Source organism: Burkholderia sp. AcTa6-5 (assembly GCF_017815075.1).
In the GTDB taxonomy this organism is placed as follows: Bacteria; Pseudomonadota; Gammaproteobacteria; order Burkholderiales; family Burkholderiaceae; genus Burkholderia; species Burkholderia sola.
The window spans coordinates 1-55,305 of sequence record NZ_JAGIQE010000038.1 but is presented as its reverse complement, the minus strand read 5'-3'; the positions used below and the strand labels follow the sequence as shown (position 1 = coordinate 55,305).

General features: G+C 68.2%; 59 protein-coding genes and 1 pseudogene (1 of these 60 only partly in view). 26 read left to right on the top strand and 34 right to left on the bottom strand.

Going from position 1 to position 55,305, the window contains the following annotated elements; genetic code table 11:
* Both J8I33_RS32160 and J8I33_RS32155 read right to left on the bottom strand, forming a co-directional pair.
* On the bottom strand, positions 1-1,024 hold the 5' portion of the coding sequence (locus J8I33_RS32160) for an acyl-CoA dehydrogenase family protein (protein WP_124557011.1). It extends 116 nt beyond the left edge of the window; the window shows 1,024 of its 1,140 coding nt (coding positions 1-1,024); the start codon lies at positions 1,022-1,024; its stop codon lies off the left edge, out of view.
* Positions 1,017-2,291 carry a CoA transferase gene (locus J8I33_RS32155; protein ID WP_209939799.1) on the bottom strand — a complete coding sequence of 425 codons (1,275 nt, stop codon included), beginning with the start codon at positions 2,289-2,291 and terminating at the stop codon, positions 1,017-1,019. The genes J8I33_RS32160 and J8I33_RS32155 overlap by 8 nt, the downstream gene beginning before the upstream one ends.
* Positions 2,292-2,410: 119 nt before the next feature.
* Here J8I33_RS32155 and J8I33_RS32150 point away from each other — a divergent pair, with 119 nt between their 5' ends.
* Positions 2,411-3,322: a LysR family transcriptional regulator gene (locus J8I33_RS32150; protein ID WP_209927526.1), complete on the top strand. Its 912-nt coding sequence runs from the start codon at positions 2,411-2,413 to the stop codon at positions 3,320-3,322.
* A 201-nt stretch (positions 3,323-3,523) separates the two neighbouring features.
* Here the strand turns inward: J8I33_RS32150 and J8I33_RS32145 are convergent, their stop codons facing one another.
* Positions 3,524-4,957, bottom strand: coding sequence for a nicotinate phosphoribosyltransferase (locus tag J8I33_RS32145; protein WP_124714736.1), 1,434 nt, complete (start codon positions 4,955-4,957; stop codon positions 3,524-3,526).
* Positions 4,958-5,030: 73 nt separating this feature from the next.
* Entirely contained in the window at positions 5,031-6,071 is a 1,041-nt protein-coding gene (locus J8I33_RS32140; protein WP_050014966.1) for a bifunctional nicotinamide-nucleotide adenylyltransferase/Nudix hydroxylase, read from the bottom strand.
* A 191-nt stretch (positions 6,072-6,262) separates the two neighbouring features.
* On the opposite strand from J8I33_RS32140, the gene J8I33_RS32135 reads away from it, so the two are divergent.
* Positions 6,263-6,715 carry an SRPBCC family protein gene (locus J8I33_RS32135; RefSeq protein WP_209939798.1) on the top strand — a complete coding sequence of 151 codons (453 nt, stop codon included), beginning with the start codon at positions 6,263-6,265 and terminating at the stop codon, positions 6,713-6,715.
* On the opposite strand, the gene speD is transcribed toward J8I33_RS32135, so the two are convergent.
* The 5 genes from speD to J8I33_RS32110 are packed head-to-tail and all read right to left on the bottom strand — an operon-like array spanning position 6,678 to position 10,221.
* A complete protein-coding gene (gene speD, locus J8I33_RS32130) occupies positions 6,678-7,094 on the bottom strand; it encodes an adenosylmethionine decarboxylase (protein ID WP_209939797.1) in 417 nt (138 codons plus the stop codon). The two genes, J8I33_RS32135 and speD, sit on opposite strands and share 38 nt — an antisense overlap.
* Positions 7,091-7,240 (bottom strand): hypothetical protein, encoded by a 150-nt coding sequence (locus tag J8I33_RS32125; RefSeq protein WP_155634559.1) that lies wholly within the window; start codon positions 7,238-7,240, stop codon positions 7,091-7,093. Before J8I33_RS32125 ends, speD begins: the two co-directional genes overlap by 4 nt.
* On the bottom strand, positions 7,237-8,757 hold the full coding sequence (locus tag J8I33_RS32120) for a DUF4178 domain-containing protein (protein WP_209939796.1): 1,521 nt from the start codon (positions 8,755-8,757) through the stop codon (positions 7,237-7,239). Before J8I33_RS32120 ends, J8I33_RS32125 begins: the two co-directional genes overlap by 4 nt.
* A 9-nt stretch (positions 8,758-8,766) precedes the next feature.
* Positions 8,767-9,807 carry an SPFH domain-containing protein gene (locus J8I33_RS32115; protein ID WP_124595093.1) on the bottom strand — a complete coding sequence of 347 codons (1,041 nt, stop codon included), beginning with the start codon at positions 9,805-9,807 and terminating at the stop codon, positions 8,767-8,769.
* 27 nt (positions 9,808-9,834) lie between these two features.
* Positions 9,835-10,221 (bottom strand): DUF350 domain-containing protein, encoded by a 387-nt coding sequence (locus J8I33_RS32110; protein WP_006480820.1) that lies wholly within the window; start codon positions 10,219-10,221, stop codon positions 9,835-9,837.
* 121 nt (positions 10,222-10,342) lie between these two features.
* Here J8I33_RS32110 and J8I33_RS32105 point away from each other — a divergent pair, with 121 nt between their 5' ends.
* From J8I33_RS32105 to J8I33_RS32085, 5 genes are all read left to right on the top strand, one after another.
* On the top strand, positions 10,343-11,857 hold the full coding sequence (locus J8I33_RS32105; protein ID WP_209939795.1) for a polyamine aminopropyltransferase: 1,515 nt from the start codon (positions 10,343-10,345) through the stop codon (positions 11,855-11,857).
* The gene (locus J8I33_RS32100; protein WP_209939794.1) at positions 11,857-13,476 is read left to right on the top strand and encodes an NAD(P)/FAD-dependent oxidoreductase; all 1,620 of its coding nucleotides are present in this window, start codon (positions 11,857-11,859) and stop codon (positions 13,474-13,476) included. The genes J8I33_RS32105 and J8I33_RS32100 overlap by 1 nt, the downstream gene beginning before the upstream one ends.
* A 124-nt stretch (positions 13,477-13,600) precedes the next feature.
* Positions 13,601-14,383, top strand: coding sequence for an N-acetylmuramoyl-L-alanine amidase (locus J8I33_RS32095; RefSeq protein ID WP_050014953.1), 783 nt, complete (start codon positions 13,601-13,603; stop codon positions 14,381-14,383).
* A gap of 54 nt (positions 14,384-14,437) precedes the next feature.
* A complete protein-coding gene (locus J8I33_RS32090) occupies positions 14,438-14,824 on the top strand; it encodes a lysozyme inhibitor LprI family protein (protein WP_089436841.1) in 387 nt (128 codons plus the stop codon).
* A gap of 98 nt (positions 14,825-14,922) precedes the next feature.
* A complete protein-coding gene (locus J8I33_RS32085) occupies positions 14,923-15,450 on the top strand; it encodes a GNAT family N-acetyltransferase (RefSeq protein WP_209939793.1) in 528 nt (175 codons plus the stop codon).
* Between the two features lie 25 nt (positions 15,451-15,475).
* Here J8I33_RS32085 and J8I33_RS32080 read toward each other — a convergent pair whose 3' ends face one another.
* The 3 genes from J8I33_RS32080 to J8I33_RS32070 form a co-directional block, all read right to left on the bottom strand.
* On the bottom strand, positions 15,476-16,822 hold the full coding sequence (locus tag J8I33_RS32080; RefSeq protein ID WP_209939792.1) for a glutamine synthetase family protein: 1,347 nt from the start codon (positions 16,820-16,822) through the stop codon (positions 15,476-15,478).
* Between the two features lie 157 nt (positions 16,823-16,979).
* Positions 16,980-17,537, bottom strand: coding sequence for an XRE family transcriptional regulator (locus tag J8I33_RS32075; protein WP_209939791.1), 558 nt, complete (start codon positions 17,535-17,537; stop codon positions 16,980-16,982).
* Between the two features lie 17 nt (positions 17,538-17,554).
* The gene (locus J8I33_RS32070) at positions 17,555-18,844 is read right to left on the bottom strand and encodes an FAD-binding oxidoreductase (RefSeq protein WP_050014947.1); all 1,290 of its coding nucleotides are present in this window, start codon (positions 18,842-18,844) and stop codon (positions 17,555-17,557) included.
* 76 nt (positions 18,845-18,920) lie between these two features.
* Here J8I33_RS32070 and J8I33_RS32065 point away from each other — a divergent pair, with 76 nt between their 5' ends.
* The 10 genes from J8I33_RS32065 to J8I33_RS32020 all read left to right on the top strand — a co-directional run bounded on the left by J8I33_RS32065 (position 18,921) and on the right by J8I33_RS32020 (position 28,716).
* Complete coding sequence (locus J8I33_RS32065; protein WP_209939790.1) at positions 18,921-19,355, top strand: hypothetical protein; 435 nt, start codon at positions 18,921-18,923, stop codon at positions 19,353-19,355.
* A 71-nt stretch (positions 19,356-19,426) separates the two neighbouring features.
* On the top strand, positions 19,427-20,575 hold the full coding sequence (locus J8I33_RS32060) for an acyl-CoA dehydrogenase family protein (RefSeq protein WP_050014943.1): 1,149 nt from the start codon (positions 19,427-19,429) through the stop codon (positions 20,573-20,575).
* 36 nt (positions 20,576-20,611) lie between these two features.
* A complete protein-coding gene (locus tag J8I33_RS32055) occupies positions 20,612-21,016 on the top strand; it encodes a hotdog domain-containing protein (RefSeq protein WP_050014941.1) in 405 nt (134 codons plus the stop codon).
* Positions 21,017-21,033: 17 nt separating this feature from the next.
* Positions 21,034-22,053, top strand: coding sequence for a nitronate monooxygenase family protein (locus tag J8I33_RS32050; RefSeq protein ID WP_209927497.1), 1,020 nt, complete (start codon positions 21,034-21,036; stop codon positions 22,051-22,053).
* A complete protein-coding gene (gene pheA / locus J8I33_RS32045) occupies positions 22,050-23,192 on the top strand; it encodes a prephenate dehydratase (RefSeq protein WP_209939789.1) in 1,143 nt (380 codons plus the stop codon). Before J8I33_RS32050 ends, pheA begins: the two co-directional genes overlap by 4 nt.
* Positions 23,189-23,860 (top strand): hypothetical protein, encoded by a 672-nt coding sequence (locus J8I33_RS32040; RefSeq protein WP_050014935.1) that lies wholly within the window; start codon positions 23,189-23,191, stop codon positions 23,858-23,860. Before pheA ends, J8I33_RS32040 begins: the two co-directional genes overlap by 4 nt.
* Entirely contained in the window at positions 23,857-24,381 is a 525-nt protein-coding gene (locus J8I33_RS32035) for a shikimate kinase (RefSeq protein WP_179236058.1), read from the top strand. Before J8I33_RS32040 ends, J8I33_RS32035 begins: the two co-directional genes overlap by 4 nt.
* A 152-nt stretch (positions 24,382-24,533) precedes the next feature.
* Positions 24,534-25,979: an efflux transporter outer membrane subunit gene (locus J8I33_RS32030; RefSeq protein ID WP_209927493.1), complete on the top strand. Its 1,446-nt coding sequence runs from the start codon at positions 24,534-24,536 to the stop codon at positions 25,977-25,979.
* Positions 25,976-27,175, top strand: coding sequence for an efflux RND transporter periplasmic adaptor subunit (locus J8I33_RS32025; protein WP_209927491.1), 1,200 nt, complete (start codon positions 25,976-25,978; stop codon positions 27,173-27,175). The genes J8I33_RS32030 and J8I33_RS32025 overlap by 4 nt, the downstream gene beginning before the upstream one ends.
* Before the next feature lie 2 nt (positions 27,176-27,177).
* Positions 27,178-28,716 carry a DHA2 family efflux MFS transporter permease subunit gene (locus J8I33_RS32020; protein ID WP_124630671.1) on the top strand — a complete coding sequence of 513 codons (1,539 nt, stop codon included), beginning with the start codon at positions 27,178-27,180 and terminating at the stop codon, positions 28,714-28,716.
* A 223-nt stretch (positions 28,717-28,939) separates the two neighbouring features.
* Here the strand turns inward: J8I33_RS32020 and J8I33_RS32015 are convergent, their stop codons facing one another.
* From J8I33_RS32015 to J8I33_RS31995, 5 genes are read right to left on the bottom strand one after another with little or no spacing between them, the layout of a single operon-like run.
* Positions 28,940-29,251, bottom strand: coding sequence for a DUF1330 domain-containing protein (locus J8I33_RS32015; RefSeq protein WP_050018151.1), 312 nt, complete (start codon positions 29,249-29,251; stop codon positions 28,940-28,942).
* Positions 29,248-29,598: a non-heme iron oxygenase ferredoxin subunit gene (locus J8I33_RS32010; RefSeq protein ID WP_209939788.1), complete on the bottom strand. Its 351-nt coding sequence runs from the start codon at positions 29,596-29,598 to the stop codon at positions 29,248-29,250. The genes J8I33_RS32015 and J8I33_RS32010 overlap by 4 nt, the downstream gene beginning before the upstream one ends.
* Positions 29,599-29,612: 14 nt before the next feature.
* Positions 29,613-30,140 carry an aromatic-ring-hydroxylating dioxygenase subunit beta gene (locus J8I33_RS32005; RefSeq protein ID WP_050018150.1) on the bottom strand — a complete coding sequence of 176 codons (528 nt, stop codon included), beginning with the start codon at positions 30,138-30,140 and terminating at the stop codon, positions 29,613-29,615.
* Positions 30,141-31,400, bottom strand: coding sequence for a Rieske 2Fe-2S domain-containing protein (locus tag J8I33_RS32000; protein WP_050018149.1), 1,260 nt, complete (start codon positions 31,398-31,400; stop codon positions 30,141-30,143).
* 15 nt (positions 31,401-31,415) lie between these two features.
* Positions 31,416-32,522, bottom strand: coding sequence for a 3-deoxy-7-phosphoheptulonate synthase (locus J8I33_RS31995; RefSeq protein WP_209939787.1), 1,107 nt, complete (start codon positions 32,520-32,522; stop codon positions 31,416-31,418).
* A 206-nt stretch (positions 32,523-32,728) separates the two neighbouring features.
* Between J8I33_RS31995 and J8I33_RS31990 the strand changes: the two genes are divergently transcribed.
* On the top strand, positions 32,729-33,169 hold the full coding sequence (locus J8I33_RS31990; RefSeq protein ID WP_050018148.1) for a thioesterase family protein: 441 nt from the start codon (positions 32,729-32,731) through the stop codon (positions 33,167-33,169).
* Positions 33,170-33,209: 40 nt separating this feature from the next.
* Here J8I33_RS31990 and J8I33_RS31985 read toward each other — a convergent pair whose 3' ends face one another.
* The gene (locus tag J8I33_RS31985; protein WP_050018147.1) at positions 33,210-33,449 is read right to left on the bottom strand and encodes a LuxR C-terminal-related transcriptional regulator; all 240 of its coding nucleotides are present in this window, start codon (positions 33,447-33,449) and stop codon (positions 33,210-33,212) included.
* Positions 33,450-33,716: 267 nt separating this feature from the next.
* Complete coding sequence (locus J8I33_RS31980) at positions 33,717-34,655, bottom strand: LysR family transcriptional regulator (protein WP_050018146.1); 939 nt, start codon at positions 34,653-34,655, stop codon at positions 33,717-33,719.
* Between the two features lie 890 nt (positions 34,656-35,545).
* Here J8I33_RS31980 and J8I33_RS31975 point away from each other — a divergent pair.
* From J8I33_RS31975 to J8I33_RS31965, 3 genes are all read left to right on the top strand, one after another.
* A complete protein-coding gene (locus J8I33_RS31975) occupies positions 35,546-35,773 on the top strand; it encodes a DUF2945 domain-containing protein (protein ID WP_209927480.1) in 228 nt (75 codons plus the stop codon).
* A complete protein-coding gene (locus J8I33_RS31970; protein ID WP_050018144.1) occupies positions 35,770-36,354 on the top strand; it encodes a DUF488 domain-containing protein in 585 nt (194 codons plus the stop codon). Before J8I33_RS31975 ends, J8I33_RS31970 begins: the two co-directional genes overlap by 4 nt.
* Before the next feature lie 118 nt (positions 36,355-36,472).
* Positions 36,473-37,210: a sulfite exporter TauE/SafE family protein gene (locus tag J8I33_RS31965; protein WP_209927479.1), complete on the top strand. Its 738-nt coding sequence runs from the start codon at positions 36,473-36,475 to the stop codon at positions 37,208-37,210.
* 48 nt (positions 37,211-37,258) lie between these two features.
* On the opposite strand, the gene J8I33_RS31960 is transcribed toward J8I33_RS31965, so the two are convergent.
* The 6 genes from J8I33_RS31960 to ftrA form a co-directional block, all read right to left on the bottom strand.
* Positions 37,259-37,837, bottom strand: a complete 579-nt coding sequence (locus J8I33_RS31960) for an NnrU family protein (RefSeq protein WP_050018142.1) — start codon at positions 37,835-37,837, stop codon at positions 37,259-37,261.
* A gap of 302 nt (positions 37,838-38,139) precedes the next feature.
* Positions 38,140-38,745, bottom strand: coding sequence for a TfoX/Sxy family protein (locus tag J8I33_RS31955; RefSeq protein WP_209939786.1), 606 nt, complete (start codon positions 38,743-38,745; stop codon positions 38,140-38,142).
* The gene (locus J8I33_RS31950) at positions 38,742-39,851 is read right to left on the bottom strand and encodes a malate/lactate/ureidoglycolate dehydrogenase (RefSeq protein WP_124630665.1); all 1,110 of its coding nucleotides are present in this window, start codon (positions 39,849-39,851) and stop codon (positions 38,742-38,744) included. Before J8I33_RS31950 ends, J8I33_RS31955 begins: the two co-directional genes overlap by 4 nt.
* A 60-nt stretch (positions 39,852-39,911) precedes the next feature.
* On the bottom strand, positions 39,912-41,366 hold the full coding sequence (locus J8I33_RS31945; RefSeq protein WP_006480804.1) for a M20 family metallopeptidase: 1,455 nt from the start codon (positions 41,364-41,366) through the stop codon (positions 39,912-39,914).
* A 78-nt stretch (positions 41,367-41,444) separates the two neighbouring features.
* Positions 41,445-42,515, bottom strand: a complete 1,071-nt coding sequence (locus J8I33_RS31940; RefSeq protein WP_124595528.1) for a nitronate monooxygenase — start codon at positions 42,513-42,515, stop codon at positions 41,445-41,447.
* An 85-nt stretch (positions 42,516-42,600) separates the two neighbouring features.
* Complete coding sequence (ftrA, locus tag J8I33_RS31935; protein ID WP_006480801.1) at positions 42,601-43,563, bottom strand: transcriptional regulator FtrA; 963 nt, start codon at positions 43,561-43,563, stop codon at positions 42,601-42,603.
* Positions 43,564-43,693: 130 nt separating this feature from the next.
* Between ftrA and J8I33_RS31930 the strand changes: the two genes are divergently transcribed.
* Positions 43,694-44,113: a rhodanese-like domain-containing protein gene (locus tag J8I33_RS31930; protein ID WP_209939785.1), complete on the top strand. Its 420-nt coding sequence runs from the start codon at positions 43,694-43,696 to the stop codon at positions 44,111-44,113.
* A gap of 90 nt (positions 44,114-44,203) precedes the next feature.
* A complete protein-coding gene (locus J8I33_RS31925; protein WP_050018136.1) occupies positions 44,204-44,530 on the top strand; it encodes a superinfection immunity protein in 327 nt (108 codons plus the stop codon).
* 15 nt (positions 44,531-44,545) lie between these two features.
* On the opposite strand, the gene J8I33_RS31920 is transcribed toward J8I33_RS31925, so the two are convergent.
* The 7 genes from J8I33_RS31920 to J8I33_RS31890 form a co-directional block, all read right to left on the bottom strand.
* Positions 44,546-45,706, bottom strand: coding sequence for a cytochrome P450 (locus J8I33_RS31920; RefSeq protein ID WP_176017001.1), 1,161 nt, complete (start codon positions 45,704-45,706; stop codon positions 44,546-44,548).
* Between the two features lie 108 nt (positions 45,707-45,814).
* Positions 45,815-46,081, bottom strand: a complete 267-nt coding sequence (locus J8I33_RS31915) for a YodC family protein (protein WP_050018134.1) — start codon at positions 46,079-46,081, stop codon at positions 45,815-45,817.
* A 344-nt stretch (positions 46,082-46,425) separates the two neighbouring features.
* A complete protein-coding gene (locus J8I33_RS31910) occupies positions 46,426-47,286 on the bottom strand; it encodes an isocitrate lyase/phosphoenolpyruvate mutase family protein (protein WP_209939784.1) in 861 nt (286 codons plus the stop codon).
* A gap of 141 nt (positions 47,287-47,427) precedes the next feature.
* Complete coding sequence (locus tag J8I33_RS31905; RefSeq protein WP_209939783.1) at positions 47,428-49,095, bottom strand: ankyrin repeat domain-containing protein; 1,668 nt, start codon at positions 49,093-49,095, stop codon at positions 47,428-47,430.
* A 183-nt stretch (positions 49,096-49,278) separates the two neighbouring features.
* Entirely contained in the window at positions 49,279-49,704 is a 426-nt protein-coding gene (locus J8I33_RS31900; protein ID WP_209939782.1) for a GNAT family N-acetyltransferase, read from the bottom strand.
* 57 nt (positions 49,705-49,761) lie between these two features.
* Positions 49,762-50,622, bottom strand: coding sequence for a MurR/RpiR family transcriptional regulator (locus tag J8I33_RS31895; protein WP_050018130.1), 861 nt, complete (start codon positions 50,620-50,622; stop codon positions 49,762-49,764).
* Positions 50,623-50,677: 55 nt separating this feature from the next.
* On the bottom strand, positions 50,678-51,031 hold the full coding sequence (locus tag J8I33_RS31890) for a NirD/YgiW/YdeI family stress tolerance protein (protein WP_050018129.1): 354 nt from the start codon (positions 51,029-51,031) through the stop codon (positions 50,678-50,680).
* Between the two features lie 233 nt (positions 51,032-51,264).
* Between J8I33_RS31890 and J8I33_RS31885 the strand changes: the two genes are divergently transcribed.
* From J8I33_RS31885 to J8I33_RS31870, 3 genes and pseudogenes are all read left to right on the top strand, one after another.
* The gene (locus J8I33_RS31885; RefSeq protein ID WP_050018128.1) at positions 51,265-51,927 is read left to right on the top strand and encodes a response regulator; all 663 of its coding nucleotides are present in this window, start codon (positions 51,265-51,267) and stop codon (positions 51,925-51,927) included.
* The gene (locus J8I33_RS31880; protein ID WP_209939781.1) at positions 51,924-53,300 is read left to right on the top strand and encodes an ATP-binding protein; all 1,377 of its coding nucleotides are present in this window, start codon (positions 51,924-51,926) and stop codon (positions 53,298-53,300) included. Before J8I33_RS31885 ends, J8I33_RS31880 begins: the two co-directional genes overlap by 4 nt.
* 372 nt (positions 53,301-53,672) lie before the next feature.
* Positions 53,673-53,753, top strand: a pseudogene (locus J8I33_RS31870) (antibiotic biosynthesis monooxygenase); the annotation flags it as partial.
* A gap of 402 nt (positions 53,754-54,155) precedes the next feature.
* Here J8I33_RS31870 and J8I33_RS31865 read toward each other — a convergent pair.
* Both J8I33_RS31865 and J8I33_RS31860 read right to left on the bottom strand, forming a co-directional pair.
* The gene (locus J8I33_RS31865; protein WP_080334425.1) at positions 54,156-54,410 is read right to left on the bottom strand and encodes a PAAR domain-containing protein; all 255 of its coding nucleotides are present in this window, start codon (positions 54,408-54,410) and stop codon (positions 54,156-54,158) included.
* A gap of 31 nt (positions 54,411-54,441) precedes the next feature.
* A complete protein-coding gene (locus tag J8I33_RS31860) occupies positions 54,442-55,275 on the bottom strand; it encodes a hypothetical protein (protein ID WP_245172610.1) in 834 nt (277 codons plus the stop codon).
* Positions 55,276-55,305 lie beyond the last annotated feature (30 nt).

Here is a 55,305-nt window from a genome sequence, read left to right as displayed (position 1 = left end):
CGTAGCCGCCATGGATCTGCAACGCGGCATCGGTCACGAACGCCACCATCTCCGATGCATACAGCTTCGCCATCGACGCCATGTCCGTAAACGGGTCGCCGGCCGCCCGTCGCGCCGCGGCCTGCAGCGTCAGCAGCCACGCGGCCTCCAGTTGCGTCTTCATGTCGGCGAACCGCCATTGCAGCCCCTGCTTGTTCGCGAGCGGCTCGCCGCCGACGTGGCGCTGCTTCGCCCAGTCGATCGCGTCGCCGAGGGCCGCCTCGGCAATACCGAGGCTCGTCGCCGCGACATCGAGACGACTGTTGTCGAGCACCTTCATCGCCGTGCGGAAGCCGCTGCCCTCGTCGCCCAGCCGGTTCGACGCCGGCACCATGCAGTCGAACGCGACTTCGTGCGCGGGCGCGCCGTGAATGCCCATCAGCTTTTCCGGCGGCGATACCGACACGCCCGCCGTATCGCGATCGACGACGAATGCGCTGATTCCCCGGGTACCGAGCGCCGGTGCGGTTTTCGCATAGACGACGATGAACTGCGCGGCATCGGCGTTCGAGATGAAGTGCTTGACGCCGCGAATGCGGTAGGAGTCGCCGTCGCGCATGGCCTGCGTGGTCATGCCGGCCGGATTCGAGCCGGCCTGCGGCTCGGTGAGCGCGAATGCGCCCAGCTTCGCGCCGCTCGCGGCATCCGGCAGATAGCGGGCACGCAGCGCGTCGTCGCCACCGATCAGCACCGAGTCGGTTGCCAGATAGTGGGCACCGATCATCGACGAGGTCGCCGCGCACGTGCTGGCGATCTCGGCCAGCGACAGAATGATCGCGGCCGGCGACGCGCCGATTCCGCCCCAGCGCTCAGGCAGGTTCATTCCCATCACGCCGAGTTCGGCCAGCGCCGGCACATAGCGTGTCGTCGGCGATTCGTCGCGATCGACTCGTGCGGCATGCGGTGCGAGCTCGGCTTGCGCGAAACGGCGAATCGCGTCGGCGATTTCCAGGTCGGCGTCGTCGACGCCCAGTCGTTTAAGCATCGTTCATCTCCTGAGGGGTTTCGGTTCGTCGCGCGGATGCGGCAGCGCCGGGGACGATCGTTTCGGCGGCCGCGTGAACGACACCGGCTTTCACGAGCGCGGCGATCGCCGCATCGTCGAGCCCGAGCACTCGGCCGAGCACCGCGCGCGTATGCTCACCGAGTTGCGGCGCGCGTGTGGTACGCGTGTCCGGATACGCGGAAAACTTCAGCGGCTGGGCGGGCAACCGGATCGGCGAGCCGTCGGCCGCGGCCGTCTCGACGAGCAGGCGGCGCGTGCGCGCCTGTTCGCTTTCGAGCGCTTCCCGAATGTTCCGGATCGGTGCGACAGGAATACCGGCCGCACCGAGCGCCGTGTTGACCTCGTCGACCGAGCGCGTCGCGGCCCACTGCTCGATGCACGCGCGCAATGCCGCTTCGTGTTCGCAACGCGACGTATCGGACACGAAACGCGCATCGTCGACCAGCGCCGGAAGACCGATCGTGTCGGCGAGCAGACCGAACAGTTTGTTGTTGAGTACCGCGACGACGAAATGGCCGTCGGCCGCACGATAGGCGCCGAACGGCGCAGACGTCGGGTGGCGATTGCCCACACGCCGCGGCGCCCTGCCGGTGGTCGCGTAACGCGCGACGAGCGCGGCGGTCAGGCTCATCGTCGCATCGAACATCGACACGTCGACGTGTGTACCCTGCCCGGTTCGATCGCGTGCAACGAGCGCGGCGAGCACGCCCCATGACGCAAAGATCCCGCTGACCACGTCGGACACGGAATCGCCGACGAGCGTCGGCTCGCCATCTGGCGAGCCTGTCGCGTCCATCAGCCCGCACATCGCCTGCAGGATGATGTCGTAGGCCGGCCGGCTCGATTCGGGACCGGTCTGCCCGAAGCCCGATACGCTCGCGTAGACCAGCGCCGGGTTGCGTGCCGACAGGGCCGCGTAGCCGATCCCGAGCCGCTCGGCCACACCGGGGCGGAAGTTCTCGACGACGACGTCGGCATCCGCGCACAGCGATTGCGCGAGCGCCTGCCCGTCCGCCGTCTTCATGTCGATCACGACACTGCGCTTGTTGCGGTTCATCGCACCGAACAGCCCGCTCTCGCCATTCGCGAACGGCCCGATCGCACGGTAATCGTCGCCGGCGGGCGGCTCGATCTTGATCACGTCGGCGCCGAGGTCGCCGAGCAGCGCCGAACACAGCGGCCCCGCGAGCACTCGGGAAAAGTCGATCAAGCGTATGCCGTCGAGCGGCAGCCTGGACACAGTCACGGCATCTTTCTCCTGAAGGTCGGGCCGAGTCGGCCGATGCGGTGATTCTGTTCGAGCGAGGCAATCAGATAAAATATCGGAATAAATTAACGGTTATAAGATTTCCGTATGGGTTCGATATGGCGCTGTCGCTGAGATTGCTTCGCTATTTCGTCGCGGCCGCAGAAGCGGGCAGCACGACCGCGGCTGCCGTCCTGCTGAACGTATCGCAACCGTCGATCTCGGTGGCGATCCGCGAACTCGAGGCGCTGTTCGACGATCCGCTGTTCACACGCGGCGCGGGCACACGCATGACGCTCACGCACTTCGGCGAGCGCAAGCTCACCGAGGCACGTCAGTTGCTCGCATCGGCGTCGGCGTTCGCAACCGACGACGCTGGCGACGAGCCGGGGGGCGTCGTGCACATCGGTGTATTCAGCACGATCGCACCGGTCTATTTGCCGCACGCGCTCGAGCTTGCGCAGCAGCGTCATCCGCGCTTGGACATCCGCTTCGTCGAAGGCGATCTCGCGCAGCTCGACATGGCGCTGCACAAGCAGCAGATCGACTTCGCACTGATGTACGACGTCGGCTTGCCGGAAGACATCGAACGTGAATGTCTGGCCGAATTGCGCCCCTATGCGCTCGTGCCCGCCGGATCCGCGCTGGCGAAGCGCAAGCGCGCGATCTCGCTGCACGACCTCGCCGCGCACCCATTCATCCTGATCGACCTGCCGCATAGTCGCGACTTCCTGATGGCGCCGTTCTGGCAGTGCGGCCTGTCGCCGAAGGTCCGTTATCGCGCGGTGTCGATCGAACTCGTGCGGGCAATGGTCGCAAGCGAGCTTGGCGTGTCGCTGCTGATCACGCAAAGCCCGGCAGTCACGCGCTCGCCGCTCGTCGTCGAATGTCCGATCCGGGAATCCACCGTGATCCAGCCGCTGGTAATCGCGCGCCTCGCGCGTGCGGCTCGGACCCGCGCGTCGGAAATCGCGGCAACGTGCGTACGTGACGCGGTCGCGGATGCAATGCGCACTCGCACCGGGCCTTGAACCGGGACAGCCCGCTTATCATGTCCGAAACCAACACGGCTCTCGTGTATTGGCGGACAGGCGGGCTCCGCAAGAACGGGGCGCCCGCCCCCGGAAAGCCACGAGAAACGGTGGACAGCCGAGCGGCGCAACGGCATCGCAGCCTGATGCGCGTGCCGCCGGCGCGATGCGACCCACAGTCGAATCGCCGCGCCACCTGTGTCACACCTCCCCCGCGTGCGCCCTTGCCCTGACCTCCGCAAACGACGTATCGACGAGCAGACGCCCGGTGTCGAACACCGTCTCGAGCGCCTCGTCCCATTCGCCTTCCCGCGCCCGATCGTCCCACGCAACCGGCAGCGTCGCCGTCCGATACTCGCCGGTGCGCCAATTGCGCAGCAGCGTCAGCCGCCCTCGCTTCGAGCGCTTGCCCTGATCGGTGACCGGATCCTTGCGGACGTCGTGCCACACGCCGCCGCGCCGGATGGCCGAGCACTTCATCGCGAAGCGCTGCGTATCGCGATTCACCCGCTGCAACAGCGCACCGCCCATGCCGAACACCACGTTGCCGGCCGCGTAGCCTGCCTCGTCGAGCGCGGCGAGGATCGCTTCGATCGACTGCTCGTCGACGCCGTCGCCCTGGATCACGCGCACGTGGTTCAGCACGCGCCGCCCCTTGCCGTTCACGGTCGAGCCGAACGACACGTCGAGCGCCCGCACCGTTTGCAGCACGATCGTCACCGGGTCGCCGGAATCGGGACGCACGACGAGCGTCGCGCCCGAATCGATCACCGCCTGCCGAAGTTCGCCGCCCCACAAATCGAGCGCGGCGAACAGATCATAGGAGTCCGATACGACCGATACGATCGCGCCCGGCAAACCGAAGCGGCTGATCATGTTGCGGTACGCGTCGGCCTCGCCTTCGCGCCCCCATGACGTAATCGTGCTGTGCTCGGCCGCCGGCACCGAGTAGGCGGCCATCGGCTCGCGATAGAAGCGGTTCGCGGCCAGCACGCCGAGCACCGTATCCGAGCCCATGAAGCTCACGAGATGCGCGGCGCCGCCGATCGCGGCCGATTCCGCGCTCGACACGCCGCGCGCGCCGAAGTCGTGCAGCTTGAACGGCAGTTGCGCGAGATCGTCGTCGGTCCTTTCGAGGAAGCGGCGGATCGTTTGCCGCAGGTGCCAGCTGCGGGTCGCCACCGTCACCGGATACCAGATGCGCAACAACATCGTCTCGAGATACGACGCGAGCCAGAACACCTGCGGATCGTCGCATTCGACCGTCATCAGCACGTTGTGCACCGGCACGATCGAGCCTTCCGGTACCGCACGGATCTTCACCGGCAGGTAGCCGTCGTAGTGCTCGACGATATGACGCCACCCGGCTTCGTTGAACGGCTCGCCGTGCACGGCGAAGAAATCGCGCGCGTCGTCGATCATCGCGTGCGTGACCGGCTTGCACAGGTACTCCTTCAGCAGCATCTGAAGGCCGAAGAACAGCGTGCGGTCATAGCGGCCGCCGCGCGATTCGACGTACGAGAACATCGCCGATGCGTCCGGCGGATATTGCAGGAAGTGGGAGGCCTTGTACGAATCCGTGTTGAGAATCGGATTGGCGAGAACCGCGGCAAAGCCGCCGGGATCGTTTTGCATGGCTAGAGCTCCTCTAGGCCGTTGAAGTGCCGCCGCGTCTGTCGCGGCGGACCGAATGCGGGGAATCAGCGCGTCACAGCTTCCCCAGGAAGTGATACGCGATGTCGAAGTGATCCTCGAACATCACGTTGCGCATCTGCGCGAATTCGTTGAGCGGAACCCAGCGCGCCTTGTCGGCGTCGTCGCTGCCCTTCACGCGCGGCAGCTCGCCGGTCGGAAAGTTGAACAGGCACGCATGCGTGATCGTGCGGCCGCGCAGCGAACGCGTCGGGTGATCGAACACCTGGCGATCCTTGATCGAGCCGCGCAGCACGGGCTCCGGCAGCTTGAGGCCGGTTTCCTCGCGCAGTTCGCGAATGCACGCCGCATCGAGCCGCTCGTCCTGGTTCACGAAGCCGCCCGGCAGCGCCCACAGGCCACGGCCCGGTTCGCTGCGACGGCGCACGAGCAGGATATGCCCCGAGTGCACGACCACCGCGTCGACCGTCACGAACGTGACCGGATACGGCGCTGCCGCCCAGGCCTTGCGATACGCGGCGATGAATTCGGCTTCCGACTTCAGTTGCGCGAATTCCGGCTGCGTGCGGAACCGCTCGAGCCAGCCGAACACGGGTTCGGGCACGGCCCACTGCACGAAGCTGTTGGTCCGTTCGGCGAAATACTGGTCGCGGATCTCGGTAGCGGAAATGTCTTCCGTCGCGTCGACGTCGACGAGCGCCCATTGCGGGAACATCCGCAGGTAATACGACGTGGCGTCCTTCTCGTGGCCGATCAGCCCGACCTTGCGCTGCGCGACGTCGCCGAGCGCGCCGGCCACCGCATCCTGCACCCAGCGCACCCAGTCGCCGTCGTTGTAGGTCGAATCCTGCAGCGGGGCGATCGTCACGCGGTCGCGCTCGGACGCGTCGAGCAGCGAAGCCAGCATCTGGCGGCGCTCGTCGAACGAGAACGGATCCTTGATGGTGCGGGGCTTGTCGGTCGATCCGATCAGCACGCACACGCGCTCGGCCCGGCTCAGTGCCGACTTCAGCACGTTCAGGTGACCACGATGCGGAGGCTGGAAACGACCGATGAAAACGAGCGCGTCGAAGCGCCGGTTCTGTTGCGTACTCATGAGGCTCCCTCAAGAGATTGAAACGCTCCGGGTCTGTCCCGAAGGGTTGGGATAAATCCTAGGGGAATTCCCGAAGTGCGTCAATCGATCCCATTCGAGCCCACGCTCGACTTGACGAAGTCTGACGAAACACAGGTTATTGGCGCGGTACACTCGATTGCATTCCAATCCGAACCCTGGCGCGCGCGCTCATGAGGATCTCAGTCAGCCGGACCGTCGGCGTCGATCGCCGACGCCTGTTCACGTGGTCGCAGGATTACGGCCGGCGGCTCGTGTGGGACAGCTTCCTCATCGATGCCTATCTGCTCGACGGAACGACTGCCCATGTCGGCGTCGATGCGTTCTGCCGCAGCCAGTCGGGCGCGACGATGGTGTCGCGCTACATCTCGTACCGCCCGCCGCAGGTCGCCGCCGTCGAAATGGTCGACGGGCCGAAAGTGCTCCAACGCTTCAGCGGCAGCTGGAACTTCACCGAGCGCACGCCCGGCATGACCGAAGTGAAATTCACGTACCACTTCCGCGCCCAGCCTGCCTGGCTGCGCTGGCTGCTCGAACCGCTGATCGGCGCGTTCTACCTCGTGCACACGCGCCGGCGTCTCGATTCGTTCAAGCGCTGGGCCGAAGCGGAAGCGCTGCCGCGCTGAGCGGCGCGCCGCCGCGCGCAACCTGCTGCCGTACCTGCGCCTGCGTGCCGAGCGCCGCGGCGATCGCATCGACCGCGTCGGCCGCGCGCGCCGCGCCGCACATGAATGCATCGACGGCCGCGAAACGATGCTCGGGCCACGTATGGATCGTGATGTGCGACTCCGCCAGCAACACGACACCCGTCACGCCATGCTCGCCGCCGAAATGATGGAAGTGCGCGCCGATCACGCGCGCGCCGGCCCGTTGCGCCGCGTCGGTGAGGATCGCCTCGAGTCGCGCGGCGTCGCGCAGCAGCGCCGCGTCGATGCCGGCCAGGTCGGCCAGCACGTGCGAGCCGAGCGCCGCACAGGGCGGCGCGATCCCGTCGCGCGCGGTCATTTGTGCGACCCGTACGACGAGTAGCCGCTGCGCGCCGACGAACTGCCCCACCCGCCGCCGCCCGAACCGCCGCCGCCGATCGACGCGCAACTGAACAGCGTGACGACGATCAGGCCGTAGATGCCGTAAAGGATGTACCGGATCACGCGTTGCCCCCGTCCGACGCAAAACGCGCCCACAGCCATTCCGGCAGCCACAGCACCAGCAGGCCGACCAGCACGTAGACGGAGCGTCCGGTAAACGAGAACAGCGAACCCAGGTTGAAGACCACGAGCAACGCGCTGAACATGAACGGCAGCGGCGCGAAACTGTGCGGCCCCTTCCTGCCGAACAGGCCCATCGATTCGGTGGCGCCCGCGCCCGCGGCAGCGGCGGTGGCCGTCGCCAGCGCCGGCGTGCCGAAACGCTCGGCGAGCGCGCTGCCCGTCAGCGGCCGCGCACGCGACCAGACGATCTCCGCGTCACTGCGCTCGCGCGTAAGCTTGTCCTTCTGCCAGCCGTAATCGATGATCGACGTGCGGTCGCCCGCCTGCACGCGCCAGTTGAATGCCCCGACCACGTAGACGACCTCCGATTCGTATTCCTCGCGCAAACGATAGGTCTTGCCGCCATCGGTCACGCTGGATTCGCTGCCGATCGTCGGCCAATGGTCGAGCACTTGCACGCGCTCCCAGCGCCCTTCGCTTTGCACCAGCCACAGGAAGCCGCGCTTCGGGTTCAGCAGCAGGTATTCGTCCCAGGTCTCGGCGTCGCCCGGCACGCGGCAGCGCATCATCCCGATCACCGTGTACTTCACACCGTCGAACGTGCCGATCGCGCCGAGTTCGAGCGCGCCCTTCACCGATTCCAGCTTGCGCTGCGCCGCGAACACGGTCTGCTGCTCGGCCGTGCACTGCACGCCCGCATGGCAGCTGCCGCACACGACGTAGTCGGCCACGTTCGGCGCATAGGACAGTGGCGCACCGCAGCTCGGGCACGCGAACGACACCATCTCCGCGCCGCGTTTCTCGCGCGTATCGTTTTCGGTATCGCGCAAGCCCGTGAACCCGAGCGCATCGAATTCCAGCGCCTCGCCGGAATAAACGACCGGGATGCCGCCGTTCGATTCGGCGTCGGAATAGTCGTAGGTCGCGAATGCATTGCCGGTGCGCAGGTCGACGACGCGCGCTTCCCACCCGGCATCGACGCGGAACGGCAGCTCGCCGTCGCCGCCCGTGCAGCGTGCGGTACGCACGTCGGACACCAGATACGCGCGGCCGCCGTGGTCGATCCGCATGCCCGGCTCGAGCGTGCCGAATGCGGGCCACGCGGCGCCTGCCGCATCGTCGGGTTCGCGCACCGTGATCGCGTACTGGCCCGACGCATCCGACAGCCAGCCGAACGCGCCGTCGTCGAACACGACGTACCATTCGCTCCACGCGCCGGCATCGTAGGTCATCTGGATGCGCCCGAGCACCGTGAACGCGCGCGTGCCGTAGCGCCCGGCCGTGCCGATCTGGATCGGCGATGCATCGTCGAGCACCGTGGCCAGTTCGCCGACGCGCTCGACGTCGGCGCCGCGCTTGAGCAGCGTGCTGCGGCAGAACGCGCAGACGGCCATCACCGCCGCGGCCGAGCGAAACTCGACCGGCGCGCCGCATTGGGGGCACGAGGTACGGAACATGCGCGACGCTTACCGCGTGAGCTTCGCGAGGATCTCGGCCTTCGCGCGCGAATAGTCGTCTTCGGTCACGAGGCCCTTGTCGAGCAGCGCCTTCAACTGCTCGAGCCGCTGCACGTAATCGGTGCCCTCGGCCGCTCCCGCGGCGATCGGCGCCGCGACGGGCACGGGCGGCGCAGCCTGCGCCGGTTGTGCGGCGCCCGCGATCTGGCCGGCCATCGCCTGCCCGATTGCCGCCCCGGCGGCCAGCCCCGCGCCGACCCCGGCGATGCCGCCCGGGTTTTGCGCGGCGAGCGGAATCGCCTGCGCGGTCTGGTATTGCGTGGCGCGCGCGAGATCGCCGGCCATCCCCGCTCCGATCCGCAGGTCGAGCGCCTTTTGCAGCTCGGCCGGCAGCGACACGCTCTCGACCGCGAACGCGTCGAGCGCAAGCCCGTAGCGCGTGAATACCGGCACCAGCGCGTCGGCCACACGCTGCGACAGCAGCGACTGGTTCGCGGCCATGTCGACGAACGGCACGTCGGCCGAGCCGAACGTCGTGCTCATCGCGGTGACGACCAGGTTGCGCAGTTGCTGCTCGAGATCGTCGACCGTATAGGCCGCGCGCGTGCCGCTGACCTCGCGATGGAATGCGGCCGCATCGACGATCCGGTACGAGTAGATGCCGAACGCGCGCAGTTGCACGAAGCCGAATTCGCGATCGCGGATCGTCACCGGCTGCGCGGTGCCCCAACGCCGGCCCAGCTGCAGCCGCGTGCTGAAGAAGTAGACGTCCGACTTGAAAGGCGACTGAAAGAATTTATCCCAGTTCTTCAGGTTCGTGAGCACCGGCAGCGTGCGCGTTTCCAGCGTATAGAGCCCAGGCTGGAACACGTCGGCGACCTTACCCTCGTTGACGAAGATCGCGACCTGCGTTTCGCGCACGGTCAGCTTGCCGCCGTACTGGATTTCCTGGTCTTCCATCGGATAGCGCCAGGCCAGTACGCCGTCGGTGTCTTCCGTCCATTGCAGGACGTCGATGAACTGCTTGCGGATGAATGAACCCAGACTCATGTCGGTCTCCTCGAAACGCGTGGCGCGTCAGGTCAGGCAGGCGGCATTGATAATGCCGACGACGAGCGACGCGGTGCCCATCAGGCCGCCCATCGCGACGTTGCGATCCTCGATCGCATGATTCATGCCGGGCATCACGCGCGTCAGCACCGCATAGGTGATCAGTTGCACGATCATCGCGCCGACGGCCCAGATCACGACTTCGCCGAGCGTGGAATTGTGCGCGATGCTGGACGCGAGCGTCAGGCAGAAACCGATCAGCGCGCCGCCGAACGACAGCGTCGCGGCCGCGTTGCCGTCGCGGATCAGCGCGAGTTCGTCGAACGGGGTGACCTTCAGGTACACTGCCGCGAACACAAGAAGCAGCACGAACGCCGACAGTAAATGAACCGCATAAAGATAGGCACTATTCATTCTTTTCCTCGGATTTTGTGCTCGGTTCGCCGCCCCGTCGCCGGTCGGCCCGCACGGGGCCGCCAGACGAAAATCCGCGCCAGTATATCCACATTGCCGAACACTGCACAACGGATGCGCGATGCTGCATAAGCGTGCGCTCGTCCTGTCGATTCTCGTGCTCGCGTCGTGCGGGCTCGGCTACGAACTGATCAGCAGCGCGCTGTCGAGCTACCTGCTCGGCGATTCGATCCTGCAGTTCTCGTCGGTGATCGGCTGCTACCTGTTCGCGATGGGGATCGGCTCGTGGCTCGCGAAGTTCGTCGAGGACGACGACGTGCTCGACCGCTTCGTCGACATCGAGCTGCTCGTCGGCCTGCTCGGCGGCGTATCGGCCGCGCTGCTGTTCGTCGTGTTCGCCTGGCTCGCCGCACCGTTTCGCGCGGCGCTTTACGCACTGGTGCTCGCGCTCGGCCTGCTGATCGGGATGGAGATTCCGCTCGTGATGCGCGCGTTCCAGCAGCGCCGCCAGGCGTTCCGCCATACCGTCAGCGAGGTGCTGACCTTCGACTATCTCGGCTCGCTCGCCGTGTCGCTGATCTTCCCGCTCGTGCTCGCGCCGCGTCTCGGCCTGCTGCGCACGAGCTTCCTGTTCGGCCTCCTGAACGCATTCGTCGCGTTGTGGACGACGCACCTGTTCCGCGACGAAATCCGCAACGTGCGCGGCAAGCTGATGCGCGCGTCGCTCGTGATCGGGCTGCTGATCGCCGGGTTCGCGCTGTCGGAGCGCATCACGCACTGGGCCGAGCACGGCGTATACGGTGACGAGACGATCTATTCGGAAACGACGCCGTACCAGCGCATCGTGCTCACGCAGTGGCACGACGACATGCGGCTGTACCTGAACGGCAACCTGCAATTCTCATCGCGCGACGAACACCGCTATCACGAAGCGCTGATCCATCCGGCCATCGAAGCGCTGCCGTGGGCGAAGCGCGTGCTCGTGCTGGGCGGCGGCGACGGCCTCGCGGTGCGCGAACTGCTCAAGCACCGCCATCTCGAACGGATCACGCTCGTCGATCTCGATCCCGCGATGACGAAGCTGTTCTCGACGTCTGCGCCGCTCGTCAAGCTGAACCAGGGCGCGCTGAAGGACCCGCGCGTGCAGGTGATCAACGACGACGCGGTGCGCTGGCTCGAAGCGAGCGCCGACGCGTACGACGCGATCGTCGTCGACTTCCCCGACCCGACCAACTTCGGGCTCGGCCGGCTGTATTCGGTGCCGGTGTTCCGGCTGCTCGCGCGCCACCTGTCGGAGAACGGCTACACGGTGATCCAGTCGACGTCGCCGTATTTCGCGCCGCATGCGTACTGGACCATCATCGCGACGCTGCGCGAAGCCGGGTTCAACACGTGGCCGTACCACTGCTACGTGCCGTCGTTCGGCGACTGGGGCTTCGTGATCGCCGGCAAGCGCCGCGATTTCACGGTGCCGACGCACTACTCGGTGCCGACCCGCTGGCTCGATCCGCAAACGGCCGCCGAGATGTTCCACTTTCCGGCCGACATGCCGGCGCTGCCGATGTCGCCGAACGAACTCAACGACCAGCCGCTCGTGCGCCGCTTCGACGACGACTGGAAGCACGTACTGCGCTGATGAATCGCCGCACGTTCCTCGTCGCGTCGGCGGCCGCGTCGCTCGCCGCCTGCGGCCGCACCGGCTGGATCGAGACGACGCCGCGCGTCGACTACCCCGGCATGCGCGAAGGCCATGCGCTGCGCGACCATGCCACGCTGCCGCCGCCGTCCGGCACGATCGACACGGATGTCGCGATTCTCGGCGCCGGCGCGGCCGGGCTGTCGTGCGCATGGCAGCTCGCGCGCGCGGGCCATACGCGCTTCACGGTGCTCGCCGGGCCCGAATTCGGCGGCAACGCGGCCGGCGGGCGCTTCGGCACGCTCGGCTATCCGAAGGGCGCGCACTACCTGCCGCTGCCGTCGCTCGAATCCGTGCATCTGCGCGACATGCTCGCCGATCTCGGCGTGATCGAATCCGCGCCGTTCTCCGCGCGCCCCGTGTACGACGAGCGTGCCCTCGTCCACGCACCCGACGAACGGCTGTTCATCGGCGGGCAGTGGCAGGACGGCATCGTGCCGACCGCCGGCCTCGACGCCGACGCACTCGCGCAGCAGGCGCGCTTCTTCGCGTACACGGACGGGCTGCGCACCGCGCGCGGCGCCGACGGCCGCAAGGTGTTCTGCATCCCGATCGCGGAATCGTCGCGCGACCCGCGCTGGCGCGCACTCGACCGGCGCTCGTTTCGCCAGTGGCTGCGCGACGAGGGCTACACCGCGAAGGCGCTGCACTGGTATCTGGACTATTGCTGCCGCGACGACTACGGCGCCGGTTACGAGCACGTCTCCGCGTGGGCCGGACTGCACTATTTCTCGTCGCGCGGCGGCCATGCGGGCGACGCGGGCGACGGCGCGGTGCTGACCTGGCCCGACGGGCTGCACACGATGGTGACGAAGCTGGGCGATTCGATCGCCGCGCGCACCGGCTCGAACGCATGGTCGCGGGACGGCTTCGCGGTGCGCGCGACCGAACGTGCGGGCGGCGTCGACGTGCTGTGCGCCCGCGTCGGCCACGACGGCATGCTGTCGACGTTCATGCTGAAGGCGCGCCGGGTCGTATCCGCGATGCCGCTGTTCGTCGCGGCGCGCGTGTTTCCGCAGCTCGCCGCGTACGGCTTCGAACCCGCGCGCGACCTGCCGCCGCGCGCGCCGTGGCTCGTGTCCAACTTCCTGCTCGACGGCATGCCGGCCGAGGAAGCCGGCGTGCCGCTCGCGTGGGACAACGTCGTCTACGGCGGCGCGGGGCTCGGCTATGTCGTGTCGACGCACCAGTTGATCCGGATGTCGCCGCCGACGCGCTCCGTCTTCTCCGCCTATCAGGCATTGAGCACGCAAACGCCGGACGAGACGCGCCGCTGGCTCGCGCAGGCGAAACCCGACGCGTTGCGCGAGCAGGCGGCAGTCGACCTGCAGGCCGTGTACGGACGCGAGCTGTGGAAGCACGCGAGCGCGCTCGAGATCACCGTGCGCGGCCATGCGATGGCTACACCCGACGTCGGCTTCCTGAGCCGGCCGGGGCTGCTCGCGCTGCGCGATGCCGACGGCCCCGTCGTGTTCGCGCATGCCGACCTGTCCGGGCTGTCGCTGTTCGAGGAAGCGTCGTACTGGGGCATGCTGGCGGCCCGGCGCGTGCTGGCCTGACAACCGCCGTTCGTCATTGCGGCGTCGCCGCCACCCGCTATAATCGCGCGACATTCCGACTGCATAGAGCAGGCCGACGGTGGCGCGCCGTTCGACGCGCCGACCGCCCTTCTCGACAACAACAATGACGAACCGAACCTTCCGACGCCTTCGCCCGCTGGTGCGCGCCGCCGCGCGCGTGCTCGCGTGCGCCCCGCTGCTCGGCGCACCGCTGGCGCTGCACGCGGCCGATGCCGCCGTTGTCCGCGGCGCTTCCGGGACCTCCGTAACCGAGCCCGCGAGCGGGCGCTACATCGTCGTCGACACCGGCCATACGCCCGCGCGTCCGGGCTCCACCGGCGCGAGCGGCCGCGTCGAATACCTGTACAACCTCGACCTGTCCGGCGCGGTCGCCGACACGCTCGCCGCGCACGGCGACCGCGTGCTGCGCACGTCGGCGGACGGCCGCGAGATCGCGCTCGATCGGCGCTCGACGCAGGCGCCCGACGCGAACCTGTTCGTGTCGATCCATCACGACTCGATGCAGCAGCAGTTCATCGACGCGGGCCGGCAGCGCGAATTCCGCGGCTTCTCGGTGTTCGTGTCGGAACGCAATCCGCACTATGCGGAAAGCCTGCGTTGCGCGAAGGCGATCGCCGAGCGGCTGGTCGCGGCCGGCGAACGGCCGTCGCTGTATCACGCGCAGCCGATCAAGGGCGAGAACCGCCCGCTGATCGACCCGCCACTCGGCATCCATCGCTTCGACGATCTCGTCGTGCTGCGCACCGCGCCGGTTCCGGCCGTGCTCGTCGAAGCCGGCGTGATCGTCAATCCGGACGAGGAAGCGCGGCTCGCGCGGCGCGAGACGATCCAACGCCTGTCCGCCGCGATCGCGGGCGGCATCGACGCGTGTACGACACCCCGATAAACGACGGTATCGCCCGTCGGATTCACCGGTTTTCACCCCGTCAGGAGACTCACCATGAAGAAGAATCTGCTCGCATCCTGTGCGCTGCTCGCGCTTGCCGTTCCGTTCACCGCGCACGCGGCCGGCTGCGGGAAGCCGCGCAGCGCGTTCGACCAGGTGTATTGCACGAGCACGCAGTTCTCGCAGTCCGACCGAGATCTCAACGACGAATACGGCCGGCTGCGCAAGCAACTGAGCGGCGATCAGCAGGCGACGCTGAAGGCCGGCCAGCTCGCGTGGCTGAAACAACGCGACGCGCAGTGCAGCGAGACCCGCGGCAGCAGCTACCTCGTCGATATCCAGTGCGCGAACGACATGACGCAGTCGCGGCTGTCGTTCCTGCGCGAACGTGAGCGCGAATGCTCGAGCACCGGGTGCGTGACGTCGAAGCTCGGGGAGTAAGGGCGTCGAGCATGCCATGTCGCGAAGCCGCTTCGCGGCATGACGCGCTCGAAACGAAGGGCAATGCGGCATACGGCAACCGATCACACGGCGCACGCATGACACCGAACACGACGATCGACATCCGCGCGGCTACCTCCGCCGATGCATTGGCCATCGCCGACATCCACGTCGCGTCGTGGCAAGCCACTTACACGGACATCATGCCGGCCTCGTTCCTCGCCGCCGGCCTGTCGGTCGAAAAACGCACGGCCGCGTGGCGCCACGCACTCGACGCAGGACGGCCGCGCGTCGCGCTCGCGTTCACAAACCACGCACCGGCCGGCTGGATCGCGTACGGCCCGACGCGCGACGCCGACAAGGACCGAGCGTGGGGCGAAATCGAAGCGATCTATCTGCACCCGTCGCATTGCGGGGAAGGGATCGGCGCGCGGCTGGTCGATCATGCATGCCGATCGCTGCATGACGCGGGCCATGCGTGGGTGTCGCTGTGGGTACTGGTCAAAAATGGTCGTGCAAGAGCGTTCTACGAACGCGAAGGTTTCGTCGCCGAACGCGACGTCAAGACGTTCGAGATCGACGGTACGCCGATCGAGGAAGTGCGCTACTGGCGCGCACTCCCGTAGCCGGCTGCGTCGACGCGCGCGGCCATCACAGAAACCACCGATACTCCCGCGCGCCGATTTCGTTGCGAAAATCCAGTTCCTCCTGCCGCTTGTTCTCGCAATACACCATCACGAACTCGCTGCCGAGCCCTTCGCGCACGGCCGGATGATCCTGCATCGCGGCGACCGCCGACAGCATCTCCTGCGGAAAATCGATGCCGCTGCCGCGATCGTCGTTGAGCGGCGCGATCGGCTCGAGCCGCGCATCGAGCCCGTGCTCCATCCCGCTCAGGATCGCCGCCAGCACGAGGTACGGGTTCGCATCCGCGCTCGCGAGCCGGTGCTCGATCCGCAGGTTGCGTGCGTCCGATTCCGGAATCCGGATGCACGCGTCGCGATCCTCGAAGCCCCAGCTCGCGCGGCTCGCCGCGTTCACCATCGACCCGTAGCGCCGGAACGCATTGTGGTTCGGCGCAAACACCGGCATGCAGTGCGGCAGCAGCGCGAGGCAGCCGGCCACCGCATGCCGCAACGGCCGCTGCCCATCCGTCGCAAGCAGGTTGCGCCCCGCGTCGTCGTACAGGCTCACGTGCACGTGCATCCCGCTGCCCGGCGCATGCAGGTACGGCTTGCCCATGAAGCTCGCGCGATAGCCATGCCGCAACGCGACGCCGCGCGTGCTGCGACAGAACAGCGCCGACCAGTCGGCCGCGCGCAGCGCGTCGTCGGTATGCCCGAAATTGATCTCGAACTGGCCGGGCCCGAGCTCGGCGGTGATCACCGTCGCATCGACGCCCTGTTCGCACGCGGCGTCGACCATCTCGTGCAGCACGTCGGAGAAGCGCGACAGGCGCTCGATATGCATGTTCGGCTGATCGTCGCGGTCATCGCTCAGGCGATCGCGCGGATACTGCGGCATGCCTTGCTCGAGCTGCGCGGCGAACAGGTAGAACTCGAGCTCGAATGCGACGACCGGCCGGATGCCGCGCGCCGTGAACCGCCGCAGCACGCGCGCGAGCACCTCGCGCGGCTCGAATTCGATCGGCGAATCGGTGCCGTCGGAGCTGATCAGCATCTGCGCGAGCGGCTGCCGTTCCCAGCGCACGGGCTTCAGCGTGCCGGGGATCAGGCGGCGCGGCGCATCGGGATCGCCGTCGTTGAAGCAGTAATCGCCGATCTTGTAGAGGCCGCCCTGCGTGCCGAGCAGGATGCAGTTCTGCGGCAGCTTCAGCAGCGAACCCGCCGCGACTTTTTCGAGCGCGTCGATCGGATAGCGCTTGCCGTAGAAATGCCCGGGCAGGTCGAGGCAGATCAGGTCGACATAACGGATCTCGGGGTGCGCCTGCCGGAACGCGCGGACTTCACTGACCAGCGCGGGAACGACGTCAGCCATGTCTCATCCTTTCCATGTCTTGTAGGGCGGCGCCGCAACGCGGCGAACCGGATTCATGCGGCGCACGGCGCAACGCACGCGGCAAATCACTCAGTAATGCAAACAGACTGCACGGTGCGGAAGCCTCCGACGTCGCCCGCCCCGCCGACCACTCAACTCAGGTGAATACCCAGATCACGCGCGTCGGCGCATCGGTCAGATTTGCATACCGGAAGCGCTTGCGCGCGGGAAGCTGAAACGCATCGTTCGGGCCGAGCGTGACGGGCGTGTCGTCGCCGTCTAGCCAGATCGTCAGTTCTCCTTCGAGCACGAAGCCGCCCTGCTCGTCGCTGTCGTCGACCGGCCGCTCGCCGCTGCTCGCGCCCGGCCCGAGATGGCTTTCGAGGATCGAGAAGCGCGAACGCATGTTCGGCGACACGAGGATGTCGGTAACGCCGTCCGCGTAATACACGGTGCGCCGCTCGCCGGGCCGCGTGACCCACGGCACGCTGCGCGGTTTGCTGAGGCTGTAGAAATACGTGGTCGGCACGCCGAGCGCCTCGCCGATCGCGGTGAGATCCGCGACCGTCGGACGCGACAGCCCGCGCTCGACCTGCGACAGAAAGCCGACCGAGCGGCCGATCCGTTCGGCGAGATCGTTCAGCGTGACCTTGCGATGCTTGCGCAGGTCGCGGATCAGGATCGCCAGACTTTCTATCTCTTCCTGTTCGTTCATGATGGATTCCGGTGCAATCAAACGGTATCGCGCAGGCGGTACCAGGCCTTGCCGATCGCCTCCAGCGGCGCGGCCAGCCGGTCGCCGCCGGGAAAGCGCGGGTTGCGGATGCGCTGGTACTGCGCGAGCAGGTGTGCGTCGCCGAGCACGGCGTCGGCCACCGCGCGCGCACCGGCGAGCGTCGGCAGCACGCCGTGCCCCGAAAAGCCCTGCAGCCAGAAGCGCTGCCCGTGGCGACCGATGTCCGGCGTGCGACGCATGCTGATGTCGATGTGACCGCCCCACGCGTAGTCGAGCGGCACGCCGGCCAGTTGCGGAAACACGCGTTCGAGATGCGGGCGCGTCGCCGCCGCGATATCGGCCGGAATGCCGCCGAGATACGTGCAGCCGCCGCCGAACAGCAGCCGGTTGTCGGGGCTCAGGCGGAAATAGTCGGGCACGAACTGGTTGTCGATCACGCAGCTGTTGCGCGGCAGCAGCGCACGCGCGACGTCGGGGGCGAGCGGCGCCGTTGCCACCTGGTACGTGCCGACCGGCAGCAGCCGGCGCGCGAGGTCGCGATCGAGCCGGTCGACGTACGCATTGCACGCGAGCACCAGCACGTCCGCCCGCACTTCGCCGTGCGCCGTGCGCGCGACGTGGCCGCCGGCCGTCTCGCGGCAGTCGAGCACGCGGCTCTGTTCGAAGATGCGGCCGCCCGCGCACTCGATCGTCTGCGCGAGGCCGAGCGCGAGCTTCAGCGGGTTCAGGTGGCCGGCCTCGGGATCGTGGAGCGCGGCGAGATAGCGCGTGCCGCCGATCCATTCGGGCATCTCGTCACGGCCGATCACACGCAGCCGGTCGTAGCCCCACCGCTCGGCGGCCTCGTCGCGCGCCTGCGCCAGCATCGCGACGCGCCGCGGCCGCACCGCGGCCCACAGGCTGCCGGGCCGGTAGTCGATGTCGAAACCATGCCGGGCCGGCAGTTCGCGCACCTCGGCCGCCGCCCAGCGCATGCTGTCCCACAGCAGCCGCGCGCCGTCGCGGCCGAGCGCATCCTCGAGCGGCTGCATGTCGCACGACCAGCCGAGCAGCGCCTGTCCGCCGTTGCGGCCCGATGCGGCCCATGCGACGCGGCTCGCTTCGAGCATCACGACGCGCTTGCCGGCAAGCGCGAGCCGCAGCGCCGTATGCAGCCCGCTGAAGCCCGCGCCGACGACCAGCACGTCGGCATCGATGCGTTCGTCCAGCGCCGGCCGATGCGGGATCGGCGTCGGGTAGGTGCCGGCGTAATAGCTTGCGACGTGACGGTCGGACTGCATGAACATGCGGATTTCCGTGAAAATTACGCCGGTAAATTTCATGAAAAACTAGCATGACAATTTCACGGAAGCAAGGCCGGGCATGATTTCACCGATCGTCGGCGCGACGGGGTCGGGCCTTTCGGATCGTCTGACGGTTTATTTGTCGCGCGCTCCACCGACGCCTGCCCGCCGCCCGGCAGGTGTGACGGCAACGAAACGAGCATCGGGAATTCGACACGAACGCATTCCCCGCCGTCCTAATGATATGGACTGCGAATTCAATCGAATCGACCTGGACGACGAAGCATTGGCAATCCCACCGCGTGTCGCCCCACCACCGACACGCGATCGTCTTCCGTCATCGAAGCGCCGCGATACCGCCGACGACGACACGGCTGGACTGCCATCGCTCGCGCCGATGCGCGCGACGGGCATCACGATCACGTCCGCGTCCGGCAATCGCGCTCCGCCGCCCATCACAACCCCGCTTGCACTCGAATCATCCGCCGCCGCACGCCGCATCGAAGTGCAATAACTGACAGTTTCTCGTCCCGGGCCTTTTCATTAGATTGGCGACACGATCCATGCAAAGTCTCGCGCCCCGACATGACTCTCACCGCCTGCGAAGCACAGCACACGACGACCGCCGCATACCGGGACATCGCCGAACGCCATGCGCGGTCCGCCCCTTGCGGCGCCTTCCATCGCGATGCATGGGATGCCTTGTCCGACGCGGGACTGTGGCGCGTGCCGGTCCCGCGCGAACTCGGCGGCGCGGGCGGCACGTGGCACGACTTCGTCGATGCGTTCGAAGCGGTCGCCGCGGCGCTGCGCTCCGTCGGCTTCGCGATGGCGCTCGCGAATCAGGCGACGCTGATTCGCGCGCTCGTCGCATACGGTTCCGACGCGCAGCGCACGCGGCATCTGCCGTCGCTGCTGTCCGGCGCCATCGGCGCCACGGCGATCTCCGAGAAAGGGACCGGCACCGAAGTGCGCGCGCTCGAAACGTGCCTCGTTCGCGACGGCGACCACTACCGGCTCGACGGCCACAAGTACAACATCAGCCACGCGCCCGAAGCGCGCCTGATGATGATCGTCGCGACCCTGACCGGCGACGGCAAGCCGGCCACCGCGCTGGTGCTGATCGATCCCGAACGCGCGGGCGTGCAGCGCAGCGCCCCGCAGGCGACGTTCGGCGTCGCGGATCTTCCGATCGGCGACGTCGCGCTGTCCGGCGTGCGCGTCGATGCCGACGAACTGCTCGGCACGCCCGGCGACGGGCTGCGCCTGCTGATGGACATCGCGTCGATGAATCGCGCGCTGTTCGGCCTGCTGTGCGCGAACGTCACCCAGCCGTTTCTCGCCGACGCGCTCGCGCACGTCAGCGCCCGCAAAACGCTCGGCGTCGCGCTGGACGCGCATCAACACGTGCAGCGCCGGCTGGTCGACGTCCAGGTCGGCATCGAACGCACCCGCTGGACGGCACGCGCGGCGCTCGACCTGCTCGTCGCGCAGCGTCCCGAGGCGCTCGCGAACTGTTCGATCGCGAAGCTCGCGGGCGCGCGCGATCTCGCGCAGGCCGCGCTGCACCTGCTCGCGATTCACGGCAGCGACGGCTACCGGCGCGGGCCGCTCGCCACCTTCGTCGCCGACGCGCTCGCGATGGGCTCGGCCGGCGGCACCGAGGAAATGCATTACCGCAACATCTTCAGCCAGATGCAACGACGCGCGGCCGCCACGGCGCGCGCGGCGTGACCGCACACCCTTCCCTCACCCGTTCAGGAGTTGCCCTTGACTATCCAGACTGGCCTGCGTGCCCGCGCCACCCACCGCGTCGACACGATTTCGCTCGCCGATCAATGGGGCGGCGAAGCGCACGCGCTCGCGAGCCCGATCATGATCATCTTCATCGAACAGACCTGCATGCAGGCGACCGACCATCTGCTGCCGGCCGGGCAGATGACGGTCGGCTACAACTTCGAGATCAAGCATCTCGCACCGACGCCGCCCGAATGGGAAGTGACGGTCGATGCCGAACTGATCGAGGTCGACGGTCGCATGATGACGTACCGGGTCGAGGTGCGCGACGCGGTGGGCGTCGTCGGCGAAGGCGTGCATACGCGCTGCGCCGTGAGCCGCGACGGCTTCCACCGCCGCCTGGAAGAGCGGCGCGACAGCGCGGCGCTCGCCCGCTAACGAGCCGGAGCCCGACCATGATTCCGCTTCCGCTGCAGGGTCTCCGGCTGCCGGTGATTGCGTCTCCGATGCTGATCGCGAGCTATCCCGAGATGGTGCTCGCCCAGTGCAGGAGCGGGATCGTCGGCGCATTTCCGGCGCTCAACGCGCGGCTCAGCGCGCAGCTCGGCGACTGGATCGACACGATCGACGGCACGCTGCGCGCGTACCGGGACGCCCATCCCGATGCGCCGGTCGGCCCGTACGCGGTCAACCATATCTGCCATCCGTCGAATCCGCGCGTCGAACAGGACCTGCGCATCTGCATCGACCGACGCGTGCCGCTGATGATCACGAGCCTGCGCGCACCGTCGCGCGACGTCGTCGATGCGATCCATGCGTACGGCGGGATCGTGCTGCACGACGTCACGACGGTGCGACATGCGCAGAAGGCGCTGGAAGCCGGCGTCGACGGCCTCGTCCTCGTCGCGGCGGGGGCGGGCGGCCACGCCGGCACGCTGTCGCCGTTCGCGCTGGTCACGGAAGTGCGGCGCTTCTACGACGGCTTCATCGCGCTGTCCGGTGCGATCGCGACGGGCGACGCGATCGCCGCCGCGCGCGCGCTCGGCGCCGATTTCGCGTACATCGGAACGCGCTTCCTGGCGTCGCACGAAGCCAACGTGGTGCAGCGCTACAAGGACACGATCGTCGAAGCCAGCGCGGCCGACATCATCTACACCGACGCGTTCACCGGCGTCCACGGCAACTACCTGCGCCAGAGCATCGAGGCGGCCGGGCTCGACGCGCGGCGACTCGCCCGGGTCGACGGCGCGCAGCTCGATTTCTCGCCGGACGGCGGCGCGAAGCAGTGGCGCGACATCTGGGGGGCCGGCCAGGGCGTCGGCGCGATGGACGCGGTGCTCAGCGTCGCCGAAATCGTCGAACGGCTCGCGGTCGAATACGCGCGCGCCGTCGCCCGCATGCAGCCGGGCGCGGCGACGCACGTCGCCCCGCACCGGCCGGCCGTTTCCGCGACTTCACGGACCGATACGCGATGACGCCGACCGAACTTGCCGCCCCGTCGTCCGTCGACGATGCGATCGCACGCCGCCGCGCGCAGATCGACGTGATCGACGACCAGCTTCTCGAGCTGATCGGCCAGCGCATCGCTCACGCAACCGAGATCGGTCATCTCAAGCGGAATGCGGGGCTCGCGGTGCGGCAGCCCGCCCGCGAAGCGTCGATCGTCGCCGAGCTGTGCGCGCGCGCGCCGTGGGGGCTACGCGACCGCGACCTGCGCGCCATCTGGCAGACGCTGTTCAGCGCGAGCCGTGACGCGCAATCGCTGCCGTCCGTCGCGTTCCTCGGCCCGTCGGGCACCTACACCGAAACCGCGATGCTGCGTCACTTCGGCGAATTCGCCCGCGGGCAGGCGCACGAAACGATCGACGCCGTATTCGACGCGCTCGCGCGCGGCGACGCGGAATGCGCGGTCGTGCCGGTCGAGAATTCGTCCGAAGGCACCGTGACCCGCACGCTCGACCTGCTGATCGCGCAAGCGGCGCCCGTCACCGGCGAGATCGAACTGCCGGTCGCGCACTGCCTGCTGAGCGCCAGCGGCTCGCTCACCGGCGTCGACAGCGTGGTCGGCCATCCGCAGGCGCTCGCGCAATGCCGCGCGTGGCTCGACGCGCACGCGCCCGGCCTGCGCCGCATCCCGGTGTCCAGCAACGCGGTGGCCGCGCGCGAGGCCGCGCACCTGTATGACTGCGCGGCGATCGCCGGCGAACCCGCGGCCGCGCTTTACGGACTGCGAATCGTCGCCAGCGCGATCCAGGATCACCCGGACAACCGCACGCGCTTCGTGATCGTCGGCGGCCAGACGCCGGCGCCGACCGGCTACGACCGCACGAGCATCGTGCTGCGGCCGACCGATGCGCCCGACGCGCTGGCGCGCGTGTTCGACGCGCTCGCCCACCACCGCGCGCCGCTGCTCTGGGTCGACGTGCGCCCGGCACGGGACGCCGGCCATGCATATCGGTACTGCATCGACTTCGGCGGGCATCCGCTCGATCCGAACGTGCGCGCGGCGCTCGACGAGATTGCGTTCGCCGCTTCCGAGCTGCGCGTGCTCGGCGCCTATCCGCGTGCCGCGGGCGGTACCGACCGGCACGCCGACGGCCCCGCCGCATCATGACGACGGCGCCCGCTTCGTCCCGCGTCGCGGCCCGGCTGCTCGCGATTCGCGACGGTCGCGACGATCGCCTGCTCGTGCTGTGCGGCATCGCCGCGGCGGACTGCCTGCCGCTTGCCGCCGGACGATGGCTGCGCGCGCTGCGCGCCGAATACGACGACGAACTGGAGCTGCTGCCGTTCGTGCGCGGCACGCCCGACGCCGCCGGCATCGCGTGCCTGCTGCGGCGCTGCGAGCGTCTGCGGCTGCCGGCGGTGGCGATCGGCGACACCGCGGCGACCGCCTATGGCCGCTGGCGCGCGTGCCTGCCCGCGGCGCCGCTGACCTGGCGGGTGCTCGAAACGTCCGCTGCACGGGCCGCGACGCCGCTGCCCGGCGGTCTGCTGGCGCGCTGGCCGGTACGCGCGGCCGAGCCGGTCGACTGGCCGCGCTCGCGCCGCGTCATTGCGGATCTCGGCGCTGCGTCGCCGGCGCTTGGCGCGCGCATCGGCGCGCTCGCCGACGCACTGTGCGACGGCACGCTCGTAGTCGCCGGCATTGCGCTGGACACGGCCGCCGGCGCGCCGCACACCTTCATCACCGATGCGCTGGACCCGCTCGCGAACTACGTCCGGATGCAGCGCATCGCCGCCGTGACGCGCCGCGCGCCGTCGCTGCGGAGCCGCCTGTGAACCCGCGCCCGCAGGCCGGCCCGACGCGCATCGCGCTCGTCGGCATGCCCGGCGCCGGCAAGACGACGATCGGCAGCGCACTGGCCCGCGCGCTCGCGTTGCCGTTCGTCGACGCCGACCGCGAACTCGAACGCCGCTTCGGCGCGCCCGTCGCCGTGCAATTCCATGCGGGCGACTTCCGCGCACGCGAAGCCGACGTGATCGACGCGCTGACGCGCGGGCCGGCGCTCGTGCTCGCGACCGGCGGCGGCGCCGTGCTGCGCGACGACACGCGCGCGCGGCTCGGCCAGCGCTGTTTCGTGATCCATCTCGCGACCGATCTCGACACCCTATGGCACCGCACGCGCGGCGACGCGTCCCGCCCGCTGCTGAACGTCGCCGACCCGCGCGCGGCGCTCGCCGCGCTGCACGACGCGCGCGAATCGCTGTACCGCGCCTGCGCGCACTGCCGCATCGACACCTCGGGCCAGTCCGTCGCACAAACGCTCGCGGCAGCGCTCGACGCACTCGCCATCGCGTAACCCGCGCGCCCCTGTCTGCCCCCTTCCGCTGTTTCGACGATGCCGTCCGGTGCGGCCGACTGCCATTTCTACCAGTTGCCGATCGTCAAATAATATCTAAAGATATATTTTTAGATACAAATCGTTTGCCTTCACGCGACAGGAAACCGACCATGCCCCTCCTCATCGACCGCGCGCGCGGCGCCCGCCGCCTGGTTCCCGCGCTCGCCGCGCTCGCGATCGCCGGCTGCGCGCCGTTCGGCCCGCAACGCCCGGCGGCCCGGATCACGCCCGTCGAGCAGCTCGATGCGGGCGCCGCGATCGGCGCGGCCAGCGCCGGCTCGCCGACGGTCGCCGAACGCTGGTGGACCGCGTTCGGCGATGCACAGCTGGATCGCCTCGTCGACGATGCGCTGGCCGGCGCACCGACGCTGCAGGCGCAGCGCGAACGGGTCGCGCAGGCGCTGGCCGACGCCGACGTCGAAAATGCCGCGCTGCTGCCGCAGCTCGGCGCGACGGCGAGCGCGGTGCCGACGCGCCTGCCCGGCAGCTACCGGACGCCGCCGCCCGCGGCCGGGCACTGGCAGGTCGACGCGCAGGCGCTGCTCGGCGCGTCGTGGGATCTCGACATCGCCGGCCGGCAGCACGCGCTGGCGCGCGCCGCCGCACTGCGCGCGGACCAGCAGCGCGCGCTCGAACGCGCGGCCGCCGTGTCGTTGCAGGCGGCGATCGTCGAAACGTATCTGCAACTCGCGCTCGAACAGCGACTGCTCGCGATCGCGCGCGATACGCTGCAGCAGCACAGCTATCTGCTGCGCCTCACGTCGCAACGCGCGGACGCCGGCCTCGACATGCAGGTCGCCGTGCTCAGGGCGAGCGAACCGATTCCGCACGCGCAGGCCGACATCGACACGCATGCGGCCGCGTCGGCCCGGCTGCGCCACCGGCTCGCCGCGCTCGTCGGCCGGGGGCCCGGTTACGCCGATGCGCTGACGCCCGCCGCGCCGCCGGCCGCGGCGCTGTCGATGCCGGCCGTCCTGCCCGCGGCGCTGATCGGCCGCCGGCCCGACGTCCTGGCCGCGCGCTACCGGGTCGAAGCCGAAGCGGCGAACATCGACGCGGCGCGCGCCGCGTTCTATCCGGACGTCAACCTGCTGGCCTTCGCCGGCGTGCAGAGCTTCGGCTTCCGCGCGCTGTTCCACGGCAACAGCGGCACGCTCGGCGCGGGCCCCGCGATCACGCTGCCGATTTTCGAGGGCGGGCGCCTGCGTGCCGGCCTGCGCGCGCAAACCGCCGCGTACAACGCGGCCGTCGCGACGTACGACGACACGGTCGTCAACGCGCTCGCGCAGGTCAGCGACACCCTCGTCCAGATCGACACGCTCGGCCGGCAGCGCGCGCTTCAGCGCGAGGCGCTGTCGCGCGCGCAACAGGCCTACACCATCGAAACGCAGCGCTACCGGAAAGGCATTTCCGGCTATCTCGACGTCCTGCTCGCCGAAGGCCGGCTGCTCGACGACCGCGCATCGGTCGCCCGCGCGGACGCGTCGTTCGCGATCGAACATGCCCGCCTGATCGCCGCGCTCGGCGGCGCCACTTCCACTGGAGTCACCCAATGAACCGTCCCGAATCCCCCGCCGCCGAGCCCGCGCTGCAACGCGCGCGCCGGCGCTACTTCCGCTGGTTCTTCATCGCGCTCGCCGGCGCGGCCGGCCTCGCCGCCGTCGCGTGGGCCACCACCCGAGGCACCGAGACGACCGACGACGCGTACGTCTCCGGCGACGTCGTGCAGATCTCGCCTCAGATCGGCGGCACCGTCGACGCCGTGCGCGTGCAGAACGCCGACTGGGTCCGTCCCGGCGATCTGCTGTTCAGCGTCGACAAGACCGACGCCCGGCTCGCGCTGGACGAAGCGGTCGCGCAACTCGCGCATGCGGTGCGCCAATACCGCACCGCGCATGCGGACGCGGTGCGCGACGAAGCGCAGATCCGGGTGCGGCGCACCGAATGGGCGAAGGCGAACGACGACCTGCAGCGCCGCCTGAGCCTCGCGCAAGACGGCGGCGTGTCGCGCGAGGACCTGCGCCATGCGCGGGATGCGATGGACGGCGCGGCCGCCGCGCTGAACGCGCAGCAGGCCGCCTACGACGCGACGCTCGCGCGCACCGACGGCACGTCGATCGACACGAATCCGCTCGTGCGCGCGGCGGCCGCCCGGGTCCGCAGCGCGGCGCTCGCGCTGCGCCGCACCGAAATACACGCGCCGCTCGGCGGGCTCGTCACGCGCCGGGTCGTGCAGGTCGGCCAGCACGTGTCGCCCGGCACGCCGTCGATGGCGCTCGTGCCGCTCGATCACGTGTGGGTCGAGGCCAACTTCAAGGAGTCGCAACTGCGCGGCATGCGCGCCGGGCAGCCGGTCGAGCTGTTCTCGGACCTGTACGGCAGCGACGTGGTGTTCCACGGGCGCGTCGTCGGGCTCGAAGCCGGCACCGGCGCCGCGTTCGCGGCCGTGCCCGCGCAGAACGCGACCGGCAACTGGATCAAGGTCGTCCAGCGCGTGCCGGTCCGGATCGCGCTCGATCCCGCCGAGCTGCGCGCGCACCCGCTGCGTATCGGCCTGTCGATGACGGCATCGGTACCGGTCGATCACGGCCCCGGCACCGCGTCGGCGTCGCCGCCCGCCCGTCCGCCCGAAGCGCGCCGGTCGATCGATGCCACGTCGATCTATCGCGACGACGACGAAGCGGGCGACGCGCTCGTCACCGAGACGATTCGCGCGAACAGCGGCGCACGCCCGCTCGCACCGGGAGCCTGACGATGCGCTTCTTCACCCGGAACGCGGCGCCGAAACTGCCGCTGGAACCGCTCGCCGGCATGCCGCTGGCGCTCGTCGCGATCGCGGTCAGCGTCGCGAATTTCATGCAGACGCTCGACCTGACGATCGCGAACGTCGCCGTCCCGACCATCGCGGGCGATCTCGGCGTCGCCCCGGACATGGGCACGTGGATGCTGACCTCGTTCGCGACGCCGCTCGCGATCACGCTGCCGCTCACCGGCTGGCTCACGCAGCGCTTCGGCCAGGTGCGGCTGTTCCGCGTGTCGGTGCTGCTGTTCGTGCTGACGTCGGTCCTGTGCGGGATGGCGCCGAACTTCGAGTCGCTGCTGCTGTTTCGCGCGCTTCAGGGCGCCGCGTCGGGCCCGATCACCGCGCTGTCGCAGGCGCTGCTGATGGCGGTGTTCCCGTCGACGCGCCGCCACGTCGCGCTGGCCGTGTGGCAGACCACGACGTTCGTTGCACCGGTGCTCGGGCCGATCGCCGGCGGCTGGATCACCGACAACCTGAGCTGGCCGTACATCTTCTACGTGAACGTGCCGCCGGGCCTGCTCGTGCTGGGTGTACTCGCGCGGCTGCTGAAGGGACGCGACAACGCGACGCGGCGGCTGCCGGTCGACGTCGTCGGGCTGCTGCTGCTCACCGCCGCATTCGGTTCGTTCCAGTTGCTGCTCGATCGCGGTCAGAACCTCGACTGGTTCGCCTCCGACGAAATTCGCATGCTGGCGGTCGTGAGCATCGTGTCGTTCGTCGCGCTGATCCTCTGGGAATTGACCGACGACCATCCGATCGTCGACCTGCGGCTGTTCGCGGACCGCAACTTCACGACGAGCACGCTCGCGATCACGGTCGGCTTCGGGCTCTACTTCGGCGCGCTGGTGCTCGTGCCGCTGTGGCTGCAGACCCAGCAGGGCTACACGGCCACCTGGGCCGGCATCGCCACCGCACCGCTCGGCGTCGCGGGGATCGTGATCGCGCCGCTGCTCGGCCGCTTCCAGGGCCGCACCGACCCGCGCCTGCTCGCGACCGTCGCGCTCGTCGGCTGGGGCGCCGCGTCGTTCTGGCGCATGCATTTCAACAGCGACGTGACCCTCGGCGACATCGCCGCCAATTCGCTGCTGATGGGTGCCGCCACCGCGTTCTTCATCACGCCGCTCGTGTCGCTGTCGCTCGCCGGGCTGGCCCGCGAGCGGCTGCCCGCGGCATCCGGGCTGCAGAACGCGCTGCGCCGGATCGGCACCAGCGTCGCGACCTCGGTCGCGCCGACTTACTTCGAGCGTCGTTCCCGCGTGCACAACACCTATCTCGTCGACCACATCACGCCGTACGATTTCGCGTCGGGCGACTGGTTCGCGCGGCTCGATCACGCGGGGCTGTCGCCGTCCGGCGCGCTCGCGTCGGTCTCGCATGCGATCGACGTCGAAGCGCACATGCTCGCGCTGAACGATTTCTCGTTCGGCTGCCTGCTGCTGTTCGGCGCGACGCTGCTGGCGGTCTGGTCGATCCGCTATCGTCATGCGTGACGTCGTGAGGGGAAACCGCCGGAAGCCGTGTCGGCCGGCGGAGCGATCGACCGGGTAACCGGGCGGCGGGCGACAGGCGGCGGAAGTCTCTGCCGGATCGCATCGCCGCCTCACCGATGAATCGACTGCGCGGGGCCGCGTTCGGCGGCGCCCCGAATGAAAAAGGGGGCTCCGCGCCGAACGACATGGCGCGGAGCCCCTTCTACTTCTACTTCTACTTCGCTTAACGCGGATCGCCGGGCGCCGGCACGTAGCCGTCGGCCAGGATGCCGATCGTCCGCGCGGCCGGCTCGCGCAGGCGCTTGGCCGCCTGATAGCCCTCCGACCGATACCACTCGCGGGCGCGCTCCGCCGACTCGAATTCGAGCACGACGACGCGCTTCGGCGCCCAGTCTCCTTCCAGCGTCTCGACTTCGGCGCCGCGCACCAGGAAGCGCCCGCCGTACGCGGCCACCGTCGGCGCGCCGAGCCGGCGGTAGGCCTGGTACGCGTCGACGTCGTGCACGTCGATATCGAACACCACGTACGCGCTCATGATCGCGCCTCCGCCGGCGTCGCCGCATCGGCCTGTGCGAGCTGCACGAACACGCGGCCGTTCTCGATCTTCACCGGATAGGTGTGCACGCACGTCGTCAGCGGTGCGCACAGCGCCATGCCGGTCCGCACGCTGAAGCGCCCCTGATGCAACGGGCATTCGATCTCGTCGTCGAGCAGGAAGCCGTCGCTCAATCGCGCGTCGCCATGCGTGCACTGGTTCTCGGTCGCGAAGATCTCGTCGCCGACCGCATACAGCGCGATGTCGCGGCCGCCCACCCAGACGCCGAGTATTCCGTCGGCGCGCACCGCTTCCGGCGCGACTGCATCGATCCATTCCGTAGTCACTTTCGGCACCTCGTTCAGATCGGATAAATCAGCGAGTTCGGAATCATCTCGCTGTCGTACACGCAGATGCGCGACTCGAAACGCAGCCCGTGCGGCGTACGCACGATCCGGTCCAGGTAGCGCCCGGTGTTGTACACGTCGCTCATCTGCTCGGTCTTCGTGCGCAGCACCGCGTAGTTCGTCTCCGCCTCGATCACCGCGTCGTCGAGATACGTGATGAACGGCAGCCCGATCACGTGGCGCTGGTAGTACGGATCGAAGAACAGCGTCTCCTTGATCCCGTAGACGCGATCCTTCAGCATGCCCTTGCTCTCGAAGTCCATCACCGCGAGGGGCAGGTTGCGCTCGTGGTTCTCGCGCGGCACCACCGTGTACCGGCATTGCTCGATGAAGAATTCCGGCCACGCGTCCCAGTCGCCGCCGTCGAGCACGGCCGCATATCTCGCATTGAGCTGGACGAGCGAATAGAAATCCTCGAAGTTCGCGCCGCCCGCGTGCGGCTCGGCGGACGGTCGGTCCGTTCGTGTCGTGATCGTGCTCATTCAGGCCTCCATCACTTGGCGCCAGTACTGGTACATGCCGCGCACCAGCGTTTCGCTGACCATATGTTCGGTCTGCTCGTCGATCTGCCGGCCGCCGAGCTCGTTGTAGACGTTGCCGTGCTGGATCTGCTCGAAGCTCTGCTGCACGCATTCGATGACCTCGCCGTCGTCCGCCGACACGAAGCCGGCCGGCCCGAACAGATTGGCCTGACGCAGACGGCGCCGCGTCATCTCTTCCGTGTCGGTCTCGAAACCGAAATGCGTCCACACGTAGTCGAACACGCCCGGGCCGATCGGCCGGATGCGACGCGTCGACAACGCATTGACCTGCTGCTGGATGATGACGCTCGGCATCAGCGTGAGCATCACGACGGTCGGATCGCCCCACCACGGTTCGTGCACGACGTCGAGGAAGCGGTCGTCGTGCAGCGTCATGCGCTCCTTGAAGCTCGTCACGTTGTGGGTCACCTCGCCGCCGCCGCCGCCGCTGCGGATCGACACCATCGCGCCATGCCGATGATGCGCATCGGTCACGAGCCGGGCGGGATTGTCCGCGCGCCACAGGCCGAAGTTGACGAACCAGGTATGCAGCAGCCCCGCGTGATACGGATCCTTGATGTTCTCGACCATCAGCTTCCAGTTGCTCGGCACGCGCTGCCGCGTGTAGCCGAGCACGGTCAGCTTCGGGCCGTGGAACAGACGATCGTAGTAAGGCAGGATGCGCGGGCCGAGGAAGTCCTCGAACGATTCGACGTTCTCGTCGAACGACGCGAACACGGCGCCGCCGCGCGTCGACACGCGCAGGCGCCGCAGCGCATGCTTGCCCGGCTCGAAATCCGCCGGCATGCCGCCGTTGATCGTGCCGCCCTGACGCACGCCGCGCCGGAACGGCACGCCGATCAGGTTGCCTTTCAGGTCGTAGTTCCACTGGTGATACGGGCAGTGGAAATCCTTCGCCTTCCCCGAGCGCTCGCGGCAGAACTGCATGCCGCGGTGCGCGCACGCGTTTTCGAAGACGACGATCTCGCCGTCCTCCGTGCGCGTCATCACGACGGATCGCTCGCCGACTTCCGTGCGCTGGAAATCGCCGGGAGACGGCACTTCGGCTTCGAGGCCGATGTAGCACCAGTGATTCGCATAGAACAGGCGCTCGAGTTCCCGCTGGTACAGCGCTTCACTCGTATACGCCTCGTAGGGTGTGCGGCTGGCGCCGTCGCCTTTCCAGTCGAGCGCGCGGGCGATGTCGATGGGTGAGTTCAAGAGAGCTCCTTTCATTCAGTAAGAAACGGCCTGCATCGCGACGGCGGCGCCGTGCGCGATGAAGCCGGCTGGCGAACGCCGCCGCGCAACCGCCGCGGCAGCCAACTGCTCGACGAGTTCGGCCGTGTGATCCCAGCCGAGACATGCGTCGGTGATGCTTTGGCCGAATACCGGCGGCGTGCCCGGCACCAGGTCCTGCCGCCCCTCGACGAGGAACGACTCGATCATCACGCCCACGATCGCGCGCTCGCCGCGATGCAGTTGCGCGGCGACGTTGCCGCACACGTCGATCTGCGCGCGGGTCTGCTTGCCGCTGTTGCCATGGCTCGCGTCGATCACGACATACGGGGGAAGATGGGCGTCGCGCAGCGCGGTGCAGGCGGCCGCGACGCTGGCGGCGTCGTAGTTCGGGGTCTTGCCGCCGCGCAGGACGACATGCGTGTCGGGATTGCCGCGCGTGGTCGCGATTTCCACGCCGCCGGACACGGACGACCTCAGGTAGCTATGCGACGCCCGCGACGCGCGGATCGCGTCGATCGCGACCTTCACGTTGCCGTCGGTGCCGTTCTTGAAGCCGACCGGCAGGTCGAGCCCCGACGCGGCCTGGCGATGGATCTGCGATTCGGTCGTGCGCGCGCCGATCGCGCCCCACGACACGAGATCGTCGAGATACGGCGCGGTCATCGGATCGAGAAATTCGGTCGCGGCCGGCAAGCCCAGCGCATTGATGCCGAGCAGCACCTTGCGCGCGACGCGCAGGCCGTCCTCGATCCGGAAACTGCCGTCGAGATACGGGTCGTTCAGCAGCCCTTTCCAGCCGACCGTGGTGCGCGGCTTTTCGAAATAGACGCGCATCACGATCTCTAGCACGTCGGCGTACCGCTCGCGCAGCGGCGCGAGGCGGCGCGCGAACGCCAGCGCGGCGTCCGCATCATGGATCGAGCACGGGCCGACGATCAGCGCAAGCCGGTCGTCCTCGCCCGCGATGATGCGCGCCAATGCGCGCCGCGCATCGCCGATCGACCGTGCCAGGCCGGGATCGCAGGGCAACTCGGTGCGCAACCGCTGCGCACTGATCACCGCCACGCCTTGCGTCAACGCTGCCTCAACGGATTTTTCCATTTAACGCTCCACTCTCGCTGATCGGATGCCGATTTACGGAGGCAATTAGAGCGCGGTCAAATCCCCGGTGATACTGTCATTTATCTCAGAAGCATTTCACATAGTGAATATCTGTGATTTCCGACAGTATTCCGATATGCGGTTCACGTCTAACTTAACTCCTGCCAAAAACGTTCTCACCCGCCGTTCTGCCAAGGAGCCTCGCAATGACAAGAAAGTATTTTGAAACCCGAATCGACGTGAAGTATCGGGAAACGGACGCGATGGGCCATGTGAGCAGCCCCGTCTATTACGACTATCTGCAGCACGCGTACCTGACCTACATGCACGACCTGCTCGAGCTGCCGTATTCGGAAAAGCTGCCGCACATCATGGTCAAGACCGCGTGCGAATATCTGAAGCCCGCGCAGTACGGCGATACGATCACGGTCCGCAGCAGCGTCACGCGCTTCGGCTCGAAGAGCTTCGAACTGGAATACCTGATGGTGCGCGACGGGCAGGCGGGCACCGAGGATTCGGCCGACGATCCGGCGGTGGTGGCGCGGGCCGTGTCCACGCACGTGATGTTCGACTACGGCAGCAAGACCACGGTGCCGGTGCCGGAAGAGTTCAGGACGCGCGTGCTGTCGTTCCAGGGCGCGATCTGATGCGGCAACCGGGGCTCCGCGACGGACGCCCCGGTACCGTTCACGCAAACACGATCAGGCCCATCAACACGGCTTTCACGACCGCATTGGTCTTGTTGGACGCGTTGAGCTTGACGATCGATCTCGAAATGTGGAAGTTGATCGTCCGCTCGGTCAGGCCGAGAATGATGCCGATCTCATAGGCGGTCTTCCCTTCCGCCGCCCATCGCAACACCTCGCATTCGCGCATGCTCAGCGCGACATCCGCGGGCGCCGCTATATTCGCCGCACACTGAATCATTCGTTTCTCCATCCAGAATAAGACGCCAATGTTTCAGATTCGTTATTTCCAGCGTTCACCTCAATTCACATACCCCTCGGATTGGATGTTTATTATTTAAAGGCGTCACGAATATTCGGCGAATTCACAAGCAACGATCGTCCCACGCATTATCTCCGGCGTTGTCACAATGGAATCGAGCATACCGAATCGATTTACGCTGCGGAAGATGCACGAGACGCAATGTATCAATGACGTTGACGCACGCCACCAGAGTTGCATGATGCGTCACATCGAAGCGGCCGCATGACAAGCGGGTGCGATCGCCTCGGCCACGCGCGGCGCGCAGATACCGCGCACGCAATCGCGCAGCCAGCGATGCGCGGGGTCACGGTCGAAACGCGGGTGCCAGATCTGCGAGACGGTCAGGTCCGCGATCGGCAACGGCAGCGTGAAGCTGTACATGCCGACGCGGGACCGCTCGGTCTGCCGCTCCGGCACGCTGGCGACGAAGTCCGAGCTGCGCGCGAGCGACAGCGCGGTCGGAAAGCTCGACACGACGGTCGTCACCGAGCGCGCGATGCCGAGCGAATCGAGCAGCGTATCGATCGGGCCGTTGAACTGCCCGCGACGCGACACGCTCACTTGCGGAAACGACGCGAAGCGCTGCGGCGTGATTTCGCCGGTCGCCAGCGGATGATCCGCGCGGACCACGCCGATGAAGCGGTCGCGAAACAGCGCCTGCACGCGCAGCTCCGGGCCGGCCTGGCCGATCACGCCAACCTCGAGATCGATGTCGCCGTTGCGCAGCGCATCGACATGCTTGTTGGGTTTCGGCGCGAAGCGCAGCCGCACGTCGGGCGCGGCGCGCGACGCGTGTTCGAGCAGCGCCGGCGCGAAGGTCTCGACGAATGCCTCGTTCGCGCGAATCGAGAACGTGCGCTTGAGCGTACTCATGTCGACCCGTTCGCACGGGCACATGACCGAATGCGCCTCCACGACGAGCGCATGCACCCTGTCGCGCAACTCGAGCGCGCGCGGAGTCGGGACGAGATCGCGCCCTGCCCGCACCAGCAACGGGTCGCCCGTCATCACCCGCAAGCGCGCGAGCGAGCGGCTGAGGGCGGACGGACTGAGGCCGAGCGCGTTGGCCGCGCCCACGACGCTGTTCTCGGACAGCAACGCGTCCAGAACGACGAGAAGATTGAGGTCGATGGAAGTCGCCATGTTGCGCTCTTGCTGTACTGTCGGGACCGGCCGGCCGATGGGCCGACGGCATCGTGCCTCGGGCGCATGTGCTCCGTGATTCGCGATAGACCGGAAATCGGCAATCGCGCCGCCGAGCCTGACGCACGATCGTGCGTCCGCCGAAATGGCGGGCAGCGAATGGCGGGGAGTATTCGTGCCGCTGAGAAAATCCGCTGCGGATTTATTGCACTTGTGAACGATTGTGCACCGCGCTGCAATAAATCGCAACCGGACGCGATGCGTATCGGGTTTAAATGAAACGATGCTCGCGAATGAACAATAAAATAAAACCGATTTCGATTGCGTCGATCCGCGCATCGCGCACGCAAGCCGGCCGGTGAAGCAGGGCCCGCAACGGCAAAGCCAGTGCGGGCGCCACCAAGCGCTGCATGCCCGGCCGGCACGGCTTCCGCGCAAAGCACCGCACACTCCCGCGCACCGCGATCGAATGTCAGAACATTTCGACGCTTCTATTGACTTTCACACCGATATTCCGCGCTGGCTCGCATACGTTTATGAAACCCATTCGATCGGCCGATTCGCGCAGGTCTTCCCGCGATATGAGATAAACCCGTCGGATTGTGTGGCCTGCCCCTTTTGCGATTCGATCGATATTTCACTTGTCCGGTGACGTTTGGTCCGATCCGGGCTGCCCGAGTCTTTATCCTTGTAAAAATTTCGGCCAGAGAGAAAATCGCGCGACATTGGTTCGTCGGTCTCGTCGTGCAGGCAACGCAGCGCCGCGCGGCCGTCTATGTCTTTCTCCGCGAACGGTCGTGGCCGATAATGGACCCGCCGTTCGTCCCGGCATGACGACACGCACCGCGAGGATCGACGCACACGGCAACCGCGCCAGGAGGACCCGCTGCATGACCACCCCATTCAAGCTGGGCGACCACGTCCGCTGGAATTCCGAGGCCGGCTACGTGACCGGCACGATCATCGCGATCCACACCGCCGACTTCGACTACAAGGGCCATCGCCATCACGCGTCGCCCGACGATCCGCAGTACGAGGTCAAGAGCGACCGGACCGACCATGTCGCCGCGCATCGCGGCCGCGTGCTCGAACGGATCGCCGGCAAGGACCGCACATGACGCTCCCGTTCTACACGATCGGCCATTCGAACCGCACGCTCGACGAATTCGTCGGCCTGCTCGATGCGGTCGAGATCACGCTGCTCGCCGATATCCGCAAGATGACGCGTTCGCGCACCAACCCGCAGTTCAACGAAGCGACGCTGCCCGATACGCTCGCCGCCGCCGACATCGCGTACGAACACATCGCCGAACTCGGCGGCCTGCGCGGCAAGTCGCGCGGCATACCCGACGACGTCAACGACTTCTGGACGAACCGCAGCTTTCACCGCTACGCGGATTACGCGCTGTCGCCCGAATTTCACGCGGGCCTCGACCGACTGATCGCCCAGGGGCACGAGCAGCGCTGCGCGATCATGTGTTCGGAAGCCGTGTGGTGGCGCTGTCATCGACGCATCGTGTCCGACTACCTGATCGCGCGCGGCGAAACGGTACTGCACATCATGGGGCGCAACCGCGTGGAACCCGCGCGGCTCACGGCCGGCGCAGTCGTCCGGCCCGACGGCACGATCGTCTACCCAAATGTCGACGACGACCACGGCAGCGCCGCGCGAGCGAAAGACGCCCCACCGGACGCGTGACATCGCGCGCGCCCCGCGCCGGCTTCCGGCGGCCGCCATCCTGCATTACCATCGTGCGGGCACCCCGCCCGCGCTTCTCCGGCAGCGGGCCCCCCGCCACCTCTTCCGTTGCGCACCGATGCTCGCTCTCATCATCGTCGCCGGCCTCTGGGCCGGCCTGCAGAACGCCCTCGCGGGCGGCGGTTCGTTCGTCACGCTGCCCGCGCTGATCGTGTCGGGCATGTCGCCGCTCGCAGCCAACATCACGTCGACGGTCGCGCTGTTCCCCGGCCAGGTCACGACGGGCTGGGCGAGCCGGAACATGGTGAGCGGCGTGGGCAAGCTGCCGTTTCGCGCACTGTTCGCGATCAGCGTGGCCGGCGGCGCGCTCGGCGGCCTGCTGCTGCTGAAAACGCCGTCGTCGATCTTCTCGCACCTGGTGCCGTGGCTCGTGCTGTTCGCGACGGTCGTGTTCGCGTGGGGCAGTTTCTTTCGCAAACCGGGCGCCGGCGCGCAATATCTCGGCCCCGTCGCGGCCGGGGTCGCGCAGTTCCTGATCGCGATCTACGGCGGCTACTTCGGCGGCGGCATCGGGTTCCTGATGATGGCCGCGCTGACGATGGCCGGCCTGCCGCCGCGTCACGCGATGTCGACGAAGAATGCGCTCGCGGGCGTGATGAACGCATCGGCCGTCGTGCTGTTCGTCACGTCGCCACACCTGCACTGGCGTGAGGCGATCGCGCTCGGCGCCGGCGCCATCGTCGGCGGCCTGCTCGGCGCATGGGCGCTGCATCGCGTGAACGAACGCGTGCTGCGCATCGCGATCGTCTGCATCGGCGCGCTGCTGACCGTCGGGTTGTTCGTCAAGCCGATCTGACGCACGCACGCCGTTGCCGCGGCAGCCGGTCCGGCCCGCCGTGCACGTTCAGCCGAACGGCCGCACGCCGATCAGCGGGCCGTGCAGGAATCGCGCGAACACAGCCCACGCGACGAGGCCGGCCGCCACGGCCGCGACGTCGCCGGCCAGTGCGCCGGCCGGATAGCGGACACCGTCGCGGCGATCCCGCGCACGCGACACGACAAAATCGACGATCGACCACACGAAGAACGCGCCGAACAGCACGACCGCGTGCACGGTGCCGTTCACGAGGAGGTGCGCGACCGCCCAGACCATCACGCCGGCCAGCATCGGATGCCCGACGAGCGTCTTGATCCGGTTGCGCGGCACGTACGACGCGGCGATCAGCACGAACGCGACCGCGGTCAGCATGCCCGTCAGGTGACGCACGCCGACCGGCGACACCCACAGCAGCGTCGCGCCCGCGCGCGCGAGCCCGTACCCCCAGACGATCAGCGCGAAGCCGACGATCGACGCGATCGCGTAACCGCCCTTCCAGCCCTTCTCGCCGATCCGCTCGATCGTCGCGGACCGCCAGCCGTCGGCGACGATCCGGATCGAATGCACACCGAGGAAGATCGCTAAACCGAGAATCAGGACGAGCATCGGCTGTCTCCGTCTGGAATGATGAGTGGGGAAGCGTTCCGCGCGGCGTCGGGTGCGCCGTTCGCGAGGCCGGCGGCGAGGCCGGCGCGGGTCGCGCGACGCATGGGCACAACCCGCGCCGATCATAAACGCCGGGGCCGCCGTTGTGAAGCATGCAGGACGTGCGGTGCGTCAAGCTCGATGCATGCGTGCGCCGGATCGTGCGGGCACATAGGCCGCGCAGCGTGCTGGTCGGCCGCGACGGGCGCGCCTGAAAGTAAGGAAAGCGAAAATCGCGAGGCGGTCGCTTCTCGTGATCGGGACTACGCCTGCTTGCGCTTCGCCGCGGGTTTCGGTGCCGGCGCGGGCGACGATTTCGATGCCGGTTTTGCTGTCTGCGCCGACGCCGGTTTCGCTGCTGCTTTCGCCGCGGGCTTCGTTTTCCGTGCCGGCGCGGGTTTCGTTACCGATTTCGTCGCAGGCTTCGCCACCGGTTTCGCTGCACGTTTCGACGCGACCTTCGACGCCGCTTTCGGTGCAGCCTTCGCCCCCGCTCTGGACACAGACGCCGCCTTCGCCTTGCGCTTCGGGGTCCCGGCCAGCAGCGCCGCGCGATACGCGCCGCGGCACCAGTCGAACAGCGCGCCCGCATCCTCGAGCACGTCGGCCGGCGTTTCGTAATAGCCCTCGAGCGAGACGGTGCGCGTGGGCCTCGCATACGAGAACGGCCCCATCCCCGCCGCGACGAACGCCGGGCGGTTCACGTCGTCCACCCGCAGGAACAGCGACCCGCGCGACATGAAGCCGAACATCACGCCGTCGAGCCGCAACGCCGCACCGCTGAAGAACCGTACAACGGCGACCGTGCCGAGCGGCGCAAGCTGATACGCGATTTCCTCGCCGTGCGCCTTCTCCGACTGCCAGCTCATGCGGGCACCTCGCAGCGCTGCGTCCATGCATCGAGTTCGGCCGCGTCGACACCGACGGCCGCCGCGCTCTCGCGAATCTGCCGCCACGTCGCGCGGTCGACCGGAATGCCGGTCGTGCCGCGTGCGGCGCGGCTCGCCTCTTCAGGTTCGCCCGGCATCTGCACCGGCGTATCGCCGGCCTGCGGCGACGCCTTCGCCCACGCGACGAACGCATCGGCTTCGCGTTCGGCATCGGCTGCGTCGAACGCTTTCGGATCGATCAGCACCGACAGCATCCCGTTGACGATCGCGCTCGTCTTCTGCAGCGTATCGCCGTACGTCGTATGCCCGCCCACGAGCGCGCCACCGAAAATCTCGCACATCGCCGCAAGCGCATATCCCTTGTGCAGCCCGAACGGCAGCAGCGCGCCGAACGGCTGCTCGTGCATCACGGCCGGATCGTCGGTCGGCTCGCCGCGATGGTCGATCAGCGACCCGGCCGGCACGCGCTTGCGCTGGTTGTACGCGACCCGCGTCTTGCCGTACGCGATCGCGCTTGTCGCGAAATCGAGCAGCAGCGGCGGCTTGCCCGCACGCGGATACGCGGCGCAGAACGGGTTCGTGCCGAAACGCGGATCGGTGCCGTGCAGCGGTGCGACCAGCAGGTCGCCCGGCACGTTGACGAAATGGAACGACACGAGCCCCGAGCGCGCGCACTGCTCGGCCCAGTGCCCGATACGGCCGAGGTGATGGACGTCGCGCAGCCCGATCGCGCAGATGCCCATGCGCCGTGCGCGCTCGATCCCTTCGACCATCGCCTCGAACGCGATCACCTGGCCGAAGCCGCGCCCGCCGTCGATCGTCAGCACCGCGCCGCCGTCGCGGACGATCGACGCGTGCGCGTTCAGTTGCAACTGCCCTTCCCGCCACGACGCGACGTAATTCGGGATCATCCCGATCCCGTGCGAATCGTGGCCCGCGAGATTCGCGCCGACCAGGTGATCGGCGACGAGCGTCGCCTCGCGCGGATTGCTGCCGGCCCGTTCCCAGAGTGCCGCGACGAATGCATGCAGCGGTTCGGCGCGCATGCGCAGCGGTTCGGTATCGGGCGTCGGCAGTGCGGTCATCGGCAACACTCCATCCAGTCGGTTCGGGTCGGGCAATCGGTTCGTCGAACGCTGCGACGCTCAGCGCGCGGTCGCGATCACGTCGGCCACCGCCGCCGTGAGCTTCTTCGCGTACGGCACGTGCAGGAACTCGTTCGGGCCGTGCGCGTTCGACTTCGGCCCGAGCACGCCGCACACCATGAATTGCGCGGCGGGGAAGCCTTCCTGCAGCACGTTCATCAGCGGGATCGTGCCGCCGAGGCCCATGTACGCGCAGTCGGCGCCGAAGTGCCGGCGCGACGCGGCGTCGAGCGACGACGCGAGCCACGGCGCGAGATCCGGCGCGCTCCAGCCGGTCGCCGCGCCCGCGTCCGGCTTGAACGTGACCTTCGCGTTGTACGGCGGATCGAGTTCGAGCAGTTCCTTCAACTGCTGCACGGCCTGCGCGGCGTCGACGAGCGGCGGCAGCCGCAGCGACAGCTTGAACGCGGTGCGCGGACGCAGCACGTTGCCCGCATCGGCGAGCGCCGGCATGCCGGCCGCGCCCGTCACCGACAGCGACGGACGCCACGTCGAATTCAGCAGCGCCTCGCGCGGATCGGTCGTGGTCGGCAGCACGGGCTTGCCGTCCTGGCCGCACGCCCAGGGCAGCCCCTTCCACACCGTGTCGCCGAGAATCGCGGCGGCCGCTTCGGCTTCGCGCACGCGGCTCGACGGAATCTCGCAATGGAACGCACCCGGCAGCAGGTTGCCGTTCTTCGCGTCTTCGAGGCGTTCGAACAACTGGCGCATCACGCGGAAGCTCGACGGCGCGATGCCGCCGTACACGCCCGAGTGGATGCCTTCTTCCAGCACCTCGACCTGCAGGTCGCCGGACACGAGGCCGCGCAGCGACGTGGTGAGCCACATCTGGTCGTAGTTGCCGGCGCCCGAATCGAGGCACACGACGAGCGATACCTGGCCGAGCCGGTCGCGCAATGCGTCGACGTACGGCAGCAGGTCGTAGCTGCCCGACTCTTCGCAGGTCTCGATCAGGCCGACGCAGCGCGGCCGCTCGATGCCCTGCTCGTCGAGCGCGCCGAGCGCCGCGAGGCTCGCGTAGATCGCATAGCCGTCGTCCGCGCCGCCGCGGCCGTACAGCTTGCCGTTCTCGAATTTCGGCGTCCACGGGCCGAGATCCGCGCGCCAGCCGTCGAATTCGGGCTGCTTGTCGAGGTGGCCGTACAGCAGGATCGTGTCGGTGCTGCCCGAACGCGTGGCCGGCGACTCGAAAAAGATCACCGGCGTGCGGCCCGGCAGACGCACGATTTCGAGCTTCAGGCCCTTCACCGGCTGGCGTTCGGCCCACTGCGCGGCGTCGGTGACGACGCGTTCGAGATAGCCGCGCTTCGCCCAGTCGGGGTCGAATGCGGGACTCTTCGCGGGAATCGCGATGTAGTCGGTCAGTGCGTGGAGGATTTCATCGTTCCACTTGCGCTCGATGAAGGTAACGAGCTTGTCATGGTCGAGGACGGGGGTAGTGTCGACGGAAGTCATGGTGGGGGTGCCTGGATCGGGCTGACGAAAATCCAGATCATACGCCGATGCTCCCCCGCCGGCGCCCCTCCTGGCCGTTCAGCCAGCCGTCGGAAACGCGTCGCGCAGCCCGGCCGCGCACGCGAGTGCGTCGCGCCACAGGCGCTGCGTCAATTCACCGGCATCCTCTTCGCGCGCGAGCGCCGCGGCCTCGCCCGACCACAGCAGCGAGAAATCGTCGCGGCCCTGCCGCTCGAACGCGCCGCGCAGCGGATCGACCGCGGCCGTCGCGAGCGGAAACGCCGGCGCGAGCGCACTCATCGGCCCCTGTTCGCGCATGAAGCGCGTCAGCAGCCCGCGTGCGGGGCGGCCCGTGTACAGGTTCGTGATGCGTGTGCCGTCGTCGCGGGCGGCGCGCACGGCCGCGCGATGTTGCGCCGAGCGGCCGGCCTGCGGCGTCAGCAGGTAGCCGGTGCCGATCTGCACCGCGCGGGCGCCGAGCGCGAACGCGGCCGCGATGCCGCGCCCGTCGGCGATCGCACCGGCTGCGATCACCGGCGCGCGTACTGCATCGACGATCTGCGGCAGCAACGCGAACAGGCCCGGTTGCGCGTGGATATCGTCGGTCAGGAACATTCCGCGATGGCCGCCGGCCTCCGCGCCCTGCGCGACGATCGCGTCGACGCCGCGCGCATCGAGCCAGCGCGCCTCCTCGACGGTCGTCGCGGACGACACCACCTGCGCGCCCGTGCGGCGCACGCGGTCGAGCAGCGCGTCGTCCGGCAGTCCGAAATGGAAGCTCACGACGGCCGGCCGCAGTTCCTCGACGACCGCGCACATCGCATCGTCGAACGGCGCGCGGCCGGGGCCGCCTTTCACGTCGGCCGGGTCGAGCCCGGCTTCCGCGTAGTAGCCGGCGAGCGCCGCGCGCCAGCGCGCGTCGACCTCGGCATCGGGCGCGGGCGACGCATGGCAGAAGAAATTCACGTTGAACGGCGCGGCCGTGCGCGCACGGATCGCCGCGATCTCGTCGCGCAACTGCTGCGGGCCGAGCGCCGCGCACGCGAGCGAACCGAGGCCGCCGGCTTCGCACACGGCAATCGCGAGCGGGCTCAGCGAGCCGACCATCGGGGCCTGGATCAACGGCAAACGGGAAGGCAGCATCGTCATCGGCATCCTTGTTCGGAATGAGTGGCCGTCGCCACACCAGTGGTTCTTTTCTTCGTCGCGCCCGAGCGATGCCGCCCGGCGCCGGCTACGTGCCGCCGCGATCCATCCCGCGCCGGTACGCGGCCGGGCTCGTCGCCGCGACGCGCCGGAAATGCCGGCGCAGCGATTCCTCGGAACCGAACCCGGCGCGCGCCGCGACTTGCGCGAGCGGCAACGCGGGCTGCGCTTCGAGCATGTCCTTCGCGACGTTCACGCGTTCGCGGATCAGCCATGCGAGCGGCGACATCCCGGTCGCATCCGCGAACTGACGCTGCAGCGTACGCGTACTCATCGCGGCCTGCGCGGCGAGCGACGCGAGCGTGTGCGGCTCGGCCGCATGCGCGCGCATCCAGTCGATCAGCTTCGCGAGCCGGTCGGTGCCGCCCGGTGCGACCGGACGCGGCACGAACTGCGCCTGCCCGCCGTCGCGATGCGGCGGCAGCACGAGACGCTGCGCGACGCGGTTCGCGATCGCGCCGCCGTGATCGCGGCGCACCAGGTGCAGCAGCATGTCGAGCCCCGCCGCCGAGCCGGCCGACGTGACGATCTGCCCTTCGTCGACGTACAGCGCATCGGGATTCACGCGCAGCGCCGGATAACGCGCCTGCAGGCGCTCCGCATATCGCCAGTGCGTCGTCACGGTAAGGCCATCGAGCACGCCGGCCGCCGCCAGCACGAACACGCCCGAACAGATCGAGCAGAGCCGCGCGCCGCGCCGATGCGCGGCCCGCAGTTTCTTCAGCAACGGCTCGGGCGGCAGTTCGTCCGGATCGCGCCAGCCGGGAATCACGATGGTGTCCGCGCGATCGAGCGTCGCGAGCCGGTACGGCGCCGCAACGGTGATGCCGCCCGCCGCGCGCACGGGCCCCGGCTCGCTCGCGCATACCGCGAAGCGATACCAGTCGACGCCGAGTTCGGGGCGCTCGAGCGCGAACAGTTCGACCACGCAGCCGAATTCGAACGTGCAGAGACGATCGTAGGCGAGCGCGACGACGAGATGATTGTGCATGGCGCGATGTTACCGGAACTTGTCGATCGCGCCACTGCCGCGAAACGAGCCGAACCGCGATACTGCCCTTCATTGCGGCGCGTTCCGTGCCCGCTCGGTTCCGTACCCGCTCAACCAGGAGAGCCCGACCATGTCCTATGTCACCGACATCCCCGCTGCCGACAGCCCCGCCGCGCTCGCGCATTTCGAGGCATCGCTGCGCTTCGAGACCGATTGCTGGGACGTGCACGACGCACTCGCGTCCGGCACGCCCGATTTCGTGCTGCTCGACGTGCGCGGCGCCGACCCGTTCGCCGCCGGCCACGTGCCCGGCGCGCGCAACCTGCCGCACCGCAAGATCATCGAAAGCAAGCTCGCCGGTTATCCGGCCGGCACGCTGTTCGTCGTCTACTGCGCGGGGCCGCACTGCAACGGCGCCGCGCGCGCGGCGATCCGGCTCGCGCGCCTCGGCCGGCCGGTCAAGCTGATGATCGGCGGCGTGACGGGCTGGCTCGACGAAGGTTTCGCGCTGAGCAACGACGTGCAGCCGGCGGACGCCGAAGCCGGCTGATCGTCACCAAAAGCGCAACAATCAATTGCCTGCACACGAACGGAAAAAGCGCGACAATCAGCCTCATTGCAGTTCGGACGGAGCAGCACCATGCATGATGAAGTCCTGATTCAACTGGCCGGTTCAGTCGCGGCGATCGCGCTCTATTTCCTGCCGGCCGTCATTGCCGACCGGCGCGGCCGGCACGACAAGCTCACGATCGCGATGTTCAACGCGCTGTTCGCGTGGACGGGCATCGGCTGGCTGATGACGCTGTACTGGGCGTGCCAGCCGAATCCGCGCACCGACGTCGCGCAGACGATCCTCGCGAAGCGCCGCGGCGTCAGCATGCGCACCTTCTCGACCGGCCTCGTCGAACGCGTGCAGCGCCGCGTCGCCGCCCAGGAGCAATGGGCGGAAAAACAAGGCTGCCGTTAAGTCCCTCTTTCCGCTTCACCGCGTCGCGTCGAACTTCGGCATCCTGACGTTGGTCGACGCGCGGTAATCCCACTTCAGTACGTCGCGCGGCGGCCAGCCGCCTGCGCGCAACCGCGCCGCGAACGCCCCCGCCGTCACCGCCCGTGCGATCCGCTCGCCCGGACACCCATGCGGCCCCGTGCCGAAGCCGAAATTCGGCCCTGCCGCGCGGCCGGGCATCAGCCGATGCGGCTCGCGATGCACGGCCGGATCGCGGTTCGCCGCCGCGAGCACGACGAGGATCGCGTCGCCGGCTTCGACGCTCACGCCTTCGATCGATGTGCGCGCCGCGACGAACCGGCGCGTGTTCTGCACCGGCGCATCGAAACGCGCGACTTCGGCAACGAATGCGTCGAGCGCGGCCGCGTCCGGCGCCACGCCGGCTTCGCCGTCCCATGCCACGAGTGCATTGCCGAGCCAGGCGGCCGTCGCCTCGCACGTCTGCGACAGCAACCCGACGAGATTCGCGACCAGCGCGCCGCTCGCGTGCCAGCCGGACGCGCGGGCCGCCTGCTGCACCGCGGCGACCAGCGTGCCGTCGCGCGCATGCGACTGCGCAACCCGTTCCGTCATCCGGTCGAGCAGGTGCCGCGCCGCGTCGCTCGCGCGCGCCAGCGCCGCGGCATCCGACAGCGGCGACAGCGCGGCGACGAACTCGACGACCCGCTCGGCAATGTCGTCGAGTTGCGCTTCGTCGAAGCCGAGCAGATCGGCAACCGCGCACACCGGCACCGTCATGCACCACGCATTCAGCGCATCGGCATCGCCGGGCGTCGGCAACCGCCGCGCGGCAAGCGCGTCGGCGCGAGCGCGCAGCGCATCCGTGTCGATCGGCGCGAACGCCGCGCGCAACGCCTGCTTCGGCATGTCGTGTCGCGACGGGCCATCGTTCATGCGCACCAGCTCGCCGAACAGCGCACCGGCCGTCGTGCCGCGCAACGCGGGCGGCACCGGCGCGTCGAGCGGGCGTACGCGGCAGGCCGGATGGCCGAGCACGGCCGTCACGGTCGCCGCGCGGCTCGCGACCCACAGGCCGAGCGTGGCGTCGAACGCAAGCGGCGGCCCGTCGACGAGCGCGGCGTAATAGGGATAGGGATCGCGGTGCGTGACCGCGGCAATGGGATCGGTCGGGTTCATGCGTTCAGTATCGGCGCAGCGCGCCGCCGCATGTTTCGGAATAGCGTGAAGTGTCGTTGCACGGACGCCGCGCGCCGCGCGTCGCGGCATCGCGGCGGCCGGCCGGCGTCAGGCCGCCGACCGGTAGCGGTGCGACTGCATGCGCAGTCGGACCCGCCCGGCCGAAATCGCACGCGGCTCGGGCGCCACCGTGTCGTGATGAAACATTTCCTGCCGGAACTCGCCGTTTTCGTCGAACCACTGGCAGATCAGCCAATCGCCGTCGTCGAACACGACCGGCCCGGCATACGTGACGGTCATGCGCGGCCCGCCCGTTTTCAGCGTCACGACATCGCCCACGCGAAACCTCACTCGATGATTTTCTCGGATCGTCATCGCTCTCTCAGCTTTTAATATATTGAATATATTGATATTCCCGGCAGCCCACTCGCCGGTCATTCGAACGTGACGCAGATTATCAATCAAAAAATCATCCGGCAACTGCCGCGCACTGAAACGTTCTGAACGAGAACCTGCAACAATGCACGACATCGTCGCGTATGACAGCCCGCCAAGCCTCAGATTCGGCGCGGTTTGTGCGCCGGCGGCAGCCGATCGGGCGGAATGCGGAGAATAAGCGACGATTTTCGCGTCAGCGTCGGCGATTAATGCGGACGCGAAACCAATTGATTATTGTCAATCAATGCTTAAGTGGAAACGATTCCGGATTTTATTGGGGCTCATTCGCCGAACAAAATCGGCGAATTATCCGGCGCCGCGAACCAGCGGTTGATATCGCGCCCCGGCACGGCTGCCCGCGTAAAGGTGAACGTGCCGTCGCGCCGCATTTCCGTCGCCGCGTGCAGGAACGCGCCGAGCGCGGCCCGCGCCAGCGCGCCGCCGACGCTGACGCGCTTCACGCCGAGCGCCGCCAGTTCGTCGAGGCTCAGCAACCCGCCCTGCAGCCCCATGACGACATTGACGGGCGCGCCGACCGCCCGGGTCACGGCCGCGATCTCGTCGGCGTCGGTGATGCCGGGCGCATACAGCACGTCGGCGCCGGCGTCGCGATACGCGACGAGCCGCGCGATCGTGTCGTCGAGGTCGCGGCGGCCGTGCAGATAGTTTTCGCAGCGCGCCGTCAGCGTGAACGGAAACGGCAGCGCGCGCGCCGCGTCGACGGCCGCCGCGATGCGTTCGACCGACGCGGCGCGCGCATAGATCGGTGTATCGGCGCGGCCGGTCGCATCCTCGATCGAGCCGCCGACCGCGCCCGCCTCGGCCGCCAGCCGGATCGTTTCGGCCACCGTGTCGGGCGCGTCGCCGAAGCCGTTCTCGAGATCGGCGCTGACGGGCAAGCCGCCCGCGGCGACGAGCTCGGCGATGTGATCGAGCATCGCGTCGCGGTCGATCGCGTTGTCGGGCTGCCCTTTCGAAAACGCGTACCCGGCGCTCGTCGTGGCGAGCGCTTCGAAGCCGGCCATCGCGAGCAGGCGCGCGGTGCCGGCGTCCCACGGGTTCGGGATGATGAACGCGCCGGGGCGCGTATGCAGTGCACGGAAAGCTTCGGCGTGGCGGGCTTGCTGGTCGGAACGGGTCATTACGAACTCCGGGAAGGTGTTGACGGTGAGCTTACGCCGGTCGTGCACGCGACGTTTCAGCGTTTGCCGAAATGTCGTCGCGCAACGGAAACACCCGGGCCGGCCGGATGCGGGTCGCCACGTTCAACGGCCCGCGTCGCGTCACGTCGATGCGGGCCGCCCGTCGTCGATGCCGAGCAACACGTCGGTGACGGCGTCGCAGAATCGCATCGCGCGGCCGTCGATCAGCACGCCGTCCGGATTCGACGGATCGCGCACCGCTGGCGGCACGCCGTGCGCGAGCAGCACGCGCGCGCACGCGTCCCAGTCGGGATCGCCGACGCCCTCCGGCTCGTTGACGGATGCCCACGACAACGTACCGAGCGCATCGCTGCCGAACCCGTGCAGGTCGCGCCAGCTCGCGCCGTGTGCAAGCAGGAACGCCAGCAGTTCGGCATCGCCGCGGAACACCGCGTGATTCAGCGCGCTCGCGTCCCAGTCGCCGCCGCGCGCGGCGATCGGCCAGCCCAGCTCGACCATCACCTTCACCGCGTCGCGCGAACCCCATGCAGCGGCGTCCGGTAGCAACCGCAGCCGATCGTCGGACAGCGCACCGGGCAGTTCGGGGTGTTCCGCCTGAATGCGCCGCGCGTCGTCGGCATCGGCGCGCGCGCAGGCCGCGATGAACGCGTCTTGCGCATCGAGCGCCTCCTCCGCGCCGGCCGCGCGCAACAGCGCCGCGACGTCGGACAACCCGCCCTGCATCGCGAGCCGGTATGCGCTGACGCCCGCCGCGGTCCGCGCGCCGAGATCGGCGCCGGCCGCCAGCAGCGCGGCGACGTGGCGTGCCGGGCAACGCACGGCGATCGCGCGCAGCAACGGCGCGCCCCACATCCTCGTCGGCCCCTCGCCGGCCGGCTCGTTCGGGTCGCCGCCATGCGCAAGCAGCAGCTCGAGCGCGGTCGCGTCCGGCACGTCGAGGGCGCGCCGCAACGCATTCGTGCCGCCCACCCGTGCGCCGTGCTCGAGCAGCAGACGCGTGCACGCCGGGTTCTCCACCGAGTGATACAGCGATTCGCCGTCGTTCGGATCGACGCCGGCTTCCAGCAGCATCGCGGTAAGCGCCGGATCGCGATTGACGCCGGCGGCGCCATACAGCGCCGACAACGGTTCCGACTCGTCGGGCTCGGCAAGCGAGGCCGGCGGATACCGGTTCCCGATCCGCTGGTTCGGATCGGCGCCCGCCTCGAGCAGATGACGCGCGCACGCACGCAACCCGGCCGCGAATTCGGGAAGCTGCGCGAGCCGCGAATGCGTGACGGCGACGAGCGGCGGCAGCTTCAGCGCCCCGCCGGCGCGCGCGATCCAGCCGGGATCGGCGGCCAGCGCCGCCTTCACCGCGTCGAGATCGCCCGCCGCGCATGCGATGGTCGGGTCCGCCGACACGAGATCGGGACGATCGAGCAGCAATTGCGCGGCGATGCGCGGCCGGGCCGCGTCGAAACCGCCGGTCACGTCGGCGCCGTACGCGAGATCGAGCCAGCGCCGGATCAGCAGCGATCGCGGTTGCCGCGTGAGTGCGTGCGTTTCGACGAACACGCCGAGATCGGCCCACGAAGCAAAGCCGTACTCGCGTGCGATGCAGGACTGCGCGTCGTGCAGGCGCAGCCCGAGCGCGAGCGTTTCGTCATGCGTGCGATGCGCGGCGGCGGGCAGGGATGCGACGAAGCGCGCGACGGCATCGGCGTCGCCCTGCCGGTACAGGCGCAACAATGCCTTGGCCTGCTTTTTCAGATGATCGGGATGAGCGTTGGGAGGCAGCTTTTTCATGCGGATCCTCGTGCATGGATGGCCGAAGGTCCGCAATACCGCCAGCACAAAGGATGGGGAAAGACAGGATTTGCCGCGACAGGTGGGTTGAACCCTTTCCGCGGACCCGGAAGCGACCTGCATCGCTGCCCGGTATCGTAGGCGACGGCCGCCGGCATCGTCAACCGCGCCGGGCCGCGCCGTTCAGCCCGCGAGTTTCTTCGTCAGGAAGATGCGCGTGTGCCCGACCGGGTAATCGGTCAGCTCGCCAAAGCGCACATAGCCGCGCTTCTCGTAGAACGGCCGCGCCTGGAAGTCGAACGTATCGAGCCACGCGCTGTGGCAGCCGCGCGCGACGGCCTCTCGTTCGGCCAGATCCATGATGCGCGTGCCGGCGCCCTGGCCGCGCGCGGCCTCGGGCACGACGAGCAGGTCGACATGCAGCCAGCCGAACGCCGTGCCGCCCCACAGGCCGCCGACCACCGCGCCGGCCGCGTCGGTCGCGATCACGGCCAGCGGCCGGAAATCGACCGGGCCGGCGTGGCTTTCGTTGAAGCGGATCAGCGGCGCGACGATCTGCTTGCGCACGTGCGCGTCGGCCGCGTCGGTCACTGCGTAGGTCAACGTCATCGGTTACGTCGGGTCGTGAATGAGCGTTGGCTGAAACCATCCATACCGCCGCGCGCGTCAAACGACGTACGCGCCCTTCGCGTGCAGTTCCGCTTCGGTCCGTTCGAGCGCCGCGATCGCATCGCTGCCTTCGAGCGCCAGCAACTGCGCGACGAGCGCCTCGGCCATCGCGTGCGCGGCCACCAGCGACGGAAAGAACGACGGGCTGTCGTGCGTGAAGATCAGTTGCGCGTCCGCGTGCAGCGCGATCGGCGACACGGCGCTGTCGGTGATCGCGACGATCCGGCTGCCCTGCGCCTTCGCAGCCTGCGCGACACGCGTCGCTTCGGCCGAATACGGTGCGAAGCTGACGATCACGGTCACGCTCTGCTTCGCGATCGTCCGCAGCTCCATTTCGAGCGAGCCGGCGACGCCGTTCAGCAGCGACACGGTCGGCCGGAACAGCCGATAGCCGTAGACGAAACCGAACGCAACCGGATAGCACGACCGAAACCCCGCCACGTGCACGTGCGACGCCTTGCGGATCAGCTTCGCCGCATCCGCGAGCGTGTGCTCGTTCTGGGCGGCGGTGGCCGACAGGTTGTGCTGCTGCGCGGCGAGCAGGTCGTGCGCGAGCGACGCCTTCGCGTCGGGCCGCACGAGCGAGCGCGCACGCTGCGTGAGCGGCTCGGGACGCGTGCGCACGCGCGCGACGCACAGGTCGCGCAGCTCGTTCCAGCCGGGAAAGCCGAATTGCTGCGCGAGCCGCACGAGCGACGCAGGCTGCACCTGCGCGCGCTGCGCGACCTTGCGCATCGACGACGTGGCGACTTCGTCGGGATGATCGAGCAGGAAGGCGGCGCCCGCCTGGAATTGCGGGCTCAGCTCGGAAAATTGCGCCCGGATCCGGGACGCGAGTTCGTCGAAATTGGCGGCCATCTTGGTGGGAACGGGAACCGGTCGTCCATGGTATCACCGGCCCCGCGCCCACCGGTCAGCGCAGCACTTCGACGTGATCGGCGTCGACCTTCACGCGGCCCGACCATTTGCGCTCGAATTCGCCGGTCAGCTTCACTTCGTTCTTGTCGCTGACGGGCTGGCCCGCCGCCCACAGCTTGCGGTCGATCTCGACGTGGATCGTGCCGGTGGCGTCGGCGAACTCGTAATCCTCGCCGCCGACGTGCTTGACGATGCGCCCCTGCAACTGCACGTGCTGGTCGTCCTTGCCGTTGGCGAGCAGTTCCTTCACGGTCGTCGTGGTCAGCGCGGACGGCCCCGTGTATTGCGCATGGACGGCAGCAGGCAACGCGACGAGCGCGACCGCCAGGATTCTGGCCAGGTGTTTCATGATCTCGGTCCTCTTCTTCGATGTGGCGCCGCGCTCCGTTGAACGCGACGGCGCCAGATTACGGACCGTAAGATTAAGCAAACCTGAAGGTCGCGCCCAAGTGACACGCTGCCGCATAGGACGAGTACGAAAGCCCGCCGCACGCCGCCCGCATTTAAGCTCCGCCTAAGACGCGTGCGCTTATCATGAGAACCCCGGGCGCTGCCGCGCCCCCGTTGGAGAGACACCAATCCATGCGCGTACTGCTCGTCGAGGACGATCCGCTGATCGGCAGCGGGCTCGAACAGGGCCTCAAACAGGAAGGCTTCGCGGTCGACTGGGTGAAGGACGGCGACGCCGCGTCGCTCGCGCTGCGTGCGACCAGCTACGGGCTGCTGCTGCTCGATCTCGGGCTGCCGAACCGCGACGGTTTGTCGGTGCTCGCCGCGCTGCGCCGCCGCGACGAAACCCTCCCCGCGATCATCATCACCGCGCGCGACGGCGTGCCCGACCGCATCGCGGGCCTCGACAGCGGCGCGGACGACTATCTCGTCAAGCCGTTCGAGCTCGACGAGTTGCTCGCCCGTATCCGCGCGGTCAGCCGCCGCCATGCGGGCCGCGCGCAGACGACGCTCGCGATCGGCCCGCTGCGGCTCGACCCCGTCAAGCACCTCGTCTGGCTCGACGACGACGAAGTGCCGCTGTCGCCGAAGGAATTCGTGCTGCTGCACGAGCTGATGCGCGAACCGGGCGCGGTGATTTCGCGCGAGCAGTTCGAGGAACGGCTGTACAGCTGGGGCGAGGAAATCGAGAGCAACGCGGTGCAGGTGCATATCCACAACCTGCGCAAGAAACTCGGCCACGACATGATCCGCACGGTGCGCGGCGTCGGCTACCGGATCGGTGACGGCACGTGACGCGGATGCAACGCGCGATCGCGCGCTGGCGCAACGCGTCGCTGCGGCGGCGCCTGCTGACGTGGCTGCTGCCGGCCGCGTGCGTGATCGGCCTGGTCGCGAGCGCCGGCACCTACTGGGGCGCGCTGCGCGAACTCGACGACCTGCTCGACGACCAGATGCGCAGCATGTCGAAACAGATCGTCGTCGGCCCGAACGGCGAGCTGTCGTTCAGCAACCACGCCAAGGGCAAGCACGGCTTCGAAGCGAGCGACCCCGATGCGGTGCTGCTGCAGGTGTGGCGCAACGGCACGCTGGTGTATTCGACCGACCGCGATTCGAAGCTGCCGCCGCCCGAGCAGAAAGGCATCGCGAGCGTCGACGTCGATGGCCAGCCCTGGCGCACCTATGTGACCGAGCGAGGCGGCACGACGATCCGGCTCGCGCAGGCACGCCACGCACGATGGGAAGCGATCGCGGGCATCGCCGTCCACCTGCTGTGGCCGGTGTTCTCGATGCTGCCGCTGCTCGCGCTCGGCCTGTGGTTCGGCATCGGCGCGGGGCTGCGGCCATTGCGGGCGATCGCGGCCGGCCTGAAACGCAGGAATGCGAACAACCTCGAGCCGGTCGACGTCGCATCGATGCCGAACGAGGTTCGCCCGCTTGCCGAAGCAATCAACGATCTGCTCGCACGCCTCGACCGCTCGTTCACGCTGCAGCGGCACTTCATCGCCGATGCCGCGCACGAACTGCGCACGCCGATCATGGGGTTGTCGATCCAGTCGGAACTGCTGCGGCGTGCAGCGACGGCCGAGGAACGCGAGCATATCCTCGCGCAAATCCATGCGGGCACGACGCGCCTCGGCCACCTCGCCGAACAGTTGCTGACGCTCGCGCGCCTCGAACCCGATGCGCAGGCGGCCGCCGCCGCATCGGCGCCGGTCGATCTCGCCGCGCTGTGCCGCTCGGTGGTGTCGGACCGCGCGCGCGTCGCCGATGCGCACCGCATCGATCTCGGCGCGATCGTCGACGCCCCCGTAATGACATCGGGCAACGCCGACACATTGCGCGTGCTGCTGAACAACCTCGTCGACAACGCGATCCGCTATGCGGGCGAAGGCGCGCGCGTCGACGTGTCGGCGCGCATCGACGGCGAGACGCCCGTGCTCGAAGTCGCCGACGACGGCCCCGGCATTCCGGAAGCCGAACGCACCGACGTGTGGGAGCGCTTCTATCGCGGCGAAGGCGCGCAGGCGGTCACGTCGTCGGGCAGCGGGCTCGGGTTGTCGATCGTCAAGCGGATCGCCGAACAGCATCGCGCGACGGTCGCGCTCGGCACTACGCACGGCGGACGCGGGCTGACCGTCACGGTGCGCTTCCCGCGGCCGGCCTGATGCGCGCGGCGGGCGGCTTGTCCACAGATTATGTTGGCAAGCTTGTGGACAACCGTCCATTAACGGCACCAAGCCATTGATCGAAAAGGGTTTGTCGTGCGTGCGCGGCAAATGCGCCCGGCAGATCAGCTACGCACCCGACTCAGTTGTCGTCGGCGATTCGCTCGACCCGCAGGCCGGTCGGCCGACGTGCTGACCGGCGAAGGGCTGATTGGGTCGCTACCCGATCCGGCACACAAGCGTTCCCCTTTGCACGCGCCGACGTCTCTCGGCGAGGTGTCCTATCAGGCCGTGGTCGGGCGGTGGCAACAGCATGTCCGCGACATCGCCGGCGACTTCAGTTCGGCTGACCTGGATGCAGCGATCCTCGTGCTGCCGGCCTATCCGTCGTCCGCCGTCGCGAGCCCGCACCTGTTCCAGAAAGTCGGCGTGGCCGGTATCTGCACGGCGTGAGGGCATGACCTGCCCGGCGAAGTTCAAGAAAACATCCTGACGGCTGGTTATCCGGTCCAGTAATCAATCGTCCCTGGCGGGCAACCCAACCCGATTGCAGAAGCACGTTGCAGCCATCCCGGTTGGGTGGCTGGATCGTCCCCGGCGGCAAATGCCCTACCCCCAAACACCGATGCGGCTGTTCGGCGTAGCCAAGTGCGTTGCTCTGATCGTCGCGTCAAAGTAAGACGCGAAAGCGCGAAGAACTTTGCCTGCCGCCACACAAACGGTAGCCACCCCGTCCTGTCTACTATTGAGATTCATGCGAACAGCGACAAGCTGCCGCGACTCAGCGGACGCCGATGCGTCGCCCGGTGCATGTCTGCCTGGAAGCTGAATCATGGCGTGCTTTCCCTGTTCCGCTCAATCAAGCAACCAGCCGTTATCGCCCTCGACCAGCGTGCCGCCGTGGCTGGTGGTGTCACCCTCGCGGGCGACCGCCCGGCCGCCAAACGTGGTTACGCCCCCGGTGACGATGACAGCACCGCAACTCGTAGAGTCACCGACACAGGCCGCTTTTCTCCCCCCGACGGTCACGCCGTCCGTGCCGCTGATAACAGTTCCGGGTCCGTGCAACGGACAGACATGGCGATGGCCGACAAGCACAACGGGTCGCATGAAAATCTCCGATGGTGATATTGATCTGCCGTTACTTTCCAGCGGCGGCACTCTGTTCGCCCACGTACTTCCACTGGAAACTGAAGGGGTCCACGCCCCGGTCCCCCGGCAGGTTCGGCAGTGAATCCCCTTCCTTGACGAACACTTCGTAATAGCCACCGAGCCGTTCGATGCTCTTGCCCGTCGCGGCCCAATAGCCGGTCTTTGGCGCGTAGTCACCCGGACGGGCGTACGGCAGCGCCGGGACCTGCGTACGGGCATCCACTTCGCCGAGGAATTCAATGTGCCGCCCCTCACGCGCTTCTTCATCGGTCGGCTTGTAGACCTTGAAATAGAGGCGGTTTGACGGTGCGTTGTCCGTGATCGGATACATCATCCTGCCTTTGCCCGTATCGGTACGGTCCAGAACCTCGCGCACGTCGATCCAGTCGAGTTGCGTATGCCAGTAGACCATCTCGTAGACGTGCGTGCCAGGAAGGAACTGGCTGTTCATAATCACAAATTCACCGGGGCCATCTGAAGTCCATTTTCTTTCAGCCTTAACCTTGTTGGCGTACAGTTTTATTTCCTCATCCCGGGGAGCCGCGACATAGGGCTCAATGTCACGATGCTTAGGCGGGGCGGGTTTAATCTCATTGCCCCCCGAATACAGCCGCATTGCAGGACCATCCGGTGTCGGTTTACCAGTCCACTTAACGTCCTGCTTACTTGGATTGATATAAGACAGGTAATAGCGAATTTCGACGTAGTTGCTACCCAGTTTTCCGTCATGAAACTTGATCTGTGTGATCAGCGGATTCTTGATCCAGGTTACCCGTTCATTCGGCACGACACCCGTCTGGTTTCCACTTTGCTTGTCGGTCATAGAACTTTTCGTAGTTTGGTTCGAAGGCGG

Coding starts and splice junctions, on each gene's coding strand:
- J8I33_RS31885 (WP_050018128.1), top strand. CDS start 51,265: ATGCGCGTACTGCTCGTCGAGGACGATCCGCTGATCGGCAGCGGGCTC.
- J8I33_RS31960 (WP_050018142.1), bottom strand. CDS start 37,837: ATGCTCGTCCTGATTCTCGGTTTAGCGATCTTCCTCGGTGTGCATTCG.
- J8I33_RS32110 (WP_006480820.1), bottom strand. CDS start 10,221: ATGAATAGTGCCTATCTTTATGCGGTTCATTTACTGTCGGCGTTCGTG.
- J8I33_RS31890 (WP_050018129.1), bottom strand. CDS start 51,031: ATGAAACACCTGGCCAGAATCCTGGCGGTCGCGCTCGTCGCGTTGCCT.
- J8I33_RS32100 (WP_209939794.1), top strand. CDS start 11,857: ATGAATCGCCGCACGTTCCTCGTCGCGTCGGCGGCCGCGTCGCTCGCC.
- J8I33_RS31895 (WP_050018130.1), bottom strand. CDS start 50,622: ATGGCCGCCAATTTCGACGAACTCGCGTCCCGGATCCGGGCGCAATTT.
- J8I33_RS31915 (WP_050018134.1), bottom strand. CDS start 46,081: ATGACGATCCGAGAAAATCATCGAGTGAGGTTTCGCGTGGGCGATGTC.
- J8I33_RS32095 (WP_050014953.1), top strand. CDS start 13,601: ATGACGAACCGAACCTTCCGACGCCTTCGCCCGCTGGTGCGCGCCGCC.
- J8I33_RS31910 (WP_209939784.1), bottom strand. CDS start 47,286: ATGACCCGTTCCGACCAGCAAGCCCGCCACGCCGAAGCTTTCCGTGCA.
- J8I33_RS31860 (WP_245172610.1), bottom strand. CDS start 55,275: ATGACCGACAAGCAAAGTGGAAACCAGACGGGTGTCGTGCCGAATGAA.
- J8I33_RS32020 (WP_124630671.1), top strand. CDS start 27,178: ATGCGCTTCTTCACCCGGAACGCGGCGCCGAAACTGCCGCTGGAACCG.
- J8I33_RS31865 (WP_080334425.1), bottom strand. CDS start 54,410: ATGCGACCCGTTGTGCTTGTCGGCCATCGCCATGTCTGTCCGTTGCAC.
- J8I33_RS32135 (WP_209939798.1), top strand. CDS start 6,263: ATGAGGATCTCAGTCAGCCGGACCGTCGGCGTCGATCGCCGACGCCTG.
- J8I33_RS31905 (WP_209939783.1), bottom strand. CDS start 49,095: ATGAAAAAGCTGCCTCCCAACGCTCATCCCGATCATCTGAAAAAGCAG.
- speD (WP_209939797.1), bottom strand. CDS start 7,094: ATGACCGCGCGCGACGGGATCGCGCCGCCCTGTGCGGCGCTCGGCTCG.
- J8I33_RS31950 (WP_124630665.1), bottom strand. CDS start 39,851: ATGACCGCACTGCCGACGCCCGATACCGAACCGCTGCGCATGCGCGCC.
- J8I33_RS32105 (WP_209939795.1), top strand. CDS start 10,343: ATGCTGCATAAGCGTGCGCTCGTCCTGTCGATTCTCGTGCTCGCGTCG.
- J8I33_RS31985 (WP_050018147.1), bottom strand. CDS start 33,449: ATGATTCAGTGTGCGGCGAATATAGCGGCGCCCGCGGATGTCGCGCTG.
- pheA (WP_209939789.1), top strand. CDS start 22,050: ATGACGCCGACCGAACTTGCCGCCCCGTCGTCCGTCGACGATGCGATC.
- J8I33_RS32015 (WP_050018151.1), bottom strand. CDS start 29,251: ATGAGCGCGTACGTGGTGTTCGATATCGACGTGCACGACGTCGACGCG.
- J8I33_RS31925 (WP_050018136.1), top strand. CDS start 44,204: ATGCATGATGAAGTCCTGATTCAACTGGCCGGTTCAGTCGCGGCGATC.
- J8I33_RS32065 (WP_209939790.1), top strand. CDS start 18,921: ATGATTTCACCGATCGTCGGCGCGACGGGGTCGGGCCTTTCGGATCGT.
- J8I33_RS31995 (WP_209939787.1), bottom strand. CDS start 32,522: ATGGAAAAATCCGTTGAGGCAGCGTTGACGCAAGGCGTGGCGGTGATC.
- J8I33_RS31980 (WP_050018146.1), bottom strand. CDS start 34,655: ATGGCGACTTCCATCGACCTCAATCTTCTCGTCGTTCTGGACGCGTTG.
- J8I33_RS32030 (WP_209927493.1), top strand. CDS start 24,534: ATGCCCCTCCTCATCGACCGCGCGCGCGGCGCCCGCCGCCTGGTTCCC.
- J8I33_RS32040 (WP_050014935.1), top strand. CDS start 23,189: ATGACGACGGCGCCCGCTTCGTCCCGCGTCGCGGCCCGGCTGCTCGCG.
- J8I33_RS32025 (WP_209927491.1), top strand. CDS start 25,976: ATGAACCGTCCCGAATCCCCCGCCGCCGAGCCCGCGCTGCAACGCGCG.
- J8I33_RS32080 (WP_209939792.1), bottom strand. CDS start 16,822: ATGGCTGACGTCGTTCCCGCGCTGGTCAGTGAAGTCCGCGCGTTCCGG.
- J8I33_RS32090 (WP_089436841.1), top strand. CDS start 14,438: ATGAAGAAGAATCTGCTCGCATCCTGTGCGCTGCTCGCGCTTGCCGTT.
- J8I33_RS32085 (WP_209939793.1), top strand. CDS start 14,923: ATGACACCGAACACGACGATCGACATCCGCGCGGCTACCTCCGCCGAT.
- J8I33_RS31920 (WP_176017001.1), bottom strand. CDS start 45,706: ATGAACCCGACCGATCCCATTGCCGCGGTCACGCACCGCGATCCCTAT.
- J8I33_RS31955 (WP_209939786.1), bottom strand. CDS start 38,745: ATGAGCTGGCAGTCGGAGAAGGCGCACGGCGAGGAAATCGCGTATCAG.
- J8I33_RS32145 (WP_124714736.1), bottom strand. CDS start 4,957: ATGCAAAACGATCCCGGCGGCTTTGCCGCGGTTCTCGCCAATCCGATT.
- J8I33_RS31965 (WP_209927479.1), top strand. CDS start 36,473: ATGCTCGCTCTCATCATCGTCGCCGGCCTCTGGGCCGGCCTGCAGAAC.
- J8I33_RS31930 (WP_209939785.1), top strand. CDS start 43,694: ATGTCCTATGTCACCGACATCCCCGCTGCCGACAGCCCCGCCGCGCTC.
- J8I33_RS31945 (WP_006480804.1), bottom strand. CDS start 41,366: ATGACTTCCGTCGACACTACCCCCGTCCTCGACCATGACAAGCTCGTT.
- J8I33_RS32150 (WP_209927526.1), top strand. CDS start 2,411: ATGGCGCTGTCGCTGAGATTGCTTCGCTATTTCGTCGCGGCCGCAGAA.
- J8I33_RS32140 (WP_050014966.1), bottom strand. CDS start 6,071: ATGAGTACGCAACAGAACCGGCGCTTCGACGCGCTCGTTTTCATCGGT.
- J8I33_RS31970 (WP_050018144.1), top strand. CDS start 35,770: ATGACGCTCCCGTTCTACACGATCGGCCATTCGAACCGCACGCTCGAC.
- J8I33_RS32120 (WP_209939796.1), bottom strand. CDS start 8,757: ATGTTCCGTACCTCGTGCCCCCAATGCGGCGCGCCGGTCGAGTTTCGC.
- J8I33_RS31940 (WP_124595528.1), bottom strand. CDS start 42,515: ATGACGATGCTGCCTTCCCGTTTGCCGTTGATCCAGGCCCCGATGGTC.
- J8I33_RS32005 (WP_050018150.1), bottom strand. CDS start 30,140: ATGAGCACGATCACGACACGAACGGACCGACCGTCCGCCGAGCCGCAC.
- J8I33_RS32070 (WP_050014947.1), bottom strand. CDS start 18,844: ATGTTCATGCAGTCCGACCGTCACGTCGCAAGCTATTACGCCGGCACC.
- J8I33_RS32050 (WP_209927497.1), top strand. CDS start 21,034: ATGATTCCGCTTCCGCTGCAGGGTCTCCGGCTGCCGGTGATTGCGTCT.
- J8I33_RS31990 (WP_050018148.1), top strand. CDS start 32,729: ATGACAAGAAAGTATTTTGAAACCCGAATCGACGTGAAGTATCGGGAA.
- J8I33_RS31975 (WP_209927480.1), top strand. CDS start 35,546: ATGACCACCCCATTCAAGCTGGGCGACCACGTCCGCTGGAATTCCGAG.
- J8I33_RS31900 (WP_209939782.1), bottom strand. CDS start 49,704: ATGACGTTGACCTACGCAGTGACCGACGCGGCCGACGCGCACGTGCGC.
- J8I33_RS32060 (WP_050014943.1), top strand. CDS start 19,427: ATGACTCTCACCGCCTGCGAAGCACAGCACACGACGACCGCCGCATAC.
- J8I33_RS32115 (WP_124595093.1), bottom strand. CDS start 9,807: ATGAGTCTGGGTTCATTCATCCGCAAGCAGTTCATCGACGTCCTGCAA.
- J8I33_RS32075 (WP_209939791.1), bottom strand. CDS start 17,537: ATGAACGAACAGGAAGAGATAGAAAGTCTGGCGATCCTGATCCGCGAC.
- ftrA (WP_006480801.1), bottom strand. CDS start 43,563: ATGCACAATCATCTCGTCGTCGCGCTCGCCTACGATCGTCTCTGCACG.